The organism is Rhodococcus globerulus NBRC 14531 (genome assembly GCF_001894805.1).
GTDB classification, from domain to species: Bacteria; Actinomycetota; Actinomycetes; order Mycobacteriales; family Mycobacteriaceae; genus Rhodococcus_F; species Rhodococcus_F globerula.
The window spans coordinates 1-57671 of record NZ_BCWX01000011.1 but is presented as its reverse complement, the minus strand read 5'-3'; the positions used below and the strand labels follow the sequence as shown (position 1 = coordinate 57671).

General features: G+C 60.2%; 55 protein-coding genes and 5 pseudogenes (1 of these 60 running past the window's edge). 31 read left to right on the top strand and 29 right to left on the bottom strand.

Translation table 11 applies throughout. The features are described 5' to 3' along the window. The 3 genes from RG2_RS29660 to RG2_RS29650 form a co-directional block, all read left to right on the top strand. Positions 1-743: the final stretch of an MMPL family transporter gene (locus RG2_RS29660; protein ID WP_230590466.1), read on the top strand. It extends 1393 nt beyond the left edge of the window; only the last 743 of its 2136 coding nucleotides appear in the window; the start codon falls outside the window, past its left edge; its stop codon occupies positions 741-743. Between the two features lie 193 nt (positions 744-936). Then, positions 937-2109, top strand: coding sequence for a sensor histidine kinase (locus RG2_RS29655; protein ID WP_033237191.1), 1173 nt, complete (start codon positions 937-939; stop codon positions 2107-2109). Next, entirely contained in the window at positions 2106-2741 is a 636-nt protein-coding gene (locus tag RG2_RS29650; RefSeq protein WP_033237190.1) for a response regulator, read from the top strand. Before RG2_RS29655 ends, RG2_RS29650 begins: the two co-directional genes overlap by 4 nt. Positions 2742-2956: 215 nt before the next feature. On the opposite strand, the pseudogene RG2_RS32830 reads toward RG2_RS29650, so the two are convergent. From RG2_RS32830 to RG2_RS29625, 4 genes and pseudogenes are all read right to left on the bottom strand, one after another. Further along, positions 2957-3181: pseudogene (locus RG2_RS32830) on the bottom strand (DDE-type integrase/transposase/recombinase); the annotation flags it as partial. A gap of 537 nt (positions 3182-3718) precedes the next feature. After that, a complete protein-coding gene (locus RG2_RS29635) occupies positions 3719-5224 on the bottom strand; it encodes an MFS transporter (protein WP_051730811.1) in 1506 nt (501 codons plus the stop codon). A 147-nt stretch (positions 5225-5371) separates the two neighbouring features. Continuing rightward, positions 5372-5803, bottom strand: coding sequence for a RidA family protein (locus RG2_RS29630; RefSeq protein WP_207787561.1), 432 nt, complete (start codon positions 5801-5803; stop codon positions 5372-5374). Continuing rightward, positions 5800-7050: an FAD-dependent oxidoreductase gene (locus RG2_RS29625; protein ID WP_051730810.1), complete on the bottom strand. Its 1251-nt coding sequence runs from the start codon at positions 7048-7050 to the stop codon at positions 5800-5802. Before RG2_RS29625 ends, RG2_RS29630 begins: the two co-directional genes overlap by 4 nt. Positions 7051-7244: 194 nt before the next feature. Here RG2_RS29625 and RG2_RS29620 point away from each other — a divergent pair, with 194 nt between their 5' ends. Beyond that, positions 7245-7880, top strand: a complete 636-nt coding sequence (locus RG2_RS29620; protein WP_033237187.1) for a TetR/AcrR family transcriptional regulator — start codon at positions 7245-7247, stop codon at positions 7878-7880. A 370-nt stretch (positions 7881-8250) separates the two neighbouring features. Here the strand turns inward: RG2_RS29620 and RG2_RS29615 are convergent, their stop codons facing one another. Then, entirely contained in the window at positions 8251-8988 is a 738-nt protein-coding gene (locus tag RG2_RS29615) for a GntR family transcriptional regulator (RefSeq protein WP_033237186.1), read from the bottom strand. 53 nt (positions 8989-9041) lie between these two features. On the opposite strand from RG2_RS29615, the gene RG2_RS29610 reads away from it, so the two are divergent. After that, positions 9042-11891, top strand: a complete 2850-nt coding sequence (locus RG2_RS29610; RefSeq protein WP_080711896.1) for an FAD-binding and (Fe-S)-binding domain-containing protein — start codon at positions 9042-9044, stop codon at positions 11889-11891. Positions 11892-11920: 29 nt separating this feature from the next. Here RG2_RS29610 and RG2_RS29605 read toward each other — a convergent pair whose 3' ends face one another. After that, positions 11921-12793, bottom strand: coding sequence for a LysR substrate-binding domain-containing protein (locus RG2_RS29605; RefSeq protein ID WP_230590464.1), 873 nt, complete (start codon positions 12791-12793; stop codon positions 11921-11923). Between the two features lie 204 nt (positions 12794-12997). Between RG2_RS29605 and hglS the strand changes: the two genes are divergently transcribed. The 3 genes from hglS to RG2_RS29590 are packed head-to-tail and all read left to right on the top strand — an operon-like array spanning position 12998 to position 17179. Beyond that, positions 12998-14449: a 2-oxoadipate dioxygenase/decarboxylase gene (gene hglS / locus RG2_RS29600; RefSeq protein ID WP_033237183.1), complete on the top strand. Its 1452-nt coding sequence runs from the start codon at positions 12998-13000 to the stop codon at positions 14447-14449. Next, positions 14446-15999, top strand: coding sequence for an L-piperidine-6-carboxylate dehydrogenase (gene amaB, locus RG2_RS29595; protein ID WP_033237182.1), 1554 nt, complete (start codon positions 14446-14448; stop codon positions 15997-15999). The genes hglS and amaB overlap by 4 nt, the downstream gene beginning before the upstream one ends. A 31-nt stretch (positions 16000-16030) precedes the next feature. After that, positions 16031-17179: a Glu/Leu/Phe/Val family dehydrogenase gene (locus RG2_RS29590; protein WP_033237181.1), complete on the top strand. Its 1149-nt coding sequence runs from the start codon at positions 16031-16033 to the stop codon at positions 17177-17179. A gap of 83 nt (positions 17180-17262) precedes the next feature. Here RG2_RS29590 and RG2_RS29585 read toward each other — a convergent pair whose 3' ends face one another. The 9 genes and pseudogenes from RG2_RS29585 to RG2_RS29555 all read right to left on the bottom strand — a co-directional run bounded on the left by RG2_RS29585 (position 17263) and on the right by RG2_RS29555 (position 26689). Then, on the bottom strand, positions 17263-17748 hold the full coding sequence (locus tag RG2_RS29585; RefSeq protein WP_033237180.1) for a hypothetical protein: 486 nt from the start codon (positions 17746-17748) through the stop codon (positions 17263-17265). Continuing rightward, a pseudogene (locus tag RG2_RS32520) lies at positions 17736-18890 on the bottom strand (hypothetical protein); the annotation flags it as partial. The pseudogene RG2_RS32520 and the gene RG2_RS29585, both read right to left, overlap by 13 nt. Before the next feature lie 819 nt (positions 18891-19709). Further along, positions 19710-19979: pseudogene (locus RG2_RS32795) on the bottom strand (2Fe-2S iron-sulfur cluster-binding protein); the annotation flags it as partial. Beyond that, the gene (locus tag RG2_RS31640; protein WP_116538827.1) at positions 19979-20155 is read right to left on the bottom strand and encodes a sarcosine oxidase subunit delta; all 177 of its coding nucleotides are present in this window, start codon (positions 20153-20155) and stop codon (positions 19979-19981) included. The gene RG2_RS31640 and the pseudogene RG2_RS32795, both read right to left, overlap by 1 nt. Positions 20156-20164: 9 nt before the next feature. Then, complete coding sequence (locus RG2_RS29575) at positions 20165-21370, bottom strand: FAD-dependent oxidoreductase (RefSeq protein ID WP_051730809.1); 1206 nt, start codon at positions 21368-21370, stop codon at positions 20165-20167. Further along, entirely contained in the window at positions 21370-22227 is an 858-nt protein-coding gene (locus tag RG2_RS29570) for an NAD-dependent epimerase/dehydratase family protein (RefSeq protein WP_033237178.1), read from the bottom strand. Before RG2_RS29570 ends, RG2_RS29575 begins: the two co-directional genes overlap by 1 nt. Positions 22228-22305: 78 nt before the next feature. Continuing rightward, positions 22306-23019, bottom strand: coding sequence for a transporter substrate-binding domain-containing protein (locus RG2_RS29565; protein ID WP_165826420.1), 714 nt, complete (start codon positions 23017-23019; stop codon positions 22306-22308). Between the two features lie 653 nt (positions 23020-23672). Continuing rightward, positions 23673-25079 carry an aldehyde dehydrogenase family protein gene (locus tag RG2_RS29560; RefSeq protein ID WP_033237176.1) on the bottom strand — a complete coding sequence of 469 codons (1407 nt, stop codon included), beginning with the start codon at positions 25077-25079 and terminating at the stop codon, positions 23673-23675. Continuing rightward, a complete protein-coding gene (locus RG2_RS29555; protein ID WP_051730808.1) occupies positions 25076-26689 on the bottom strand; it encodes a thiamine pyrophosphate-binding protein in 1614 nt (537 codons plus the stop codon). Before RG2_RS29555 ends, RG2_RS29560 begins: the two co-directional genes overlap by 4 nt. A gap of 294 nt (positions 26690-26983) precedes the next feature. Between RG2_RS29555 and RG2_RS29550 the strand changes: the two genes are divergently transcribed. The 14 genes from RG2_RS29550 to RG2_RS29485 all read left to right on the top strand — a co-directional run bounded on the left by RG2_RS29550 (position 26984) and on the right by RG2_RS29485 (position 40289). Beyond that, entirely contained in the window at positions 26984-27886 is a 903-nt protein-coding gene (locus tag RG2_RS29550; protein ID WP_033237175.1) for a transporter substrate-binding domain-containing protein, read from the top strand. Positions 27887-27964: 78 nt separating this feature from the next. Then, positions 27965-28891: an amino acid ABC transporter permease gene (locus RG2_RS29545; RefSeq protein ID WP_051730807.1), complete on the top strand. Its 927-nt coding sequence runs from the start codon at positions 27965-27967 to the stop codon at positions 28889-28891. Further along, complete coding sequence (locus RG2_RS29540) at positions 28888-29664, top strand: amino acid ABC transporter ATP-binding protein (RefSeq protein ID WP_033237174.1); 777 nt, start codon at positions 28888-28890, stop codon at positions 29662-29664. The genes RG2_RS29545 and RG2_RS29540 overlap by 4 nt, the downstream gene beginning before the upstream one ends. A gap of 20 nt (positions 29665-29684) precedes the next feature. Then, positions 29685-30827, top strand: coding sequence for an acetyl-CoA acetyltransferase (locus RG2_RS29535; RefSeq protein ID WP_033237173.1), 1143 nt, complete (start codon positions 29685-29687; stop codon positions 30825-30827). Further along, entirely contained in the window at positions 30824-31216 is a 393-nt protein-coding gene (locus RG2_RS32790; RefSeq protein ID WP_072782809.1) for a Zn-ribbon domain-containing OB-fold protein, read from the top strand. The genes RG2_RS29535 and RG2_RS32790 overlap by 4 nt, the downstream gene beginning before the upstream one ends. Positions 31217-31218: 2 nt before the next feature. Further along, entirely contained in the window at positions 31219-33363 is a 2145-nt protein-coding gene (locus RG2_RS29525) for an acetate--CoA ligase family protein (protein WP_165826418.1), read from the top strand. Beyond that, on the top strand, positions 33356-34273 hold the full coding sequence (locus RG2_RS29520) for a MurR/RpiR family transcriptional regulator (RefSeq protein WP_133637986.1): 918 nt from the start codon (positions 33356-33358) through the stop codon (positions 34271-34273). Before RG2_RS29525 ends, RG2_RS29520 begins: the two co-directional genes overlap by 8 nt. Continuing rightward, complete coding sequence (locus tag RG2_RS29515; RefSeq protein ID WP_033237171.1) at positions 34270-35022, top strand: SDR family oxidoreductase; 753 nt, start codon at positions 34270-34272, stop codon at positions 35020-35022. Before RG2_RS29520 ends, RG2_RS29515 begins: the two co-directional genes overlap by 4 nt. A 5-nt stretch (positions 35023-35027) precedes the next feature. Further along, positions 35028-35477: a MaoC family dehydratase gene (locus tag RG2_RS29510; RefSeq protein ID WP_033237170.1), complete on the top strand. Its 450-nt coding sequence runs from the start codon at positions 35028-35030 to the stop codon at positions 35475-35477. 100 nt (positions 35478-35577) lie between these two features. Continuing rightward, positions 35578-36840 carry an NAD(P)/FAD-dependent oxidoreductase gene (locus RG2_RS29505; protein WP_033237169.1) on the top strand — a complete coding sequence of 421 codons (1263 nt, stop codon included), beginning with the start codon at positions 35578-35580 and terminating at the stop codon, positions 36838-36840. Positions 36841-36965: 125 nt separating this feature from the next. Next, a complete protein-coding gene (locus RG2_RS29500) occupies positions 36966-38015 on the top strand; it encodes an acyl-CoA dehydrogenase family protein (protein ID WP_341477512.1) in 1050 nt (349 codons plus the stop codon). After that, positions 38012-39169 carry an acyl-CoA dehydrogenase family protein gene (locus tag RG2_RS29495; RefSeq protein WP_051730804.1) on the top strand — a complete coding sequence of 386 codons (1158 nt, stop codon included), beginning with the start codon at positions 38012-38014 and terminating at the stop codon, positions 39167-39169. Before RG2_RS29500 ends, RG2_RS29495 begins: the two co-directional genes overlap by 4 nt. Beyond that, positions 39166-39552: a RidA family protein gene (locus RG2_RS29490; protein ID WP_080711892.1), complete on the top strand. Its 387-nt coding sequence runs from the start codon at positions 39166-39168 to the stop codon at positions 39550-39552. Before RG2_RS29495 ends, RG2_RS29490 begins: the two co-directional genes overlap by 4 nt. A 554-nt stretch (positions 39553-40106) precedes the next feature. After that, positions 40107-40289, top strand: coding sequence for a hypothetical protein (locus RG2_RS29485; protein WP_033237167.1), 183 nt, complete (start codon positions 40107-40109; stop codon positions 40287-40289). 673 nt (positions 40290-40962) lie between these two features. Here RG2_RS29485 and RG2_RS31975 read toward each other — a convergent pair. The 3 genes from RG2_RS31975 to RG2_RS32785 are packed head-to-tail and all read right to left on the bottom strand — an operon-like array spanning position 40963 to position 41593. Then, entirely contained in the window at positions 40963-41124 is a 162-nt protein-coding gene (locus RG2_RS31975) for a hypothetical protein (protein ID WP_167378162.1), read from the bottom strand. A 15-nt stretch (positions 41125-41139) separates the two neighbouring features. After that, positions 41140-41325 carry an integrase core domain-containing protein gene (locus tag RG2_RS29480; protein ID WP_371851355.1) on the bottom strand — a complete coding sequence of 62 codons (186 nt, stop codon included), beginning with the start codon at positions 41323-41325 and terminating at the stop codon, positions 41140-41142. After that, positions 41240-41593, bottom strand: coding sequence for a hypothetical protein (locus RG2_RS32785; RefSeq protein WP_371851356.1), 354 nt, complete (start codon positions 41591-41593; stop codon positions 41240-41242). Before RG2_RS32785 ends, RG2_RS29480 begins: the two co-directional genes overlap by 86 nt. A gap of 266 nt (positions 41594-41859) precedes the next feature. Here RG2_RS32785 and RG2_RS29470 point away from each other — a divergent pair, with 266 nt between their 5' ends. The 5 genes from RG2_RS29470 (at position 41860) to RG2_RS29445 (ending at position 45996) form a co-directional block, all read left to right on the top strand. Further along, on the top strand, positions 41860-42150 hold the full coding sequence (locus RG2_RS29470) for a type II toxin-antitoxin system Phd/YefM family antitoxin (RefSeq protein WP_033237165.1): 291 nt from the start codon (positions 41860-41862) through the stop codon (positions 42148-42150). Further along, positions 42147-42428 carry a type II toxin-antitoxin system RelE family toxin gene (locus tag RG2_RS29465; protein ID WP_033236816.1) on the top strand — a complete coding sequence of 94 codons (282 nt, stop codon included), beginning with the start codon at positions 42147-42149 and terminating at the stop codon, positions 42426-42428. Before RG2_RS29470 ends, RG2_RS29465 begins: the two co-directional genes overlap by 4 nt. 107 nt (positions 42429-42535) lie before the next feature. Next, the gene (locus RG2_RS29460; RefSeq protein ID WP_033237341.1) at positions 42536-42829 is read left to right on the top strand and encodes a hypothetical protein; all 294 of its coding nucleotides are present in this window, start codon (positions 42536-42538) and stop codon (positions 42827-42829) included. 699 nt (positions 42830-43528) lie between these two features. Further along, positions 43529-44521, top strand: coding sequence for a hypothetical protein (locus RG2_RS29450; protein ID WP_033237340.1), 993 nt, complete (start codon positions 43529-43531; stop codon positions 44519-44521). Positions 44522-44535: 14 nt separating this feature from the next. After that, positions 44536-45996: a hypothetical protein gene (locus RG2_RS29445; RefSeq protein ID WP_033237339.1), complete on the top strand. Its 1461-nt coding sequence runs from the start codon at positions 44536-44538 to the stop codon at positions 45994-45996. A 37-nt stretch (positions 45997-46033) separates the two neighbouring features. On the opposite strand, the gene RG2_RS29440 is transcribed toward RG2_RS29445, so the two are convergent. The 3 genes from RG2_RS29440 to RG2_RS29430 form a co-directional block, all read right to left on the bottom strand. After that, complete coding sequence (locus tag RG2_RS29440) at positions 46034-46648, bottom strand: hypothetical protein (RefSeq protein WP_051730849.1); 615 nt, start codon at positions 46646-46648, stop codon at positions 46034-46036. 30 nt (positions 46649-46678) lie between these two features. Beyond that, positions 46679-48496, bottom strand: coding sequence for an alpha/beta hydrolase family protein (locus RG2_RS29435; protein WP_051730850.1), 1818 nt, complete (start codon positions 48494-48496; stop codon positions 46679-46681). A gap of 277 nt (positions 48497-48773) precedes the next feature. Then, a complete protein-coding gene (locus RG2_RS29430) occupies positions 48774-50612 on the bottom strand; it encodes a DUF262 domain-containing protein (protein WP_033237338.1) in 1839 nt (612 codons plus the stop codon). A 274-nt stretch (positions 50613-50886) separates the two neighbouring features. On the opposite strand from RG2_RS29430, the gene RG2_RS31630 reads away from it, so the two are divergent. Beyond that, positions 50887-51138, top strand: a complete 252-nt coding sequence (locus RG2_RS31630; RefSeq protein ID WP_133637985.1) for a hypothetical protein — start codon at positions 50887-50889, stop codon at positions 51136-51138. A gap of 661 nt (positions 51139-51799) precedes the next feature. Here RG2_RS31630 and RG2_RS29420 read toward each other — a convergent pair. Next, the gene (locus RG2_RS29420) at positions 51800-52057 is read right to left on the bottom strand and encodes a helix-turn-helix domain-containing protein (protein WP_033237336.1); all 258 of its coding nucleotides are present in this window, start codon (positions 52055-52057) and stop codon (positions 51800-51802) included. An 88-nt stretch (positions 52058-52145) separates the two neighbouring features. Here RG2_RS29420 and RG2_RS29415 point away from each other — a divergent pair, with 88 nt between their 5' ends. Together RG2_RS29415 and RG2_RS29410 are read left to right on the top strand one after the other, a co-directional pair. Then, a complete protein-coding gene (locus tag RG2_RS29415) occupies positions 52146-52598 on the top strand; it encodes a hypothetical protein (protein ID WP_033237335.1) in 453 nt (150 codons plus the stop codon). 138 nt (positions 52599-52736) lie between these two features. Beyond that, positions 52737-53594 (top strand): hypothetical protein, encoded by an 858-nt coding sequence (locus RG2_RS29410; protein ID WP_033237334.1) that lies wholly within the window; start codon positions 52737-52739, stop codon positions 53592-53594. Positions 53595-53875: 281 nt separating this feature from the next. Here the strand turns inward: RG2_RS29410 and RG2_RS29405 are convergent, their stop codons facing one another. From RG2_RS29405 to RG2_RS31375, 3 genes and pseudogenes are all read right to left on the bottom strand, one after another. Then, on the bottom strand, positions 53876-54073 hold the full coding sequence (locus tag RG2_RS29405; RefSeq protein ID WP_033237333.1) for a hypothetical protein: 198 nt from the start codon (positions 54071-54073) through the stop codon (positions 53876-53878). A gap of 384 nt (positions 54074-54457) precedes the next feature. Next, positions 54458-54565: pseudogene (locus tag RG2_RS29400) on the bottom strand (IS30 family transposase); the annotation flags it as partial. A 90-nt stretch (positions 54566-54655) separates the two neighbouring features. Continuing rightward, a pseudogene (locus RG2_RS31375) lies at positions 54656-54799 on the bottom strand (IS110 family transposase); the annotation flags it as partial. Positions 54800-54879: 80 nt separating this feature from the next. On the opposite strand from RG2_RS31375, the gene RG2_RS32780 reads away from it, so the two are divergent. Further along, on the top strand, positions 54880-55236 hold the full coding sequence (locus RG2_RS32780; protein WP_072782801.1) for a 2Fe-2S iron-sulfur cluster-binding protein: 357 nt from the start codon (positions 54880-54882) through the stop codon (positions 55234-55236). Positions 55237-55430: 194 nt separating this feature from the next. Here the strand turns inward: RG2_RS32780 and RG2_RS29385 are convergent, their stop codons facing one another. The 4 genes from RG2_RS29385 to RG2_RS29370 form a co-directional block, all read right to left on the bottom strand. Then, positions 55431-56114 (bottom strand): N-acyl homoserine lactonase family protein, encoded by a 684-nt coding sequence (locus RG2_RS29385; RefSeq protein WP_165826414.1) that lies wholly within the window; start codon positions 56112-56114, stop codon positions 55431-55433. 292 nt (positions 56115-56406) lie between these two features. Then, entirely contained in the window at positions 56407-56754 is a 348-nt protein-coding gene (locus tag RG2_RS32775) for an MmgE/PrpD family protein (RefSeq protein WP_072782799.1), read from the bottom strand. An 8-nt stretch (positions 56755-56762) separates the two neighbouring features. Next, positions 56763-56918 (bottom strand): MmgE/PrpD family protein, encoded by a 156-nt coding sequence (locus tag RG2_RS31625; protein ID WP_139278901.1) that lies wholly within the window; start codon positions 56916-56918, stop codon positions 56763-56765. Between the two features lie 456 nt (positions 56919-57374). Beyond that, positions 57375-57671 (bottom strand): integrase core domain-containing protein (locus tag RG2_RS29370; protein ID WP_139278900.1); only part of this gene is annotated, 297 nt, incomplete at its 5' end.

The window sequence follows — 57671 nt, the reverse complement described above, 5'->3', positions numbered from 1 at the left end:
ACGGGACAACAGCAGCATTCCAAGTCGTCTTCACCGACAACCCGTACAGCCCAGAGGCACTGGATCGCGTCGGCACTCTCGCGTCCGCGGCGCAGTCCGCCGCTGACAGCGCCGGGATCGCCAACGCGCAGGTCCTCGTCGGTGGCGAAAGTGCTCACGCCGCCGATATTCGGTCAGGCCTCGATCGTGACAACTGGGTTGTTGCGGCACTGGTCCTCGTGATCGTCGCCGCTGTACTGGCGCTGTTGCTGCGGTCCGTACTCGCACCTCTCTACCTGATCGGGACCTTGGTGTTGTCGTTCACCGCGACACTGGGACTCACGACCTTCATCACCGTCACGGTGCTCGGCGACGCCGGAATCGGAAACCGGGTAGCGATCTACATCTTCGTGTTCCTGGTTGCGCTGGGCGTCGACTACACCATCTTCCTTATGAGCCGCTACCGGCAGGAACTGTCGACGCATCCACCACGAGCGGCGTTACGAATAGCGCTCATCCGATCTGGCGGAGTGATCTCGTCCGCGGGACTCATCCTGGCAGCGACCTTCGCTGTGCTGACCACCCAACCGATCCGCGAACTCTTCCAGTTCGGATTGGCGATGGCAATCGGAATCCTGCTCGACACCTTCGTAGTCCGGCCGCTGCTCGTTCCTGCGATCATGCGACTACTCGGAGAGAAGGCCCTGTGGCCGTCCGCCCCGCAGATGGTGACGAAGCGCGCGCCGACGATGTCTCCCCTGTGACGCGCTGTCAGCGAGTTACCTCGGCCTTTCCTCAGAGCAGGAGCAATCCGGACGATCGCCGCCGTTTCGGCCCGTCGACCTGTTCGATCCGACTGATCGCAGCAACCCGAACGTCCCGCAGCAGGTGTGAGGAACACACTCCTCAGACCACAGTCATGACCCCCGATCGGCACTACAGCTACCGTGTGTCGTGATGGTTGAGGAGTTCTCGTTCGCGCGAATCGCACGCCTTCGTCTGGGACTGCACGTTCTCGTAGTGGTTCTGGCGTTGATCGTGTTGCTGCGGGCGGTACTGCTCTCCGAGGCATCCGCAGGATGGATCGGTGCGTTGACGGCGGCATTCCTCGTCGTTTACATCGTGGGCGCCGGCTCACTTCGTGCTCCGGTAGCGCGGTTCGCTTGGCTGGGGTCGCTGTGTGCGGTGTGGGTTGCCATGGCGCTCCTTGGCGCCGACGCGGCCTATGTGTCGTTCGGGCTCATCCTGCTCTTCATGACTGAAGTGCCACTGATCCCTGCGGTCTCAGCGGTCGCGGCGATCACCCTCGTCAACGCGTTGATCGGTGTCCTTACTCGGGGTCAGTGGGGTGGCGCGCTGGTCGGATCGTTGCTAGGGGCTGTTGTCGGTGTCGTTATCGGCCTGGGTTTCCGGGTGCTGTTTCACGAAACGGAGCGACGACAACAACTGATCGAGGACTTGCATCACACCCGCTCGGAGCTGGCGAAGACCGAACGAGCTGCGGGCGAACTTGCCGAACGGGAACGGTTGGCCAGAGAGATTCACGACACCGTCGCGCAGGGGCTGAGCAGCATCGAGATGCTGCTGCACGCAGCCGAGGCCGAAATCCTACCGCCGGGTGCTGAGGGCAAGATCGTGATGGCCCGACGGACTGCATCGGCAGGGTTGGCCGATACACGTCGCCTGATCGCGGCACTCTCGCCCGCCGACTTGGCGGGAAGCTCGCTCGTCGACGCGTTGAGCAGGGTATGTGAGCGAGCCGCAGCCGGGACTTGCGACATACGTCTTCTTGTCGAGGGGCCGGCTGTGTCCTTGCCGATGCCGGTGGAATCGGCTCTGGTGCGACTTGGACAAGGGGCGGTCGCGAACGTCATGCGCCATGCTGATGCCCACCGCGCCGTAGTCACCCTCACCTATGGTCCTGACGCCGTACACCTGGATGTGGTCGACGACGGGCACGGATTCGACGTTGCGATCCTCGACGATTCCTCTACACACAACTTCGGTCTCAAGGCCATGCAGGCCCGTGTCGAGCAGCTCAGCGGCCAGTGGACCATCGAATCCGAGCCCGGCCACACCGCGATGTCGGTGACGTTTCCGCTCGCGCATCAGCAGGAGGAGCAGCAATGATTCGGCTGGTACTCGCGGACGACCATGTGATCGTGCGCGCCGGGCTACGGGCACTGCTCGAACGGTACTCGGACGAAGTCTTGATTGTCGCCGAAGCCGCCACAGGCGAAGAAGCTGTCGCACTGTGCAGCGAGAGGGCGATCGATCTCGTCCTCATGGACCTGCGGTTCGGGACCGGGCTGAGCGGTGTGGAGGCAACCAGCCAGATCCGATCCCTACCGAACGCTCCGCGGGTCCTGGTGGTGACGAACTACGACACCGACGCCGAGATTCTGCGCGCGATTGAGGCCGGTGCCAGTGGTTACCTCCTCAAGGGCACTGCCGCGGCCGAACTCTACACAGCGATCGTCGCAGCAGCAGGAGGTGAAAGCGCATTGTCACCCGCGGTTGCCTCGAAACTGATGGCGCAGCTGCGGGATCCCAGCGCGGCACTCACCCAGCGCGAAGTGGAGGTGTTGGAGGCCGTCGCCGTCGGCCACTCGAACCGGGAGATCGCTCGTCGAATGTTTCTCAGCGAGGGCACAGTAAAGACGCATCTGACGAATGCGTTCGGAAAGCTGGGCGTGCGATCGCGGACGGCAGCAGTTGCACAGGCCCGCGGGCGGGGGATTATTGGAGGCGACACTCACTAGGTGTGTCTCCAAATGCGGCTTATGTAGACAAACAGTGTGGATGATGAGTGGAGCGCCGCCTTATTCAAGTGCTTGAGCGGCGTCAACTTAACTGAATGCAACTGGGAATCAACAGCACTAGGTCAAGTTGAGGCGAATTCTGTTGGCGAGAAACCGGTTCAGGCTACAGATGGTGTGCCGGTAACGTCGTTCCAGCAGGCGAATCGGCCGGTCATTTATGAGCGGTAATCGCTCGCGGTGAGCTTGTGTCGCCGGGCCGAAGTGCGGCGAAATCGCGCTGAACACCGCCAGGAACCGTTGCGCTGTACCCGGTGAGCGAAAAAGCTTCATTGCCCGTTCGAGTTGCCAAAGAAGCGTTTCGCCGCCTTCGCATTGCGCCGGGACTGGACCAGAACTTCAAGGACATTGCCGTCCTGATCGACCGCCCGCCACAGGTACCGCCGTTTTCCGCCGATCTTGACGAACACCTATATCGAGAGGTGGTTGTGGGTGTCGGTGAATCCGGGTAACAGCCAGCGCCCACCTAGATCAACCGTGTGGTCGGCAGAGGAAGCGGCTAGTTCAGCCGGGCCGACTGCTACGATTCGCCCACCGCGAATCTGGACTACGGAAGCTTCCGAATAACGCGGGTTCATAGTTTTGACCCTTGTATTGATCAGTGCGATCAATACAAGGGATCAGCAAACATTGTCCGTTTTCTCTCCGGGCTGTGAGTACGATGCGAATCAACCCGAAAGATGGATGGTGTTGCGCGGCTTTCGGTTTCGCATTCGATGACCGTCCCCGGCCGATGAGGCTGTGCATCGCGCTGGATCTGTTGGCGTCATCGGTGGTGTCAGTCGGGTTGACCGGATCTGCTTACCCGGTGCTGACGGTTCGCTATTTGTTCCTGATTGGGCACTGTTTCCTTCGTGACGGCTGCTGCGAAGAGCCTTGCCAGTCGCGACGCTACCGTCAGGTCTCGGTGATCGACCAACTCAGTGGAACGGCGGCGTAGTGGAGACTGCGACGGCAAGTCCAGGCTCTGAGCTGGTGTTGCGCCGAGGAAGCGCGAAGGCGACGAGTGCGCTGGCCAGTCCGACGAGACCGCACATAGCGAAAGCGACCATGATGCCGGTGTTGGTGTACAGGGTTTCGCCATCCGCCTGTGGTCCCATGAACCATCCGTTGAGGACGCTGAAGATCAGTACAGGCACGACAGCAGGCAACAAGTTCCCCGAGGTCGACGCGATAGCACCCGCCGTCGCCTGAATCTGTGGAGGCACGGCCGCGATGAGAAGATTCGGTGTGGCGGCAAAGCCCATGCCCGCACCGAGGCCGACGATTGCGCCGAACAAGGCGACTGCGGGCAAGGAGCCGTGATATAGCGCCATGAGCAGGCAGCCAGCACCAGCTATGGTGCCGCCCGCGATCATCAGGGTGCGTGCGGAGACGCGCCGGACGACGAGTCGGCCGACCAGGATACCGCCGATGAGGGTGGCGAGGCCAATCGGCACCTGGATCAGGGCGTAGCCGAGGTAGCCCAATCCGAGTCCGTAGCCGAGGCCTAGGTCACTCGTCTGCATTGCCATCATGGGCACGAGCACGCTGAATGCGGCGATGAGGGCCCATGCCAGGCCGGAGCTGACCGTGGTCGCGAGTACGGTCGGCTCGCGCAGCACCGCGAGGTCGATGACCGGATCTTGGAATACCCGCGCGGAGATGTACCACGCGAGCAGCAGCACTGCTCCGCCGGCGAGGGATACAACGGTGGCGGGTGAAGTCCAGCCCCAGGTCGAGCCCATGCTCATCGCGAGAAGAACCGTGCCGAGGCCTCCGGCCAGCAAGACGGCGCCGACGGGATCCATCCGCGATTGCAGACGTACCGGCGACTCGTCGGTGGTGTATCGGATGATGACGGTGATTGCGGCCAGGGCAATTGCGCAGAACCAGAAGATGCTGCGCCAGCCGCCGGCCGTCATGAGTAGCCCGGCAACGATCGGTGCGGGTATCGCCACCAGTCCCATGCCAGTTGTCGAAATGCTCACGGCCATCGGTACGGTTTCGGGTGGATACACATCACGAATGAGTGAGTACACCAGGAAGAGGCAGGGGCTGAGCAGACCGGCCAGTGACCAGCCCGCCAGGAGGATTCCGAAGTTCGGGGCGAGTGCGGCGACGGTTGAGCCGACCGCGGACAAGCTGATACACCAGAGCATGATTTTGCGCTTACCGTGCGTGTCGGCGAGCTTGCCGATGAGCGGCGACGAGGCTGTTGCCACGAGGAGGAACGTTGTGAAGAGCCATACCCCCTGATTCGTCGCGAACTCTTTTCCGATGCTCGGCAGTGCGACGGAGAGCATCATGTAGCTGCTCGCCAGCAGTTCCAGTAGCAGCACCATCGAGATGAACGACATCCACAACCGGGGAGTCCAGCGTTCGGAAGTGCCGGTAGAATTGGCGGGGGCAGCGTCGGGTACAGCGCCGGAGGAGTCGAGTTCCATGTGTTTCGAACACCTTTCGTAGAGGTTGGTCGATTGATATCTGGATCTGCAAAGCTGGTGACCGTACATGGTCGAACCCGATGCGAAGCGTCCTAGGACGCTTCGAGGCGGCGTCGTTTGCCGCGACGCCGCCCCTGGCTGGGGAAGCTAGCGAGAATCTCGGATATGTCCGGTTTCGCGTGCCGGAAGCCGGGCTGTGGCCTTCATCTCGACCCGGGCTCCAGGCAGTCCTGCCCCGATCTGTGCGACTCCGATCGCAGTCCACGCCGGCCACGGTTCGCTCAGATAGCGATCACGGACCGCGGTGAAAGCCGCGAGGTCTGCCTCGAGGTCGCAGTGGAAGGTGATCATGTCCACCACATCCGACAAGTCAGCGCCTGCGGCGCGCAGGACATGGCGAAGATTTTCGAACGCGGCGGCGAACTGGCCGTCGAGATCCTCGGGCACTTTCCCGCTTGCATCGGTGCCGAGCACCCCCGAGCACATCACCAAGTTGTCGACGACGACAGCCGGTGCGATGTGCCACTGGTAGTAGTAGGCCGTCATTCCTGGGGGGATGACCTGTGTGAAGGCGTTCACCGTACTGTCGCCGTTGACTCGACTGATTTCTCTGCAACAGAACCGGATTCGTCCCAATGCGCATGGAACACCTCGTGCGGGATGGTGTCGTTCCACGGTCCCTGGGAAAGCATCGCGGCGAGGCGGCCGATCTCGTCCGCGGACATCGCGCCGCGTTCGCCTTCGACGGCGATCACGGTACGCTCGTCCACCCGATCGATGTAGGGACGATCAGTAAGTGTCGCCGACACCAGGCCAGGTCGTGTGAGGTACCGCGGAAACTTCCGCCCAGGCAGGAGATCACTCAACACGTCCGCTGCCTCGGCGATATCGGACTGATTACCACCGGTGCGCACCCATTCAGCGATCTGCTCGGTGGTGTCGAGCGGGCAATTCAGCAAACTACCCCCGGCGAGTTTGAGGTACCACTTTCCGTCCGGGTAGGGGCGCGGCTGCATCACTATCCCACCGAAGAGCGAATTTCCGTCCCGGTATTTCAGGAACATCATCGTCGGCATGTCCAACGACTCCGGATCCTCGACCTCCGCGAGTACGACAGTGGCGCCGAAAGTGGACATCGACAACGGCCTGGGGAGCAGCCCTGTGGCGTTACTTGCAGCACCCGTAGCGAGCACAACCTGCCTGGCCGTCCAGGTTTCGCCCGATCGCCCGGTGAGTCGGACACCACCGGCAATCGTTTCCGTGTTCACGATTTCATCGCGAATCAGCCGTGCGCCGGACTTCGCAGCGGCGGCGAGTTCCGCTCGGACGAGTGCTCGCGGGTTGAGGACGAAAGCATCCGGCTGCACGAGGGCGACGTGTCCGGGTTCGAAGGAAAGGCCTGGGTAGGTTGCGCGCAGACCTTCCTCGTCGAGTTCGTGGACCTTCACCCCGAGATCACGCGCGTTCGCGGCCAATAATTCACGGTTGAACCACGTGGACGCTGTGCCGTCGCCGAGATCGGTGGGCAGGACAGTAACTGAATGAGTGGGGGTGGTGAACTCGATTCCGGTGCTCTCGCGCAGCGCGTCGAAGCGCCGGATCGAGCGCATGGTGAGCATCGAGGTCATCAGTGGCACCTCGAGTACGTGGGCCAGGCGCCCCTCGTCGTAGTGCCCGGCCCACGTGCCCTGGTGGTCTGCGAAAGTGGTGGGTTCGGCGGGGCCGATGACGGCCACGTCGACGCCCTGTTCGGCGAGGTGCCGTGTGGTGGCAGACCCGATCGGGCCGGCGCCCACTACGGCGACGTCAAAGTTGTTTTTGTCCACGTGTTCGTTTCTCCTCGTCGGTGTTGCTTGTTCTCGGGAGAGCGTGCCACAGTTCCACCCTTAACGACACATAGTGTGTCGTTACGTTTGTGTAACGTCTCACAGATCAGACGCGGAGTAAGAGACTCGAGGCGCTGTAGTGTGCATTTCGGCCGGATATGCAGGTGTCAGTGGTTGATGAGAGGTAAGTTCGCGTGGACGCAGCAGCCGATCGGGTGCGCACCCGATCCGGAGGGCGCAGTGAGCAGGTTCGCCGCGCTGTCGGCGAGGCGACACTAGCGTTCCTCGCCGAGGGGCAGTTCAACTTCACCATGGTCGACGTCGCTGCTCGAGCAGGGGTGGGTCGACGCACCGTCTACCGCTGGTGGCCGAGCCGGGACGACCTTCTTGTCGAAGCACTCTCGACGCACGTGCGCAAAGCGCCGACGGTGATCGATACCGGTTCATGGGAGCGGGACTTACGGACCCTCGCGCACAAACTCGCCGAGTTCGCTTCGGATCCAATAGAAATCGCGATTTCCTCGATCATGGCCGGCGGCCAGAACCAAGTTTTCAATGCTTTGGTCATCACGCAGTGGGAACCCTCGATGAATACCTGGCGCGAATTCGTCCGACGTGCCATCGACCGTGGAGAAGTCCGCGCCGAGTGCAGTCCATCGACGATTGTAAATTCACTGTTGGCGCCGATGTTCCTCGCACCCCTGACACTCCGGCGTTCTATGGGTGAGGCGGATGTGGATGCTCTGGTTGACCTGCTGCTCTCCGGGACCGGCCCTGCAGCCGGAGGCAATAGAGAGGGCGTTCCGCTCGTAGGGCCCTCGCGCAATTAACTAGGTACGGGCTGCGCCGTTGCCATCTTCGCCCGCGTACCTATCGATCGCTTTGCCGGAGGACGCATCGATCTGTTGGTCTGCTGATATCGCCAGGCACTCTCGTCGTTAATTTGCCTATCAAGCGTCTCGGCCCAGCGGCGTTCATGGTGCCGAAAGTTCGGGCTCTCTCGGGAAAGTCTTAAGCCGTGGAGATGAACAATCTTTTTCGTGAATATTGACGCAAAAGTCTATGCACGTGTTGATCCCGCTCGCGCAAATCGATCGAAAGTTCACTGGTCACACGTCGGCCTTAAACTATTGTAAAGGCCGTCAGTTTGCCCTGGCCACGCAACGGCCCATGTCGCAGCGCCTCTCGCTGACGTGGCGGCTAATTTTCGAAGGAGATGGCAGAGGACCAGATGTCCTCGACAGTAATATTAGTGTCCTCATTCTGAAGAACTTGTGCAATAAGGAGTTTTCCTGTTCGAACCAGGTGATCGCGCATTGCTGCTTCGGCGCTGTTGGAGTCGCCGGCGAGGATGGCGGCGATAATCGGGGCGTGTTCGTTTTCGATCTCAGTCAGGGATCTGGTCTTGCCAGCGGTTGACGCGCCCAGAAGTCTGATCGTCTCACGGAGGGAGGTGACGATTGCGCGTGAGCAGCCGTTGTCCGCAGCCTCGAGAATTAGGTCGTGTAGCTGGAAATCGTGCTGGGCGAACACGGATTTATTGCCCTCTATTGCGGCGGATTGCATCAGCTGACGATTCATGATTAACGCCCGTCTGAAAGAGGGGTCTGTCGTGCCAGCTGCCCTCCTCACAGCGGGGAGCTCAAGGGCTAACCTGACTGCGAAGATTTCAGCGATCTCTTTGGGTTGTGGTAACACGATGCGGAAGCCTTGGCGTGCTTCGAACTTGATGAGTCCGGCCTCCTCAAGGCGGAGAAGTGCCTCTCTTACCGGTGTGCGTGAGATGCCGAGCGCTTCGGCGAGTTGGTAGACAGAGTACTTCAGACCCGGCTTCATGCGGCCGTCGTCGATCGCGGCTCGTACCGCCGCGATCACTTGCTCCATGCGTCGGACTGTCGACGGAGGAAGAAGTTCCAAATCGAGCTTTGCATCGGTCACAGGGTTCACTGTAACAACGAAAAACCTTCCGTAGCATGCTACGAAGTTGTAGCATGCTACGGATGATCCCCGTTGATGCTTTTGCTGCCGAGCTGCGTCGTTCAGGCCTGCGTGATGTACTCGTTGACGACACCTCACGAGCTGCATACTCGTCTGACGCATCGCTGTACCGGGTGCGGCCGATGGCTGTGGCCCGGCCCCGAGGCGCCGAGGAGGTCGCCGCAGCGCTCGACGTTTGTCGTCGCGAGGGTGTACCGCTGACCTCCCGTGGGGGCGGTACCTCGGTGGCCGGTAACGCGGTCGGCACCGGCCTTGTGCTCGATTTCAGCCGGCACATGAACAAAGTGATCTCGTTGGACGCCGACGGAAAAACCGCAACCGTGGAGCCGGGTACGGTCCAGGTTATGTTGCAGCAGGCTGCCGCCTCGCACGGATTGCGGTTCGGCCCAGACCCATCGACGTTCACACGCTGCACGATCGGCGGGATGATCGGCAATAACGCCTGCGGATCGCGGACGCTCGGATACGGACGCACCTCGGACAACGTTATGGGCTTACAGGTGCTGACGGGTACTGGAGAATTTCTGGAATTGAGTTCGGCCGAGACCGGCGCTGCCACGGGAGCTTCCTCGGCGGTGCTGTCCGGGTTGAAGGATGTCACACGGGGCGGGTTGGCGACGATTCGCACTGAGTTCGGCCGATTCGGCCGCCAGGTCTCGGGGTATGCACTGGAGCACCTGCTGCCGGAGAACGGATTCGATGTGGCTCGCCTGTTGGTCGGCAGCGAGGGCACACTTGCTGTAGCGACCCAGGCCACAGTGCGGCTCGTTACCGAACCTCCGCATCGGGTGTTGGTGGTGCTGGGCTACTCCGACATCGCCGCTGCGGGGGATGCCGCTCCGCTGGTCCTGAAGTTTAAGCCCACCGCCTGTGAGGGCATCGACTCTCGCATCGTCGATGTTGTGCGCAACCGCCGCGGATCGGACGCGGTGCCACCGTTGCCTTCCGGGGGGGCATGGTTATTCGTCGAGGTGGTCGGCGACAACCTCGACGAGACGATCGCGATGGCCGAGCAGGTAGGCGATGCGTGCGCGTCGGTGGATAGTCTCGTAGTCACCGACGCGGCGCGCGCCTTAGAGCTGTGGCAGATCCGCGCCGATGGAGCCGGACTTGCCGGACGCAGCCCCGCCGGTCTGCCGGCGTACGCAGGTTGGGAGGACGCAGCAGTCCCCCCCGCCATGTTGGGAAACTACCTGCGCGACTTTGACGCCTTGATGACCGAATATAATGTCACAGGCCTACCGTACGGACATTTCGGTGACGGATGCATGCACGTCCGGATCGACTGGCCGTTGGCCGGCCCGGGGGGGACTGGGGTCTTCCGGAAGTTTCTGGTCGCTGCCAGCACACTGGTCGCCGGTTACGGGGGCTCGCTATCTGGAGAACATGGTGACGGCCGTGCCCGCAGCGAGCTCTTGCCACTCATGTACTCGCCGGAGGCGATCAATCTTTTTGCTGCCGTGAAGAACACCTTTGACCCGGACAACATCCTTAATCCCGGCATCGTGGTGGACCCGCGTCCAGTAGACGCCGATCTGCGGGTTTCAGCTGCTCCAGTCCTGCGCCGCAATCTAGCGCTGGCCTATCACGACGATGGCGGGAACTTTACCCAGGCGGTGCACCGATGCACAGGCGTCGGCAAGTGTCGCGCGGACAACACCGCTACCGGTGGCGTGATGTGCCCTTCGTACCAGGCGACTCGGGAGGAGAAGGACTCCACTCGTGGCCGTGCCCGGGTGTTGCAGGAGATGATCAACGGCACAGTTGTCACTGGCGGGTGGCGCTCGCCAGAGGTGCACGAGGCCCTCGACCTTTGCCTGTCCTGCAAGGGGTGCTCCACGGATTGCCCTACCGGCGTCGACATGGCTGCATTAAAATCCGAAGTGCTGCACCAAAGTTACAAGGGACGTATTCGCCCCGCCTCGCACTACTCGCTAGGGTGGTTGCCGCGCTGGGCAAAGGTCGCCAGCCTTACTCCACGAATAGTCAACGCCACCATGCGAATCCCCGGTATCGGCCCGCTCGCACTATCGTCGGCAGGGGTCGACGAGCGTCGCGCTATCCCTCCTTTCGCCGTGCAGACCTTCCGATCATGGTTTAAGGCCACCGAACATGACCGTGTCACCACCGGCGAACCGGTGCTGCTCTTTGTAGATTCGTTCACCAACTACTTCACTCCCGAGGTGGGGCATGCGACGGTTCGGGTGCTAGAAGCCGCAGGATACCGGCCGCAGTTGCTCGATAAGCAACAGTGTTGTGGACTGACCTGGATCTCTACAGGTCAGCTGACGGCAGCGAAGAAGATACTCAGCCGCACCGTCGATGCCTTATCCGAGTACGTCGGCGCCGGTATTCCGATCGTCGGGATGGAACCCTCCTGTACCGGGGTGCTGCGTTCCGACGCCGCCGAACTGCTCGGTCGTCAGGCCGCAGAGCCGATCGCGGAGAACACCCACACCCTGGCTGAGTTGCTTACCGACCGAGGCTGGGAACCACCCTCTCTAAAAGGGCAGGCCATTATCGCACAGCCTCATTGTCACCACCATTCCGTGATGGGATGGAGTCCAGACGCGCAACTGCTCGAAAAGGCTGGAGCGAGCGTGCAGCGTCTTGGCGGGTGTTGCGGTCTAGCTGGCAACTTTGGGGTCGAAAAGGGGCACTACGAGGTATCTGTGGCCGTCGCCGAGCAACAACTAATCCCAGCTGTTACGGCGGCGGACGCGAACACCGTTATTCTCGCTGACGGTTACTCATGCCGTACTCAGCTGTCGGACCTGACTGATCGTTCAGGTGAGCACTTGGCGCAACTACTGGCCTCCCGGCTCGATGCGGGCGGGTGGTAGTTACACCACGACCGCCACTGCTCCGACGCTCACGGAATGGTGGTGTCAGGCCCAGTGGGGTCTACGACCGCGCGCACGATCTCCGTGATCGCGCGGACGGTGGGTCGAGCATCGGAATTGGAGAGCCTGATTAGCACGATGCGCCGGGTGATGTTCTGGGTCAGGCCGACTCGTACGATCGGCACCGAGGAATTAAGGCTGACCATCATGTCTGTGACGAACGTGGCGCCTAGTCCCTTACCTGCCAGCGCGAGGGACACTGCGGTATCGAAACTTTCATGCCGCACGACTGGCTCGAACCCCACTTGTCGGCATGCGGTGCGTACTGCACGCCCGAATTGGCTGTCAGGCGGAGGCATGATCCAGTTCCAGTCTGCGGCGTCGCGTAGGTCGATCGTGAATTCAGTGCGGATGCCATATGCGCCGGCGGACACCGCAAGGTCGAATCGTTCGGTCCGCAGGGTGATCATCTCGATGTCGGAACTCCGTTGCATCGGGTTGCTTGGATAGTCCAGCCCGAAAGCTACGTCGACCTGTCGGCGTTGAACCGCTGTGACCACCTCGTCAAGTTCGAGTTCCCGACTGCTCAATTTTAGATGCGGATACCTGCGTTGTGCTGCGGCCACTACTGGGGGTAACAATGTGGCCGCGGTGCTACCGAAGGTGCCCACAAGCAGGGGAGCAGCAACTTCTTCTTTAACTGCGCGTAAGGCATCGAGTGCGGAGAGTTCGGCGGCGAGAATCCGTTCGGCATGTTCGGCCAGCACGGTGCCCGAATCGGTGAGCGCTACATTGCGACCCATCTTTGTGATGAGCTGGGCGCCGACGTTCTTCTCTAAGGCAGCGATCTGTTGTGACACGGCACCTGCCGTATAACCGAGGTATTCGGCCACAGCGAGCATAGTTCCACGTCGCGATAGCTCCCGCAGAGTCACTAAATGCGCCAGACTCATATTCATATAGAAAGTCTAAATGGTAGAGGTGAATCTTCGTCGCTGGTGCTATCGATTCAAGTGGGCGAACATCAAGATGCGGTGCAACCCACCAGATGCGTTGGATCGGCCTCGTGCCCACCGTCTCGCCACTCGACTCTGGAGCCCTACGTCATGCCGATTACCCAGCAGTGGGAACTGCGAGCTGAGTTCGCTCGCCGCCTCTCATATCTATATGGGCGGGAAGTTCCCGCCTATACCACCCTTCTGATGGAGTCTCAGGCCGTCAACGACACCGTGCTATCCGAACTTGGCGCCGATGCCGAACGGCTTGGCTCCAGTGCCCGCGTCACCGCCGAACGCCACGGCGCTATCCGCGTCGGGACTCCTGAGGAGATGTCGCAGGTCGCTCGCATCTTCGCCGCCATGGGCATGTACCCGGTCGGGTTCTACGACCTACGCGAGACTGCCGCAACCTCGATTCCGGTCGTCTCCACTGCCTTCCGGCCCACCGATCCGGACGAACTGACGCGCAACCCGTTCAGGGTATTCACCTCGATGCTCGTTCCGTCGGACCGTCGCTTCTTCAATGAGGACCTCCAGCGCAGACTGCAGAATTTCCTCGCTACACGCCGGCTCTTCAGCACTGAGCTGCTCGTGCTCGCCGACCGTGCGACCGAATATCAGGGCTTGGACGCCGGAGATGCCGAGATGTTCCTGTCCCTGGCAACGACGGCGTTCGAGCTATCGACCGAGGCAGTGGACCGGGCGTGGTACCGCGAACTTGAGCAGGTCTCCTCAGTGGCCGCTGACATCGGGGGCGTTACCAGCACTCACATCAATCACCTGACCCCACGCGTGCTCGACATCGATGCTCTCTACCGTCGCATGAAGGGGCGCGAAATCGAGATGATAGATACCATCCAAGGTCCCCCCCGTTGGGCGGGTCCGGACCTGCTGCTCCGCCAGACCTCCTTCCGTGCGCTTGCCGAGCCTCGAATGTTTCGGGAAGTCGACGGAAGCATCGCCCAAGATACGCTCCGGGTTCGTTTCGGTGAGGTCGAATCCCGGGGAATCGCCGCCACCGTCCGTGGCCGCGAAATCTACGACCGGCTGACGGTCGAGATTGAGTGCGCTGCCGCAGAATTGGCAACGACGACCCCGATCTCGGCCACCGAGCGCACCGAGATCGCCGCAAATTTGTGGAGTCAGCAGGTGCCTGCCACCGAACAGGACCTGGCCTCGCACGATCTCGCCTACTTCACCTATCAGATTGACACCGCGAAACAACGGGACGGAGATGTTCCCACAGCGTCGCTGCGGGACTTGATCGCTCAGCGGTGGATTCGTCCGGAACCGATTGTCTACGAAGACTTTCTCCCGAAATCCGCTGCTGGGATTTTTCAGTCCAATCTGACCTCTGACGGGCACAAGGACACCACCCAGTCCACCATCGCAATCGACGCAGCCTGGATGGAAGGAGTCCTGAATCGTACGTTGCACGATCCGTACGAGCTTTATGACGGCATCCGGCGTGAATCCCTCACCCATGTTGCTCGTCAATTGGGGATCCGCGGTCCCATCGAACAACCGTCATCTATCGCTACCAAGGAGTCAAATAAATGAGCACCGCTGTCACTGGCACCATCGTCTTGCCCACCACCGAAGATCTGCGCACGCTCAGCCGGACCAGTCTGCAGCGCTGTGGTGTCGACCTGATGGTCCTCGACACTCCGATGAAGAACGCCGTCACCGCACGGACCCCAGTCACCGGGGAGGACCTCTTCGACTACCCGGCCGCCGACTCCGTCGGTGTCGAGGCAGCCATCGAGGCCGCTCACGAGGCCTTCCTGCAGTGGCGCACCGTCCCCGGCCCGGTCCGAGGAGCCCTCATCAAGCGGCTCGGTGAACTCCTGACCGAACATAAGGAAGACGTCGCCAATCTCATTAGCATCGAAGTCGGCAAGATCGCGTCCGAGGCCCTCGGCGAGGTCCAGGAAATGATCGACATATGTGATTTCGCGGTCGGCCTGTCTCGGCAGCTCGACGGCAGGACCATGCCTTCAGAACGTCCCGGCCATCGACTCATGGAAACGTGGCATCCGCTTGGTGTGGTCGGCGTCGTCTCCGCCTTCAATTTTCCGGCCGCCGTATGGTCCTGGAATCTAGCTCTGGCAATCGTTTGCGGCGACGCGGTGATCTGGAAACCTGCGCAGCTCGCCACCCTGACCGCCGCCGCCTGCTCGGCGCTTTTCGATCGTGCAGCTGCCGAATCCGGTGCCCCGGCCAACCTGAACGTCACAGTCTCAGCCAGTGCGGCCGATACCCAGGCGCTGATCGACAGTCCTAAGGTGCCGCTAATCAGTGCTACCGGCTCCGAGCGCATGGGTGAGCAGATCGCACCTCGCGTCGCCGCCCGTTTCGGCCGCGCCATCCTCGAGTTAGGTGGTAACAACGCGGCAGTCGTGACCCCGTCCGCGGACTTGGACCTCGCCACTCGCGGTATCGTCTTCTCCGCTGCCGGCACCGCCGGCCAGCGCTGTACCTCTATGCGCCGCATCATTGTTCACCAGGACATCGTCGATGAACTCGTTGACCGCATCTCTCAGGTCTACAGCCGCCTCCTGATCGGGGACCCATTCGCTGAGGGCACACTCGTGGGCCCGCTCATCGACGGTAAGTCCTACGCCAATATGATTGCGGCCCTTGAGAAGGCAGTTGAGCAAGGTGGTGAGATCCTTGTCGGCGGCAAACGTCGCCCGAGCAGCAATGATTCGTACTATGTCGAGCCGGCCATTGTGCGGATGCCGACCCAATCCGAAATCGTCAAGGACGAGACCTTCGCTCCTATCCTCTATGTGCTGACGTACAACACTCTCGAGGAGGCGATTGCCCTACATAACGACGTGCCCCAAGGGCTTTCGTCGTCGATCTTTACGACCGATCAGCGTGAGGCCGAGCAGTTCATTGCTGCTGACGGCTCGGACTGCGGCATCGTCAACGTCAACATCGGCACCTCCGGTGCCGAGGTCGGCGGCGCTTTCGGCGGCGAGAAGACCACCGGTGGCGGCCGCGAGTCCGGCTCGGACGCATGGCGCTCTTACATGCGCCGCGCGACCAATACCATCAACTATTCCCGCGAATTGCCCTTAGCTCAGGGCGTCAGCTTCGCCTGAACTTCCTCTTCGAATCATAAGGAGCGCTAAGATGTTCGAACTGATTGACGAATGGGGACCGGAAAAGATCGTGTGCGTCTCGGACGCTCGCACCGGTATGCGTGGAGTGTTGGTCATCGACAACACTGCCAGGGGAATGGGCAAGGGCGGCACCCGTATGTCATCGACAGTCAGCGTCGGCGAGGTTGCACGACTGGCCCGTAACATGACTTGGAAGTGGGCCGGAGTCGACCTGTTCTACGGCGGAGCCAAGGCAGGAATTTGGGCCGACCCTCACGCCCGCTCGAAAGAAGCGGTGCTACGCGCCTTTGTCAGGGCGCTACGCAACGAGGTACCCGAAGAGTATGTCTTTGGGCTCGATGTCGGCCTAACCGAGAAGGACGCAGCGATTCTGCTCGACGAAGTCGGCGGACGCGGAGGCTCAGTAGGCACACCCCACGCTCTTGGCGGGTTGCCCTACGACGAGCTCGGTGTCACCGGTTACGGGGTCGCAGAGGCGGCTGACGCCGCCGCACAGGCTATTGGGCTAACCACTAGTTCCCTGAGCGTATCGATTCAGGGCTTCGGGGCCGTCGGGGCCGCCACTGCCAAGCGGTTTGCCGAACTCGGAGCCACCGTTGTGGCTGTGTCCACGTCGCAAGGCGGCCTCCACAATCCTGATGGACTGGACGTGTCCAGCCTGCTCGATCTGCGCAGGCAGTACGGGGACAGCCTGGTCAGCCATTATTCGGATGCCAAGCCACTCGCTGCAAGCGAGGAACTGTCGATAGCCGCGGATGTCCTCATCCCAGCGGCGTTGCAGGACGTCATCGATGCCGATCTTGCCCGGACCTTGCCGGCCACGATCGTCGTTGAAGGTGCGAACCTGCCGAGCAGCCCCCAAGCGCAATCGGTATTATTCGAACGCGGAGTGACTGTAGTTCCGGACTTCATTGCCAATGCCGGTGGTGTGGTTGCCGCCGCAGTCGCAATGGATTTCCGCCATTCCGGAATGCGGCCCGAACCTGCCGCGGTCTTCGAGAACATCTCGAAGAAGTTGCGGGCCTGCGCCACTGAAACCCTCGAAGCGTCATACGTACAGGGTCGCACGACACATGAGGTGGCCCGCTCTGCCGCCCAGGACCGCGTTCGCGAGGCTATGGTGTTCCGCGGTCGCGTTCCCGGCAACACTGCCTTCTAGGATTCGCGCGTAAATGCGCCCGCCCACCGTCAGCTTAGATGCGGCGGGCGGGCGCATTCGTGTCTTGGACGCGCCGTTGCGAGCTACGCGGACGGGACTGGTGTTTCCAAGGCTCCGAGGTCTTCTTCTAACCATCGCAACACATGCTCGCCATACGACGCCGAGAGCCAGACTTGAAACCCGGTTTCTGTCCCACCAGTGGATCGGAGGACGCTTGCCGGAAGCACGAGCGCCCGTATTCGTGCAAAGCGGGTGAATACCGCACGCCTGTCGCGTTCAACGATCTGTCGGTCCAGCGCACACGCGGAGGCCCAAGCCTCGTCGGCCACCTCTGCAGGGACAACGAGGCGAATCCAAACGTCGGTGACGTCAAGACCATCGTATTCTGCGGTAGTAGTGGTCTGGACAAGCCAACGCCCAGAGTCGATACGAACGGCAAGCATCTCGCTGTCGGCAAACACGGATCCCACGCTGGATGGGCCGTCAGCAAAAGGTGGCCTCGGCTGGTTCGGCCAAACCACGACTTCAATTAGGCGCTCCTGGTTGATCGCAGCAATCAGCTCGTGCATCCTTGCTCCTTCGTAACCAGTCGTGCATCGAACCGGTGGCCATCGTGTAGGACCACGACGGTGTCACGGAGGTGGACGCCCGCATCAAAGCTGGCCATGCCCACCCATGCGAGGGCTGAGTTGCCGTGTGCTACCGACGTAACATGTCCGACGATATGATCTTTACTGTCCAATACCAGTGCACCCGCGACCGGACCAGTGCAGGTGTCAAAAGCCTTGAGTTGGAGCTGGTTTCGCAGGCTCGGTGCGGTGCCGGCGGTAATTTCACGTCCTCCACTCGGCAACCCTGCCCGAGCCCGCACAGCTCGATACTCGTCGTAACCCAGCGGCGTGCAGCCTGCTTTGAGGAGATATTGCCAAAGCGCAACTGCACGGGAGCGACGCACGAGAATGCGACGAGTACCTACCGGGTCGATTGCACTGGACCAGGTTGATTCGATCATGTGTGTCGGCACCTCAGCGCCATGATGCAAGAAAGTAACGAACCCATCGCTGACGTCGGTGACGATGTACGGGGAGGGAAGCGCAATGTCGCTCAGCCGTTCGGTTACCCACTCGCACAAAGACATCTGCTGCAAAGTGTGTCCGATCACCGCCGGATGGCCGTCAATATCTGAGATGTCGACTAGAGCCTCGACTGCGTCGTGCTGGCCAATCCCCAAACTTAATCGATTATCGATGAGTAATCCGGTCAGGCCATCGAATAACTCGTGGGTATAGCGTCCGCGCACGATGCACGTTTCTAGGCCGGTGAGTTCGGTGATCCAGGCGTTAGGTGGAACGCCGGTTGGATCACCGCCACGGGCACCGACCATCCAGGAGCCCTCAACCTGAAGCTTCCACCCGAGCGCTCGCCATTCGTCCAAGAGTGGTCCCCGGCGCACGGGACGTGAAGTCGCCTTCGACCGGGCGCCTGCCAGGGCGCCAAGGGGTACCGGCGATGACGGAGGTCGACGACCGGAGGTACCCACTTCCTCCGGAGTCTCATCCAAAAGTTCCGACAAAACCTGAGCGGCTGGGACGGCAGCGAGTCTCCCTTGGTCGGCGCCGGTCCCAAGCGTAGTGAATCGCTTCATATGTTGGATGGACCGTAACCCGACAGCCACACCGACGTTTAGGTCTGCAGTGGTCACATCCCGATGTTGGTCGACGAAACAAGTGCATGCATGTTGCCGGTGTAGGCAACGCACTGGTGGAATTGACTTCCCAAGTTGTAGTTTGGTTTTACCGTCGGGGCGTATCTGCAAGTGGTCGCGAGCGTCGGACCCGCCGCTGACCGCGATGAGATTACATTCGAGCGTTTGCTCCAGACCGGAATAGCCCCTGACGACAGCTGAACTCACTCGGTCAACTCCGCGAGCTTCCACCAGGCGTCCTGGAAGCTGGTTGATTCCGGAAGACTCCAGGCTGTCTTGAGAAGTCAGCCCGGGACCGAGCATTAGAGTGACGTGAGCGCCGGCAGCAGCGAGATCGCGCGCGAGATCGGCCCCGGTGGCGTCGGCGGTTGCGATGACGACGCGGTCTCCGGGCAGAACCGCATAACGGTGCAGGTAAACGGCGACTGACCGAGCAAGCATGACTGCCGGAAGATCATTGCCAGGGAAGATAAGGGGCCGCTCGGTAGCGCCAGTCGCAGTGAGCACTTCGGCCGCTCGAATTCGCCACAGAGTATTGACGTCTCCGCCGCAATCCAGCGCAGCAACCAATCCGTCGGCCTCGGTGAAAACTGCACGGGTTCGGTGCAGATAGTCGGCTGCGAGCGCCCGGTCAAGGGTTTGGTCGCGGAAGTCGTCATCGATGAGCAGCACCGATCTCCCGGCTGTTACCGCCGCTGTTGCCGCCACTCGACCGGCCTCGCCACCGCCCACCACGAGTAGATCGGTATGACGCTGGCGCACTATGTATTTCCGTGCGTCAGGAGAGCTGAGATCCGTCCGACCGGACCATGGTGAAACGTCCATTCCGTCGACGAGTTCGGTGGTGGTCGCCCAAGCCAACGAACGGGCGCATGTGCCGCGGATACTGACCAAGCTATTAGGCTCGTCCCAACCATGGGAGACGGTGCCCCGGGGGCGTTTTCGATGCAAGCTGTGCCCGGTCACCGCGACTCCGGAGGCGAGCAGTGCAGAGGCAATCGTGTCGCCGCGGTAGCCGGTCAGGGGCTGGTTCTTCCATCGAAATTTCAATACTTGCGAACGATCGATCCGCCCGCCATTCGGTAACCGCTTCATCAGAGTATCTTCACGTCTAACAACCGGTCATCCACAAGGTCTCGTCGTACGGCGAGTGACAGTGTGCAACCGAAGGTGTGCCGCCAATGTTCCTGATGCTCGTCGGATGCGAGTTCGCCTGCGTAGCTGAACTCCGTGTCTTCGCGAGGTCCGCATACCGGACAGGTCACGATCATGATGTCTCCTCAATGCGCCACCAACCCTGTCGAAGGGATGGTCGACTGTCCGTCGAAGCGGTGGTGGTCGTAGCCGGCTAGCAAGGTCGGGATCATTCCATCCGCGACCGCTGTTGCGAGAAGCTCCCCCAGGATGGGGGTGGCCTTGAAACCGCCTGTACCCCAACCGCAATTGATAACTACCCCACTTGGCTGGTCGATTCCGATCAATGGTCGTCCGTCGGGGGTCAGATCTACCGAACCCGCCCACGCGCGTAGCAAGTGCGCCCGGCGCAGTGCGGGAATCAGGTCGATCACGCGTGGTAGCTGCTCTTCCAGAAGATCCAGCGAGGAGCGACGGTGTAGTGCTGGTCGCGAGTCCAGCGGTAAACCCATTACCAGTTCGCCCTTCGCGGCCTGGGATAAAAACAGCTGGGCGGCCCGCGACATCAGCATAGGAGTGCCGAGGGGCGCCAACAGTTCGGTCACGTAGGCCTGCAGCGGTCGAATCTGCAGAGGAAGTGGTGCACGGAGCCGGTTCAGTAGGGTTGGAGTGCCGCCCGCCGCGCACAATACTACGGCGCCAGTCTCGATTGGGCCGAAATTTGTATCGATACCCGTCACACGATCTCCGTGCCGGATGAAGTCCAGCACCGTGCACCCCTCGACGATGTCGACGCCGAGCCGTTGGGCTGCTGCGGCGTAGCCCCACGCGACCCGGTCGTGTTTTGCGGTCCCAGCGTCCTCGAACCAGAATGCCCCCCGTACCGGTAGGGCGCCATCTTCGGAGACGTTCACCAGCGGTGCGACCTCGCAAAGGCTCTTTGGCGAGACGAAACTGGCGCTGCGACCGGCGTGCTGGAGGCCGTTGATCAGTCGCCACCCCTCGGCAAGGTCGATGTCATCGTGAGCCAAAGAGACCAGTCCGCAACGTTCGAATTGGGTAGCGTAATCGAGCTCGTCATCGAGGGTTTCCCACGCCGCCATGGCATCGAGGTGCAACTGTCGGTCGTCGGCGCGGAGAAAATTTGCTCGGATAATCGCGGCGTTCCGGGCGGTATTGCCACCACCAAGCCAGTCGCGTTCGATGACTGCAACGTTGTTGATACCGAATTTTGAGGCTAATGCATGTGCGGTCGCCAGTCCGTGGCCGCCGGCGCCGACCACCACCACGTCGTAGGACGTGGACGGGGACACCGACTGCCACAGCGGTCGGTGAGTGATCGGTTTCGACATCAGCTGCGGGTGCTCAAGGCTGCAACCGCTTCAGGCTCGCGGGCGAGATAGTCGGCGAATGAGAGCGCGGGACGACCCAGCAGTAGCTGGACCCCGGGTTCGACCGCCCCTGACCCACCATCGCGGATACGGGCGAAGTGATTGATAAGGGCTGCGATGTGGGCACTGACTAGGCCGTTGCCTTGCAGGTAAACCGTCATCTCCTCGTCGTCGACATCGGCGTGCTCGATAGTGCGCCCTAACACGGAAGTCAGCGTCTGTGCGAGCTCTGCAAAGGTGAGCGAGCTCGGGCCGGAGAGTTCATGGATACCTGTAACCGCTGGGATCGAGGTGAGCGCAGATTGAGCGCAGGCAGCAATATCGTCAGCGTCGATGAAGCTCACGGCGCCGTCCTGAGTGGGCGCCAAGAGCTTTCGGTGCTCTTGGATACCACGTGCGAACATTCCGTACGCGAAGTTTTGATAGAACCAGGTGGGCCGTAGAGAGAACCAGGGAATTTCGAGACCCGCGAGCATATGCTCGAGCTTGAGTGAAGGGAGGTCCTTGTTGAGCTGTTCGGCATTGCGCACTGACAGTAGGCCGATTTGCTCGATCGCGGAACGCTCAAGCGCGCGATGCACAAACTTCTCAATAGTTGCCGAAACGTCGTAGACTCCTTCTGCCTGAGGCACGATCCATAGTCGAGTCGCATCAGTTAGCAGGGCGTCCCAAGTCGAGGTATCGTTCCAATCGAACTTCCGCGCCCGTGTTCCTTTCGGAGTTCGGGAGGCAGCGACATATTCGGCGCCGGTCTGCTGCAATCGATTTACCAGATACCCACCGACCTTGCCGGTAGCTCCTGTTACGACGATGGTCATGGACTATCTCCCTGGGAAAATGTAGAGGTTAAGTTGCATTGTTACTAAGCGAATTCGGTTGTGTCCCTTGCAGGTATCTCAAGGTTGCCGGGTGGCAAGGTTGATGCCGGGCGTTTCTAAACTGATCTGCTCGTAGCCACCCACTCTAAGGATGCGTGCGTATTCACCGGAGTTCACCAGTTCCTCAAAGGCTGCGAGGATTACGTCACGCAATTCAGTGTCATTCTTGGCGAAAATCGCACCGAGATAGGTAGTTTCGCCGAAATCGAGGTCAATAATATCGGCATGTTCCCATGAGGGGGCAGAAGAATTTTCTCGAATCACCGCATCGACGCGGCCGGATTCGAGGGCAAGGCGGGATGCAGCGATGCTTTCGATGTTCACTTGTTCTGGAGCTGTTTTACCAGCGTTTTTGCATTGTTGCTCGATCTTGTTGAATAATCCTTCGTCGGGGGTGCCGCGGACGACCGAGAGCTTGATACCGCAGGCCCCAGCTGTGCCGCCAAAGATTTCCTTGGGATTGCCCTTTTCCACGAAGAACACTTGCTTTGCCTTGAAATAGTCGACGAAATCTACCTTCGTTTCGCGTTCCTCGGTATCTGTCAGCCCGGAAAGCGACGTCGAGTAACGGTTGGTCGTCAACCCGATCATAATTTGGTCGAACGGCGCAGCGACGATCTCCACTCTGGTGCCGAGTGGTTTCGCCAGCGCCTTCGCGAGGTCGACGTTGATGCCTTGGAATTCGGTGGTTCCCGGCTTGAAGGAATTCAACCCCGCGAAGTTGGGATCCATTGCGACGGTGATGGGTTGGGAATGGTACTTGCTGGGAAGTTGGTCGTAGAGAGACGCTGACGAGCTGTAGCTTCCTGCAATATTAGGATTGTCGACGCCAGCTGTATCCGCGGGATCCGGGGGGGAGCCTGCGCTGCTACACGCAGAGATACCACCGAATGCGAGCGCGAATACCAGTGCGATAGACCGACGAAAAATCTTGGATGTCATTGGAGGCGACCAATCTTGAAGTTCGAGGGCGCTCGGAATGGATTGAAGAGGTGCTTGAGACGAACCCATTCTATGGGCGATTTTCATCACGGTCAATATTTTTACTATATGCACATATGCACATATGCACAGATAATGTAATGAAACTTACACGTTGTTTTCTCGTGCTTCCGCTGACCTCGGGGTGGTAGCTAGAAAACCAAATGAATTCTCCGTGTGTCGATTTCATGATCTGATCTTGGGTCATGCATCAGTTGTGATGGTGTGCGCGCCAGAATCGTCCTGCGTAGACCTTTCTCGGGCGTTTGTGATTGATCGGCCTCGGACACTTGTGAGTGACACGTTCGAAGCAGCATGGTTCGATGAAATCGACTGTCAGTAGTGAAGTCGCCGGCGATAGATTCGGGTGTGCGGTATGTCTTTTGTGCGGACGTCCCCCCACATCATCTTTGAATCGATTTAAGCTCTGTGAATTCGAGGATGCCGTGAATTCCGAGTTCTCGGCCCGATCCTGACGATTTGGTGCCGCCGAATGGTGCCTGGAGGTTCCAGGCTGCCCCATTAATATCTACCTGGCCGGTACGCAGTCGGCGTGCAACCAACGTGGCGCGATCAGGGTCGGATGACCAGACCGCCCCGCCGAGACCGTAGGGGGAGAAGTTTGCAAGCCGGACAGCCTCCGATGTGTCAGCAGCCCCCTGAATTACTAAAACAGGTCCGAAGACCTCCTCCTGAGCGATCGCAGAGGCCGGATCGGCCCCGTTGACGATCGCGGGGGGAACAAAATAGCCCGGCAGGTCGGTCGTTAGATCGGCCTGCCGGACGACAGCACCAGTTCGGCGGGCACTCTCCAGCATCCCGGTGACTCTGTCGTACTGGGCGCGGGATGCGAGGGGGCCGAGATCGACGTCCAGCTGCGGGTCACCGACGCGTAGCGCTGCGGCGCCTTCACGCGCGAGCTCGGTTACCTGGTCGGCCAACTTCGCAGGAACGATGAGCCGGGTGCATGCACTGCATGTCTGTCCGCTGTTCACTGTCGCCGACCGTACAGACCAAGCGACGGCCGTCTCGAGATCGGCGTCGTCAAGGACAATCGACGCCGACTTTCCGCCGAGCTCGAGCGCGACCGGGATCATGCGCCGAGCCCCGATCTCAGCAATGCTGCGCCCCACCGTAGTTGAGCCGGTGAAGGAAATTGCGTCGATGTCCCTGGACATCACCAGCGTCTGCCCGACTGTGTCACCGGTTCCGAAGACGATATTGACGACCCCTGCCGGCACCGTCGAGGCTAAAAGTGCGTCGCCTAGCAGATAGGCACTGAGAGGTGTGACTTCGGAAGGCTTGAGGACAACGGTGCAACCGGCCGCGATCGCGCCGCCGACCTTAGCAGCGATCTGATGGGTCGGGTAGTTCCACGGGGTGATGCAGGCAACCACGCCCAACGCTTCGCGCACGACCAGAGAGTTGCCAATTTCGGTCTCGAAGGAGAATTTGCCGAGCGCATCGGCGAACCCCTCCAGATCTGCAATCGTCGCAGCGACATGTATATCCCGGGCAACCCGTTCCGGTGTGCCAAGCTCCGCGACGAGTATTGCGACGAGTTCATTCGCTCGCAGGCGCACCTGCGCGGCGAGGTCCAACAGGGCGGCCTGACGCTCCTCGGAGCTGGAGAGGGACCAGCCGGGCAGAGCTGCCGACGCTGCCTCGATAGCAACCGCGGCGTCTGCACCCGTGCCCGCCGCCGTCGTGCCCACAGTTTCCAGCGTTGCGGGGTTCTCGACTGGAGTGGGATGGCCTGCGTTGGTTACCCATTCGCCTGCGATGAGGTGTTCGTTGCGCGTCCAGTTCATGCGTGGTCCTCAGGTATTTCGATGATCGTTGGACAGTCTGCTGCCCAGGCAGCGGACATGCTCTTCGCGATGGAGGTTGCGTCGGTGGCCTTGAGGTAGTGGCATCCGAAGGCCTCGGCGAGTGCTTGAAGCCGAGGTGGAGCGAAATCGACGGCGTGCACGGTGTCGAGTGTCTCTGCCATCTGTCGTCGAATTTCGCCGTACCCGCCGTTGGTGACGACGATGACGGGAAGAGCGAGGCCGAGGTGGGCCGCAGCAGTCAGCTCGTTAACACTGAACATCAGTCCGCCGTCGCCCTCGATGCAGACAATTCGAGAGTCGGGGGCAGCGAGAGCAGCGCCGACACTGGCAGGAAGTCCATAGCCGAGAGTTCCGAAGCCAGTCGGGTAGAGATAGTGGTGCGGTTTGGCGAGTGGAACTGTAGATCCGACACCGTAGTAGCAGGCCATAGTGCTGTCGCCGACAATAATGGAGTCGGCATCGACTGCATCAGTGAGGCCTTCGATGAGGTGCATCCATCGTTGTGCCTTGGTCGATGCATCGTCCTTCGCTGCTTCGATAACTCTTGCAGCCCAGAGAGGTTCGACATGGACGGTAGACGCGAGCTCCGCTCGAAGAGCGGCGAGGGCGGGTCCCGCTTCGGCTACCATCGTGACCTCGGCCCGGGCATTGCGGAGCACGGCGTGCGGGTCGACGTCGATTCGGATTAGACGTTTTTCTGGGATGCGTCCGTACCAAAGATCCGAGGGGGCAAGTTCCGTTCCCACGGCAAGGATCACATCGGCTTCGGCCATCGATTTGTAGATGGCGGGTCGGCCGAGCCCTGCTCCTGCTGAAAGTTGGTGGTTCTCAGGGAAACAGCCTTTACCGTTGAACGTCGTCACCACCGGCGCGCCTAGGTATTCGGCGAGTGCCTTCAATTGAGGCGCGGCCTCGGCGCCTACCCCACCGCCAGCGATGATCAGTGGTCGGCGGGCTTGTGTGAGAATGGCGGTTGCGTCGGACACTGCCTTCTCTTCGACGCGCAACTTCGGCAACTGGACGGGGTCGACGTCGCGGACCTCGGCGCCCCAATGAAGCAGGTCGAAGGGAAGTTCGAGGTGGACCGGCCGCGGCCGACCGGCAAGCATGTCGACAAAGCACGCCGCCACCGTGGCGGGGATCTCCTCGACAGTCTGTACCCGGTAGCTGGACTTGACAATTGAGCTGAGAGTGGCGCTCTGGCTGCGCATCTCATGTAATTCCCCAGTCCCGAGCGCAGGGTGATTGGTAGGCATTCCAGGTGATATGACTAGTACCGGCACGGAGTCCGACATCGACTGTGCTAGCGCGGCGGCTGAATTAAGAAGCCCTGGGCCTGTGGTGGTGATGACGACACCTGGCCGTCTGGACACGCGCGCGTACCCGTCCGCGGCATATGCACAACCTTGCTCATGGCGCATTAGTACGTGTCGGATGCCTACATCGGCCAGAGCTCCGTAAATCGGAATGTTGTGCGTACCAGGAATTCCGAAGACAGTGTCCACTCCGTGATGCGCGAGTGCGTCGACAAGGATCCGGGCTGCGCTGCGTGCGCCGAAACTGGCGTTGGAAGTGGCTGTGACGGTCATGCAGAGGACGTTAAAGGCGTGCAACGAGAAATGTCAAGGATGTTACTAATTTACCGAAGGGCATGTCTAACGTAAAATTTATAACACACGGTTGACTGCTGAGGTTGTGCGACGGAGGGCCCCTCTGGGCGGTACGCCGCCCTGCTTGAGTGTAATGTTATCGACAAATATTGATAGTGAGGGAATTCACGTAAAAGTCTTGACAGTGATGTGTCGCACTTACTACGGTTCTGAAACGTGTCGCTCACTCAGTCTGTTGTCAGAGTCCAGCGACTGTCCCAAAGGAGAACAGCGATGATCAAGACTGCCCGAGACCGCCGCGTCACACGCGGATTCGCCACCGTTGGCATAGCCCTTTCGCTGCTGACGGTCACCGCATGCGGTGGATCGAGTGACTCGGCGACGAACCCGAACGTCGTCCATGTGGACCCGGAGGCACCGCTATACAGGATGCTGCCAGCCCAGTATCAGGATAAGACAATCAACATTGCATTGGATCCTAGCTTCGGAGTCCTAAACTCAGTCAAACCCGGCACTAGCGAGTTTGACGGTCTTAACGCGGACTTGGCCAAAGCCATTGCCGAAGAACTCGGAATGCAAATCGAGCTGGTTCCCAGCGCATTCGCGCAAATCGTACTCGGGGTTGGTAGCGGACGGTTCGACATGTCAATGTCCGCGGTCACTGACACCGTTGAGCGTCAGAACACGGTTGACTTCGTTGATTACCTCGAGGTCAAGCAGGCCTTGTTCGTCCAGCAGGGTAACCCTAAAGGGGTATCGCCTTCCTTGGATTCGGCGTGCGGGCTGAATCTGAGCGTGGTTCGCGGCACCCCGGACGAGGACTTGTTTAGCAAAATTTCCGATGTGTGCCTAAAGGCCGGTAAGGAAGCACCCCAAGCCGTGAGTATCGAAAATGTCGACGCGGGTTACTTGGCCATCGAATCTGGTCGGATAGATGCCATGATCAGGGAGAATTCTTCCGGTCGATCGGGCGCCAAGGTTGAGCGCATCGACGTAGAAAACGGTCTGAAATATTACTTCGGCGCTATCTTTTCAAAAGACGAAACCGCATTGCGGGATACCTGGTTGGCAGGGATCGAGAGGATTATCGAGTCCGGTAAGTATGCATCGATCCTTGAAGAAAACGACAAATCAGCAATCGCGCTAACTGTGCCGGGGATCAATCTTCAAAAGTAGCGGGGGGATCAATCTTCAAATTATTTGATCGCCAAACATAGCCAGTAGGAACCGCTCCGGCTATCTCGAGGAGGCACTATGAACATCGCTGCTATCCGGCCTACCGCCGAGGAGTCGGTTCATTCCGAACACCGACTCAAAATCCATCACCGTTTTCCGTGGGGCACGACACTTGCCGGCACCGCCTTTTTTGTATTCGGTTTTCTAGTGGCACGGGAGTTAGTGACAAACCCGCGGATGGGCTGGGATGTCGTCGGAGACTTCCTGTTCAACCAAGCCATCCTCGAGGGCGTGGTTGTCACCATCGAGCTAACTGTATTAAGCCAGCTGATCGGTACAGTTCTTGGATTCTTCCTTGCAACTGCCGGCGCCTCGCGGAACCCGGTAGCGCGCGCGGTGAATTTCAGTTTCATCGCCGTTTTCCGTGGCACTCCGCTGCTGGTGCAGCTGCTTATTTGGTACAACCTAGCACTGTTTTTGCCTCAGATAACGTTGGTTGTGCCGTGGACAGGGTGGTCACAAACCTGGGGCACGAACGAGATGATCACCGGTTTCACCGCCGCCCTGCTGGGACTTGCGCTCAACGAAGCTGCGTACATGTCGGAGATCTTCCGAGGTGGGTTCGCGGCTGTCCCAAGGGGGCAGACCGAGGCCGCGCTCAGTATAGGCATGCGGCCGAGAGCCGTGACGTGGCGAATCGTGCTGCCTCAGAGTATCCGGATCATTTCCCCTGCTGTAGGCAACCAACTCATCCTGCTGTTGAAGACCACTTCCCTGGTGGCGGTCATAGGTGGAGGCGACTTATTGAGCCGAGCGCAGCAAATATACGGTCAGAACCTGCAGATCATCCCCCTGTTGATAGTGGCGACCATCTGGTACCTGGCAATGATCGCTGTCGCCCAGTTAGGCCAGTACTGCCTTGAACGGCGCTTCAGCGTGGGCCCCAAGCGCGTGTCAGTGGCCAAGCGTCTCGCGACCGGAATGAGCGGAAGGAACGTCCGATGACCTCCCTGATCGACACATCGCTGGTGAAGGCGCGAGGCGTCCAGAAGTGGTACGGCTCCAACCATATATTGAAGGGCATCGATCTTGACGTGCATCGCGGTGAGGTCGTTGCGCTCATCGGTCCGTCCGGTTCAGGTAAGACCACGTTCCTGCGTTGTATCAACTTCCTGGAGAAGTACCAAGCCGGCTCGATCGAGGTCGATGGTTCGTCCGTGGGGCATGTCGTCGAGGGCGAAAAAACCTTTGAACGCGGCACGCGCGACTTGGCCGCTATGCGCAGCACGATTGGCATGGTGTTTCAGCATTTCAACCTCTTTCCCCATATGACAGTGGCCCAAAATATCGCCTACGGGCCTCGCGTAGTAAAGAAGCAGCGCCGCGACGTCTCCCTCGATCACGCCAGAGAACTGCTTGCTCGGGTCGGCCTCGCAGACAAGGCAGACCAGATGCCCGGCAGCCTCTCTGGGGGGCAGCAGCAGAGGGTGGGTATCGCTCGCGCCCTGGCCATGAAACCAAAACTGTTGCTCCTGGACGAGCCCACAAGCTCTCTTGATCCGGAGCTCGTCGGGGAAGTGCTCTCTGTGATCAGGGATGTCGCTGACCAAGGGATGACAATGATCATCGTCACCCACGAGCTTGCCTTCGCCCGCGATGTCGCGGACCAGGTTGTTTTCATGGACGGTGGTGTCGTTGTCGAAAGCGGCCCGCCCGATCAGGTCCTCGGGTTTCCGAGCGAGGACCGTACCAAAGCCTTTCTCCATCGCTATCTCTGATCTCCCACGAAAGGGCGACCATGTCTCGAATACCCGTCATCGCCGGCGTGGCCGAGTCCGATCTCGGTATCACAGGAAAGACACACTATGAACTTCAAGCCCAGGCGGTTTCCCGTGCATTGCACGAGGCCGGGCTCGAATTACGCGACGTCGACGGCTACTGCACCTCCGACCTCGCCGGGGAGTACGCACCCTCTGTTCGTATGAGTGAGTATCTCGGCATTGCTCCCCGTTTCTTCGGTAATTCCTCACTTGGAGGTGCGTCCTTCATCTCTCAGGTCGCTGACGCAGGGCGGGCAATTCGCGATCGACGAGCTGACGTCGTTGTGGTTGCATATGCGCGGGCCCCGCGGACGGCTGCTATCCAGGGACCATCGCCTCGTCCGGTCGGTCCAGCTCAGTACGAGCGGATCTGGGGTGCACCGTTTCCAGTTGCGGGATACGCACTTGCCGCGGCACGATACATGCATGAACACAAAGCCTCAAGCGTAGATCTCGCCAACGTAGCGGTATCCACCCGACGATGGGCCGAACTTAACCCAGCTGCCTTCCATCGTGACCCGCTCGACGTCGACGAAGTCCTCTCCTCACGGATGATCGCAGATCCGATCCACAAGCTCGACTGTTGCCTCGTAACCGACGGAGGCGGCGCCGTCGTTCTCACCTCGTTGGATCGTGCTCAAGACCTCCCTCAGAAGCCGATCTATCTCCTTGGTCACGGTGAAGCCACTACGCACATGAATGTGACATATTCCCCCGACCTCACCACGACCCCGGCCCGTTCGAGTGCGGCCATCGCCCTAGGTCAGGCGGGAACAACGTTCGGCGACATCGATCTTTTCGAAATCTACGACTCTTTCACGATCACAGTGTTGTTGACGATGGAGTCGATGGGTCTGTGTGAGCCTGGCGAGGCGCCGGAATGGTTTGCTACCGGGCGCACCGGTCCCGGCGGTGACCGGCCCGTGAATACCAACGGTGGCGGCCTGTCATACGGACACCCCGGTGAATACGGGATTTTCGCGGTGATTGAGGCAGTCCGGCAGTTGCAAGGGTCGGCCGGCGACCGACAGGTTTCCGACGCTGATCTGGCCCTAGTCAACGGCACTGGCGGAGAACTAAGCGTTACTTCCACTCTAATTCTGGGAGGGCAGGCGGCATGAGCGGATATTTGATCCCAGTCGTAGATGACGAGTCACGTCAGTTCTGGGAGGGTGTCGAAGTGGGGCTGTTGCGCTTGCCGTCGTGTCTCTCATGTAACCGTGCGCACTATTACCCTCGGGTGATCTGTCCCCACTGCGGCTCGACTGAACTTGAGTGGCTTGAGATGAGCGGAGAAGGCATCGTTTATTCCGTCACGGTGTGCCATCGACGCGGCGTCGACGGTCCGTTCGAGCAGGTGATCGCACTAGTAGACCTCAACGAGGGTCCGCGGATGCTTTGCGAAATTCGAGACGGAGAGCGAGTGGAGATCGGTGATCGAATTACTTTCTCCCCGACTGGAGAACCCGCTTTGCCCTTCTTTTCTCGAAGTGGGGCAGTAGAGCAATGATCGTGACCACTACCCAGGCCCCGACCAAGCCGCTGAAAATGCTGCTCACGGCCCGCTCGGTGGCCATCGTGGGTGTGCGCGAAGAGTCATTCTGGTCTCAGCGAGCAGTGCAAAACATGCGGGCTTTCGGTTTCGATGGCGACGTGCACCTCGTCCACCCCACCCGACAAAAGCAGTTCGACCTACCGTGTGCGCCGTCGATATCTGGTATCGGAGAGCGAATCGACCTCGTCTTGTCTTTGACCGGGCCATTGCATCTCCCTGCGATCTTGGCGGACGCGGCCGAATCAGGTGCCCGCGGGCTGGTTTCGATTGCCTCTGGTCTCGCTGAGCACAGCGAGACGGGTCGGCAGCTTCAAGATCAGCTGGTTGCCGACGCGAACAACCGTGGGATCAGTCTGCTCGGCCCGAACTGTGTGGGATTCGTCGACTTCCGTACCGGGCTTGCACCGTTCACCGACCGAATCAGCCCGCCGATGCAACCGGGGCCCGTTGGCGTTGTCAGTCAGAGCGGCGCACTATTGCAGCTCATTCATCGTGCTGCTCAAAGGAATTCTGCCGGACTAGGCGCAATGTTCTCGGTAGGAAACGAAGCCATGTTGACTGCAGTCGACGTTATTGACGAATTGTTGGACCGCAGCGACATCCGTTGCGTCGCGGGATATATCGAGGGAGTGAAGGATCCACGACGATTTGTAGAGGTGGCGCGGAAGGCTCTGTCTCTTGGCAAACCCATCGTGTTACTCAAGGCTGGACGTTCCAATGGTGCCGCCAGATTGGCGATGGCGCACACGGGCTCGTTGACCGGGGACGACCGCGTCGTAGATGCAGTGTTCGAAAAGTACGGGGTTACTCGCGTTTCGAGTCCTGAGGAATTGATCGAAACCGCGGCAGCACTCAGCAGACTGTCGGCTCCAGCAGGTCGGCGTATTGCAGTCGTAAGTAGCTCCGGTGGTGCTTGCTCAATTGCGGCCGATTTGATCGAGGCAAGCGAACTTGAGCTCCCAGAGCTTTCCGCGGCTACGAGTAAGGAACTGCGAGGTTCGTTGCCTGAGTTCGGCACACCGCAAAATCCGCTCGATACGACCGGAATCGTGGTCGACAAACCGAAGCTGCTCGGCGAGTGCCTGGAGATCTTGGGGCGGTCTGATGAGTTTGACCAGATTTTGGTCAACCTGGACCTGCCACCGCACACGGACGGCGAGGATGATCTGCGGGGTCGTCTCGACGCCGTTGCAGCCATGTGTCACAGCGTCCCGATACCGGTCCTGCTTTCGAGCACTATTGCTGGTGATGTGTGCCAGGAGCGGCGTGCGCACGTCGCAGGGCTCGATCAGCACATGTGCGACGGCCTCGCACAGGCTGTCGCCGTGGCCAACCATCTCGCCCGGTACGGAATCGCTCGAAATCGAGCTCGTGTCGAAGACATCCCTGCAGGGCAGAAACGCCTCGTCAGTTCGAGGAGACCCGCCCTGAGCGAACTTGAGAGTATGACCCTTCTCTCCGAACTCGGATTGCCTGTGAATCCGACGCGCCGCGTGACTACCGCCGATGAGGCAATTGCTGCGGCGAAGGAATTGGGGATGCCCGTGGTAGCCAAGATTCATTCAGACACCATCCTGCATAAATCCGATATCGGCGGAGTCAAGGTTGGCCTCACCGATGAGGCCGCGGTCCGTGCGGCATTCTGCGAACTCAGCGCACTCGCAGAAGACCACGACGTGGATGGGGTGCTGATCGCTCGGATGATCGAGGGGACGCGAGTGGAACTCATCGCGGGCGTGGTGATAGAGGACACTTGGGATCCCGTTGTGGCGATAGGCGCGGGTGGTGTCTTTACGGAGGTGATCAGCGATATTGCGCTGGGTGTGGCGCCGCTGAGTTCCTCCGATGCAGCAGAACTGTTAGCCAAGACGCGGGCATCGGTGCTGATGGCCGGATTTCGTGGCGAAGCTCCGCTCGATACAGCGCCTGTGATCGAGTTCCTCGTTGCGCTCTCGCAGGCTGCGGTCACTCTGTCCGAAAGCGTCGCAGCAATCGACATTAACCCGCTGTTCGTGGTGGACGGATTCGTTGTGGCAGGTGACGCGCTGGTGGTGCTGAAGGACAGATCTGATTTCAGAAAATACGGTGATAACGGTGAGTAAACCATCTGTATCGGTGACTGAGGCAATTCGTGAGCACTCGGTAGCGTTTACCAGTGCTGACAAGAAGATCGTTAGGGCGCTGCAGGACGACTATCCTCGGGCTGGGTTGGAGTCTTTACCGAAGCTCGCGGCTCGTGCGAACGTGAGTGCGCCCACGGTTCTGCGGTTGCTGGCAAAGATCGGGTACCCCGGCTATGGGGAGTTTCAGACGGCATTGCACGATGAAGTGACGGCCCGGATGAGTGCTCCTACGAACCGGCATGCGCCCCCGGAAGTGTCCGACGGGGACGTGGTCCTTGGCAATCTCTCGATTCTCGCCGAATCGGTGTCGTCGACTGCGCGTCGTATCGACAGCGCGGAGTTCGATGCAGTGGTCGATTTGCTGACAAACACGAAGCGTCCGGTCAGCACGTTCGGTGGGTTCGAAAGCGAGGTGTGTGCCAACCATTTGGCCACACTGCTGTCGCAGGTGCGCTCGGGGGTCCGCTTCCAAACCCGTGGATCGACAAGCGCAGTCTTCGAAGCTCTCGATATCAAACGCCAGAGCGTGGTCATCGCCTTTGATTTCCGCCGTTACCAGACCAGCACTCTAAGTTCGGTGCGCTTCGCCAAGGATCGCGGCGCTACGGTGATCCTTTTCACCGACCGTTGGATCTCGCCAGCAGCGGACTTCGCCGAGCATGTCTTCGTGTGTGACTCGCACGGGGTAGGGCGCTTCGACTCACGAGTTTCATGCATCGCATTGATCGAGGCAATCGTCGCAGAGGCCACTAGTCGACTAGGACTCGGTGTCGAACAGCGTATCGCGGCAGTCTACGAACTCCTCAGCGGATCGACATGGGCAGAAACACTTCCGGAGGACGCCAACATGCCCTCTGATGACACTGAAATAGGAGAAAAAGACTCATGAGGTTTACAAACAACACTGCCATCGTGACCGGCGCTGCCGGTGGAATCGGTGCTGCGGTGGCTCAACGTTTGGCAGATGAAGGAGCGAAGGTTGCGGTCGTGGACCTTTCTGTGGAGGCAGGTAAGTCCACTGTTGAGTCTATCGTCGCTGCCGGGGGTATTGCCCGGGCGTTCAGTGCTGATGTGACCACTTCGCTGGAGGCTGAGAACTGTGTAGACGCAGTCAAATCAGCATTCGGCTCCGTCGATATTTTGGTCACCTGCGCGGGGATCTTGCGAGACAACTTGGTGTTTAAGACGTCTGATGACGACTGGAATGCTGTCATTGCCACACATCTCACCGGCACCTTCAACTTCGCTCGGGCTGCCCAGCGAGTCATGGTTTCGCAGAAGTATGGCAAGTTGGTCTTCTTCTCTTCGGACTCCGCTCGCGGTAGCAGAGGGCAGACGAACTATTCCGCTGCTAAAGCCGGCATTGAGGGAATGATGCGAACATTGGCGCTGGAGCTTGGCCGATTCGGTATTAACGTCAACGCAGTGGCGCCGGGATTCGTGGAGACCGCCATGACTAGGGCCACGGCCGAGCGTCTGGGTGTCACCTACGAGGAATTCGTTGCGTCCTCTGCCGAGAAGGTGGCACTGCAGCGAGTATCCACCCCGCAGGATATCGCCGGCGTCGTAGCATTTCTGGCTAGTGAAGATGCCCGCATGGTTACAGGACAGACACTTAGCGTGCGGGGTGCACCGTGACCAGGATGATTTTCGATGGACCTGACGAATTGACGCGCGCAGTCGGTATTCGGCTCGGGCCGACTCAGTGGCGCGTCATCGACCAGGAGTCGGTGGTGCAGTTCGGCCGGTTGACCGATGACATGCAATGGATACACACCGATCCTGAGCGTGCGGCCAGGTCTCTGTTCGGAGGCACGATTGTGCACGGATTTTTCACGCTGGCCTTGTGTTCGTCGATTCTGGACGAGTTACAGACGACGATAGGTTTCAGCCACGGATTGAACTACGGCTTGAACCGGGTGCGGTTCCCGGCTCCTTTGCGCACCGGGACGGCGGTGACCGGCTCGGCCGAGTTGTTGACGGTTGACGGGCGAGATGCAGGAATTCAAGCGGTCTGGCGTATCGCGCTGTATGGACAGGGCAATGAGCGGCCTGTATGCGTTGCGGACATGGTAAGCCAATACGTTCTGTAAATTTCCTTACTTATCATTGTTTTATGTCAGTTTATGTACCATAATTAACATCATGACTAAACGAGATGAGGGGGCAGAGTAGATGCCTACGTCATATGATGTGGTGGTAGTCGGCGCAGGTATCAACGGCTGCGCTGCAGCAGCGGAACTTGCGTTGAGGGGACACAAGGTCGTCATCGTAGAGAAGGACGATGTGGCGTTCGAAGCCAGCGGTCGAAACATGGGCGCCATCGGGATTCTCGGCAAGCACGCCTCTGATCTCGCCGGTGCCAGCATCAAAAAATGGGATGAGGCCGTCAATACGCTGCCCGAACCCTTTGAATACCAGAGGATGGGTCGGGTCTGCCCGGCATACACGCCGCACGACGAGATGATCCTCCACGAGATGCTGAGCACCGCCCGAGACCACGGCGGAAATATCGAATTACTTGGTACCGAAACGGTTTACGACAAGTTCCCTGAACTGGGACCGGGCATCAGCCTGGCTGCTTACTCCGCGAACGACGCGCTCCTTGAGCCGATCAGTGCCACCCGAGCTTTTGCTGCGCTTGCACGAGAACGAGGTGTTCAGTTCCAGACCGCCACTCTCGTGTCCCGGGTTACCAGCCGGGAGGGTCGAGTCACCGGTGTGGAGCTCGCCGATGGTGAGCTGATCACCGCCAAGCAGGTTTTGTTGGTCGCCGGTGTGTGGACCAATAGGCTTCTAAACAAGCTCAACGTTCGTATGCCAGTGCAGTTCGCGACCATCTATCACGGAGAAACCCAACCGCTCGACAGCGCATTCGACTACTTCCTACGTGGCCCTGCCTTTGGTGCGAGACAGCTGGCGGATGGTGTCATTAGGGTAACGGGTGGCTACGAACAGCTCGGTGCCGGCCACTATCTAAGCTTTCACGATTTCCGTGATCTCGATCTCTGGGCGCCACGACTGTGGGCCCGTCGCAAAGAGGTACAGATGCGCCTCGATCCGCGAATCATGGGATACGAAATGCAGGCGGCCTGGCGTAACCGGCCAGCACCGGTCGGTTACGAACCGACAATCCCGAAGAACTTCCCCGAGCGCAAGCTCGCCGAGCTTCAGAAGGCGATGCCATCGCTCGCTGGCGCCCGCATCGTCAAGAAGATCGCCGGCGCGGTCGACATGACGCCGGACTCTTTACCCATCATAGGTCGTGTCGAAAACTATGAGGGTCTGTTCATGGCTGCAGGGTTCAACGGACAGGGTTTCGGTTTCGGCCCCGTCGTGGGAGAGCTACTCGCGCAGCAGATGTCGGACGAGAAACTGTCGATCGATCTCACACCGTATCGGCTCGCACGGTTCGAGAACCGACGCGAGATTCCGATGCCGGCACGGCTGGTCTGAAGGGTGAAGGAATGACTAGGCAGGGCAAGTTTGCTACTGAGGTCCGCAAGTGGATCGAGGACAATCGTATTGAGGGACTGCCTCGAGATGGTGACGTGTGGGGACCCCTTGAGGTGGGCACCCCAATGCAGAAATGGGTCGACCTAGTCCGGGACCGTGGTTGGTTGTGCGCCTCATGGCCCCCCGAATACGGCGGCGCCGGTCTTGGGCCGCTCGAAGTGAACATCCTCGATGAGCAGTTCGCGCTGGCCGGGGTGCCACGACCAATGCTCGGATTCGGTGAGTCCTTGGTCGGGCCCGCACTCATCGCTCACGCCAGTGAAGAACAGAAACGCCGCCTCCTTCCTCGGATCATAAACCTGCAAGATTTCTATTGTCAGGGATTCTCCGAGCCAGGCGCCGGATCAGACCTCGCCAGCGTGAGGACAAAGGGCGTTGTTGATGGTGACGTGCTGCGCATCAGTGGACAGAAGATTTGGACGTCGGAAGCAGCTACGGCCAACTGGAGTTTCGTGCTATGCCGTACCGATTTTTCCGCGTCGAAGCACGCCGGACTGACGTTCGTGTTGGTGCCAATGACCGATAACAACGTCGAGGTACGCCCGATCCGACAGATCGATGGACGTTCGGACTACTGCGAGGTGTATTTCGACGGTGCAGTCGCTGAGATGGCCGACGTCATCGACGGACTTGGGAACGGCTGGCAGGTCACGATGACCACTCTCGGGGCCGAGCGGGCGATGGGATACGCCTCGCGGCACTTTGAGTTCATGCTCGAATTCCGCGACGTACTCGGGCAACTCGCGGAAACCGAACGACTTGATGATCGGCTTGTGCGGCAGGAACTCGCTCAGGCATACACGCTCATTGAGGTTGTGCGTTCGATGGGCATGAGCCAAATGACCAGGTTGCTTCAGGGTGGCCCGGAAGGCCCGGAAGGCACGATTTACAAATATGTGTGGAGTGAGTCCCACAGACGGATGGGTCGTCACTATCTCAATGCGATCGGTGCACGATCGACCTTCCGTGCAGACGAAGAAAGTTACACCCTCAGCGCTGCACAGGACACTTTGTTCCTGGGCGAGGGAGAAACAATATATGCGGGGGCGAGTGAAGTGCAGCGCAACATTATCTCCGAACGCTTGCTGGGACTTCCGAAGGAGCGCAAGGCATGACGCTGGCAGGTTATGACGGTCATCTCGCCGAGATCGTTGCACTGATCGATAGATACGCCGAGGATCAGAAATCCCTCGAGAACGCCCGTAATATCGACGGATCTGGATGGTACGGAGACGATTGGAAAGCTATCTGCGAGACGACAGCTCTGTCCGCAGTCTGCGTTCCCGAAGAACTCGGCGGGCTCGGACTAGGTGTCGATGTGCTCATCGCCGCGGCCGAACCGATAGGCAAACATCTCTTCGCTGTGCCGTACCTGAGTTCCGCCACCATCGCCACCCTGACACTGTCCGCCTGCGGGGAGACCGGCCATTCGCTGCTAGTGCTGATGGCAGAGGGCAGCGCCACCACCACTGTGGCCTGGGCAGAGGATGCATCGTCGTGGCTGGTGCCCACCACGCCGCGAGTACGTGCCGTAGCGACGGACGATAACAGCGGTTATCTTCTATCAGGAGTTAAACCGCTCGTTTTGGACGCCGACGTTGCCGACCACGTTCTCGTCTTCGCCGCTGAATCCGACGGCGTCCCCGGACTCTTCCTGTGCCGCAGTGACGCGCCCGGTTTAACGATCAACGGGGAGAAGAGCCTGGATCCGGTGACCCGCAGTGGGCGCTGCGACTTTCAGAAGGTCGAGGCCATCCGAATCGCCGAGGGCGAGTTGGCTGTGCGAGCTCTGGAGGACGCCATCGATATAGGCCGACTCGTATTGTCGGCCATGCAAATCGGGGCGGCGCGTGCGACATTCGACACGACGATGGAGTACCTCGGTCAACGTCGGCAATTCGATCGAACAATTTCGTCCTTCCAAGCAGTCAAGCATCAGCTCGCAGATATGACAGTTGATGTGGAGACAGGATGGGCGTTGATCGCCAATGCAACCCGAACGGCGGCCGAGGTGCCCGAGCAGCGTCGCATATTTGCGCCGCTGGTGGCTGCTTACGTCTCGGACGTTTACTTCAAGGTCGCAGAGTCTGCACTGCACCTACACGGCGGTATCGGATTTACCTGGGAGGCTGACCCTCATCTCTATCTCAAGAATGCGATTGCAACGGAAGCCATCCTCGGCAGCCCGGTAGAACTGCGGGAGTTGGTAGCTGAACGAACTTCTTTGGCGGCCGATTTCGCGCCCCTAGCAGTCGGACGGGAGGCATGAACATGGAGTTCATCAATCCGCCGATTCTGGGTAAGGCTATTGCTCCGTACTCTCAAGGTGTTGTGGTGAATGGTGTATTACACGCAGCGGGGCAAGTCGCGCTCGACGCGGAGGGAAGAATCGTCGGTGCCGGCGATGTGGAGACGCAGGTCCACTGCGTCCTCGATCGACTCGAATGCATCTTGGGTGAACGCGGAGCGACGCTGCGCGACGTTGCCTGGGCGACGGTCTATCTCACCGATCGTGTCCTGTATACCGGATTGAACAGGGCATGGAGCGAACGATTCGGGGACCACCGACCAGTCAGATCTCTCGTGGTGGCAGATCTGGTAAAGCCGGGGCTTCTTGTCGAGATACAGGCGTCGGCCACCCTGCGTGAATGATGGCTCCGCAGTGGATACCGAAGGGGCTGCCCGGTCGTTTTCACACTTACCGGGATAGCCATTTTCTTGATGCCCCAAAATGTTGGTGAACTGTGGATCGACGGATCCGTTTGCGGTCGTATATCCGGGTATTGTCAATTTTTTTGGAGTGCAGTTTTTCTCGGGTGCATCTGGGCCCAACGCGGAGCGGTGTTCAGGCAACAGGGTGCAGTTCGGTGACTTCACTCCTCGCTTGGAATCGGTGCACATTTCAATGCGGTAATCGGTGACGGTCATGCCGTGCCGGTGTGGGTGGAAGTGCTGGGGATATGCGACTGAACGAGACCAGGAAACGTTGCGCTGCACTCCATCCCGACTGGAATGCGTTCAGTGCACCGATGTCGGATGGCGGGGTGCAAACTCGGAGTAGTGGTCCGCCCGGTCGGGAACTTCTGAGCGAACCGTCACGAACGTGTATTGCGAAAACTGTTCGCACCGAGTGCACGAGCCACAGGAAGATCGGAAGAGTAAGAAGTTCCACAGCAAGACGCTGTGAGCAAGGAGGAGTCGCAATCATGAACCGTCTTACCGAAGCAGAGGCCCGATCCGAGTACGACAAGTTGGTTCCGATCATGGCACTCGAAGGGCGCACGATGGACGCTGCCAGTCAAGCAGTGTTCGTCGAATACCTTCAGGATAAACTCACGATCGACGATCTTGTTGCCATTGCGAAACGTCGCAACGGAGTGACCGCGTAGTGGAGGGAACTTAAGAAATTCTCTCTGGAGGGGGTCAACTGTTTTATCCCTCGACGGTGCGCTGGGATGAAAACAGGTTTCCCCGACGTCTTTACAGAAGTTGCAGGAGCAGTCCGTCAGGATCACTGTCACTACCGTCCGGGGCCATGTCGCGAAGGGTGGGTGACGTACAAACTGTTCGGAATTCATGCGAGACCCTGTCCCTGGAAACTACGATTTTCGCGCTTGTAATTAATCCACTACAACCTTTTTGCGGGAGCTATCCGTGGGCCGGATTTCACGTTCTTACGCCGCCGACTGCGAGTCGGTCGGATGTCAGAAAAGTGTGTCCTGACCCTTGCCCGGTTCGGTCTTTGCACGAAACAACGCGTCCTCGTCGTAGTGGAATCGCAGGGCTGCCAACGGCATCTGAATCTTGACCCCTTCCCGGCATCTTGGGTTCTAATCAACGTCGCAACACCGACGGATCTTGTGTGTCTAGTAGAGCCGTGAACAGCTGTGTCGGACAACGGTCTTGGAGGACGACCCTGGGACTGCTGTTGAGTTCGTTCTCGACGGCCAGCAGATGCTCCGGCGAATGGATGGCGAGGTCCGTTCCCTTCGGGAAGTAGTCACGCAACAGTGGAGGGGACCCCGAAAGCGCTATGTGTCAAGTCAAGTGAGACAGTGACGTTCAGTTGATCTGCGATTCCGAGACCGGTTCGTTGATGAAGAATACTGTCGGCATCTCGGGCGGACTTGGCCGGCGCGAAAACCGGGCAGGGTTCGCGACGTAAGCCTCGTTCAGAGTGATCTGCCGGGCCTCGTCGACCGCGTCAGCGGTCCCGAAGTGCACCGACGCCGGCGTATGTCAGGCAATTCCCGAATGGCGGTGAATGTGGTTGTACTCGTTGAAGAATCCTTCCAAGAACACTCGTGCATCATCCAGTGATGCAAACGAAGTCGGGAAATCATGCAGGTATTTCAGAGTCTTGAATTGCGACTCGGAGTACGGGTTGTCGTTCGATACTCGCGGTCGTGAATGCGACCGGGTGATGCCGAGGTTGGTGAGCAGTTCCGACACCAATCCTGAGGTCATCGAAGTGCCGCGGTCCGCGTTGGATTGTCTTTTCGAGTCGGGTGAGGCGTTCTTCGAGGGCGCCGGTGATGGCGAGGAGCCCGAGCAGGGCGGGTTCGGCGATGTCGCGGCCTTGATCGGCGTGGGCGAGCAATGTGGTGCGCAGGAGTTGGCACATGATGGCGCCGTCGCTGATGGGGAGTTGCGCGATCTTCGCGACGAGGGAATCGGTGGTGGGGGAGGTCACGGTGGGGGCTCCTGCGGGTGTGGACCGTGCCGGCACGGTGGGACGTGAGTTCCGGCTGGGCTGGTGTGGGCAGGTGTGTTGGAACCGCGGCGGAAAGCAGCGCACCACTTTCGGGGATGTTACTGGGTCCGGAGCGTGGAATGAGTTACCGGAACGGGAGAGGGCTCGCCCGTTCCGAGGGAACCCCGGCGCCGTGATCGATTGACCAGCCCGGCTGCTGAGACAGGGCGCCGGACTGGGACCCATCCCGAATTCTAGCTAGAATCGTGTACATGACGACTCTTCCGGTGGCAGATGCACGGGCGCAGCTCTCTCGTCTCGTCGACGAGGCCGAGCGCACCCACGAGCGCTTCGAGATCACTCGCAACGGGCACCGCGCCGCCGTGCTCCTCGGCGCCGACGACTACGACGCCCTGCGTGAGACCATCGCCGTCCTCGCCGACGAGTCGTTGCTCGCCGACCACATCACCGGCATGGCCGAGGTCCAGGCCGACGACGTCCTCGACGCCGATTCGCTCGCCGAGTTCCTCGCTGCCGCGAAGACCGACGACGAGTGAGCGCGCCCGACCAGCCGTACACCCTCACCATCGCCAGGTCGGCGGCCCGCGCACTGAAACAGAACTTGCCCGAGAAGGTTGCGGCCGCGGTCTACGAGTTCATCACCGGAGTGCTGCTCGAGAACCCACACCGTGTCGGCAAGAAGCTCTCTGCGCCGCTTGCGCCGGCCTACTCCGCGCGGCGCGGTACGTACCGGGTGCTGTACCTCATCGACGAGGACACGCGCCGAGTGCAGGTCACCGCCATCTCTCACCGCGTCGACGCCTACCGCACCTAGACCCATGCCAGGACTTCGAGCTGGACCGGAAGAGAGGATTTTCTTAAATGTCGGGAAATGCCGGACACACTCGTACCCGCCCAGGATCAGTGAAATGGATGTGACCCATGCCCTTCCTACACACGCGCGTCGGCCGACTCTCGCGGTGGACTCGAACGTTTCGTCTCGGCCGCCGAACACCCGCGTCGACGCAGCGAAACCAGCCGCCGGCCGAGGCGCTGACCTACGACGAGCAAGTGGAGTTGCTTGACGCCTACCGTGCACTCCGTGACGCCGAGAAGCGGACCGGTGCCACCCTCGGATACGCCCGAGGCGCCGACATGAGCGACGCCGCGACCGTCCGCGCCTTGGCGAAGATGCTCGATGGCCTAGGAGCCGGCAGCGGCGGCACCGACAACTGAAATCCGAAGCGGTATATCGGCTCTCGACTGGCTCGAGGAGCCGGAAGTTGCCTCGCGTGATGCGTTCGACCGCGGCGTTAGCTTGCGCGTCGGTGAAGTCATCGGGGTTGAGGGTTCGGTTGAGACGTTTCCCATGTCGGTCGAGAGCGAAGAGGAATTCGTCGTGTCGGAGGGACACTCGGGGCGGTCGGGCATCCTCATGCCTCGAGAAGGCCCTTTTCGGCATCGTGGGACACCTGCGGCGATGAAATGACTTTCCGAGACACTGTCGCGGTCTACATCCCGCGCCGAGCTGAGGCTCGAATCCGGTCGGCTCGCTGTCTCGGAAAGCTGTAGGTTTTCGAGACCCCCGGGGTTTCGATTCGACATCGCACGTGACCATGTATCTCTGCGAAAAGACCGCCACTTAACGATGCGATTCACGATGCAGGTCAGATCCTTTCAGATCTGTCGAGAACCCGTGTTGAAAATCTATGTCGAATTGCTGGCGCGGCATGGTTTTTCGACGGGGTGTTGGTCGATCTGCCCCCAAACCCCACGACCGCGGTTCAACGCAGGGAAGGGCGGAGGATGCACATTCCCTGCGTCCTCCCGCTGTGTCGGCCGGGCTTTCGAAACCAACCGGTGCGTCCACTTTGTCGCGCGTGTCCGATACTGTCTTGCAGCCAGGATAAACAGCGACGGAGTTCGGAGTTCTCGATGGTTGAACCGCTCAGGATGGACAGGGCCAAGCAGGGCTTCGATAGGGCTGTCGGGGGCTTCGGCAAGTTCGCGCGGAATAGCTCAAAGCAGCTGGTCGAGCAGACCGGCGATCTCAAGGACGCCGCTGTGGACACCGTCGAGAAGCTGACGGCGAAGAAGCCCGATCCCTATGAAGAGGTCATAGCCGAGTACAACGGCGCGTTCACCTTGATGAACGACAAGGGCCTTTCTCTCCTACGCCAGCGGGAGCGTTCGACGGACCTGATCGAGCTTGTTGAGCTGTTGGTGAACAGCGTCGCTCACACCCCGAAGTCGTTCGAGACCGACTTCGACGAGATTGGCGTCCACAAGACTGAGTTTCTGGAGGCGGAGGAGTTCGCACGCAAGGACCTCGAGGCCGCGCGAAAGTCGGCTGCCGGCGCCGGTGCCGGGCTTGTTGCGGGTGCCGCAGTCGCGAGCATTGCCCCGACAGCAGCGTTATGGGTCGCCACCACCTTCGGCACCGCATCGACTGGCACCGCGATCTCCACTCTCTCCGGAGCCGTCGCGACCAAGGCTGCTCTGGCCTGGCTCGGAGGAGGAGCCATCGCGGCCGGAGGCGGAGGCACTGCAGCAGGCACTGCGCTACTCGCTCTCGCCGGCCCCATCGGCTGGACAGTCGCCGGGGCCACCCTCCTCGCATCAATCGGGCTGTTCGCGAAGAACAAGTTCGAGAACCGCGAGGCGAAACAGGAGGCGCTGACCGCGGTGAAGCACAACACCGCGCTCGTCAATACTATGGACGCCCAGATTGATTACCTCCTCCGGCGCACGGCCTCCCTTCGCGAGCTGCTCCTGCAGAGTTACGGCGAAGCGCTAGGGTGCTTCGGAGCCGACTTCCTCGCGCTGTCTGCGGCCCAGCAATCCCAGCTCGTCGCGCTGGTGAACAACACAAAGGCATGTGCCGCGCTGCTGAGCGAGCACATCAAGCAGCGCACCCAAGGGCATTGAGCAGCGCGCCGTTGATGAGTGACGCGGCAACACTAAGCAAGAGCAACCAGGAGCAGGCGGTCGCCGCCTGGGTGAACTACCTCAACCAGCTCCGGCTGGACAACCTGCTGAGCGCCCTCAACCGGCAGGACGTGAACCTCAAGGACGCGCTCGCCAGCCTCCACGACGCGACGAGGAAAATCGACCTGGAAGTCGTCGCCGCTAACCGCGGCGGAGTCAAGGGCATGCACGGCTTCATCGCCGAGGTCGCAGAGGTGGGCGTCGGCAACGCTCGGAGCCAGATCCTCGGTAAGGGCGCTGTCTACCAGTGGGTCAATGACAACGGCCCCGTGGACCTGATGCGCGGCGGGGTGGAGATTCAGCAGAAGTTCGTCGCGGCCGGTGGCCGCTTCGGCCTCGGCGCGATTACCGAACACCTCGAGAAGTATCCCGGCTTCGTCAAAAGCGGTGGGAAATACCAGATCCCCCGCGACCACTTCGAGGTGATCCAGAAGCTGCACGCCATGCCGCAGGAGGATGCTGGCAAGCTCCTGACGCTCGGCGCCGACGGCCCATCGCTCAAGGACTGGAACCGGATCCAAGCCTTCTTCGCCGAGGGCTCTATCGGCATCGAGTCCCTCGAACCCTCGCACCTGGAGTACTCCGAGGTGCAGAGGGGCGCCTACGGCGTGACGCTAAAGACGGAGGAGGGTTCCCTCCGCTCCACCGACCAGTCCCTGCGCGACGATGCCTACCAGCAAAGCCGCCCGACCCTGCAGGAGGGCGCGAAGGCCACGCTCGTGGCCGCCGCCATCGAGGGTGGGACCGCTTTGGTGCTGGCCGTGGTCGAGAAGCGCCGTGCGGGCACGCAGCTCAAGGATCTCACCTGCGAGGACTGGGCCGATGTTGCGGGCGAAGGCGGTTTCGGCGTCGCCAAGGGCGGTGTCCGAGGGTTCAGCATCTACGCGCTCACGAACTTCACCGCGACCTCCGCCGCTGTCGCCAGCTCGATCGTCACCGCGGCCTTCGGCGTCGCGGAGCAGGCAAACAAACTCCGCCGCGGCGAGATCGACGAGCTCGAGTTCATCGAAAACGCGGAGCTCGTCTGCCTCGAGACCGCCGTCAGCGCCCTGTCCTCCTGCGTCGGACAGGCTCTCATCCCGGTACCGGTCCTCGGCGCCGTGATCGGCAACACCGTCGGCCTCATCATGTACAAGTCCATCTCGTCTTCCCTCTCCAAGCGGGAGGCGTTGCTGATCGAGGGCTACCTCGGCGAGCAGCGGGCGCTCGACGAGCAACTTGCCGCTGAGTACCGGGAGCTCGTCGAGAAGCTCGATGCGAGCATGTCCGACTACCTCGGGGTGCTCGAACGGGCCTTCTCCCCTGACGTGGAGGTTGCCCTCCTCGGATCGGTCGAGCTCGCACTCGAGCTCGGGGTGGCTTCGGAAGAGGTCTTGGATTCCGACGTGAAGGTCCTCGCCTACTTTCTCGACTAGCAAGTCCCCCGAGGTTCCCCAGGAAAAGTGGACGGGGTTATGCAGCCGAAGCTGCCATTGACGAGGCTGGCCTCAAACCGGATCGGGCTGATCTGGCCGATGCTCGAATGCCGCCGACCCGTACGAGATCGGTTGTGGATGAGGATAATTCGGAGCTGAGGACTGCGCGTTGGGCTGCCGAATACACCAATCGAGTGACCTCGATGTCACCGAACATCCCGTCGGTGTGGGCACGACCGGTCTCGATCGCTGCGGCAGCTTTGTAAATCCGCCGCATGGAGACCTTGATGGAATGCGGCGCGTTCTTGTAGCTGTCCTCGCTGATCACGTAGCCGGTCGTGCGGCGATGGAGGGCGGCACGGAAGTTGACGTACATCGCAGCGAAGAAGGAGACGATCGCCGCCGCCACCACCAAGAAGACAGCTAGCAAGGCTTGCAGGTCGGAGGGAATGGAGACAACCATCCACCAGAGGGCGGCCACGATCAGCGAGAGCATGGCGACCTTGAACAACCAGAAGTGACGCGAGGGATCCACACGATCAGGGTCCGCGACCCGAGCGAGGTGCTTGCGGATCTTGTAAAAAGCCATCACGCCACCGACACCACCGGCCGCCAACGCGGAAAACGGGTTGCTCACATCAGCTTTGGACACAGCCCATGATCACATGCCCTGCCGACATTTCTATCCGATCGCAGCCGGGTCCGGTTCTTGCGCTTCGAGCCGCACCTCGTCTCCGGCTTCGATGGACCGCGGCGCAAGACCGTTGGCGATGACGAACGTCATCAGCCGGCCGAGGGAATCTTCGATCTCGCGCAGCATCGCCAATCGGGGGGACTTCGGGTCGCTGAACGCCTCGAACAGGTTGATCTGTCCGCATACCCGTGTCTCGGCGTCAGCGAGTTGGTACCAGAGGTTCTGGTCGAACGGCAGATCGAGCATCTTGCGAGCGTGCTCGACTGTCACCCGCAGCACGAGTGTCTTGAGATCGAGTGCTGAGCTCTGTTCGTCGCCTCCGCCGGCGACAGCGCCAGCGGCAAGAGCGCCGCCTGCACCTGCCAATCCTCCGAGCATCGCCAGTCCCCCGACCATGCCGCCGGGGCCGAAACCTGCGAGACCGCCGACGATTGCGGCTGCACCAGCGCCGCCAACCGGTGCAGCGGCGATCAACCCGACTGGACCCGCCGCCAACAGTGCGAGCCCCGCGGCTGCGCCCAGCACCCGACCCCACGGCACACCGCCTCGGCGATCGAGTGCCTTCTGCACGTCCTCGATTGCGCGAACGACTTTCTCTCCGACATCGGTGCTGAAGCCGAGCGCGAACGCGACCGCGGGAATAGCTTGTACCGGTGCGCGGTCGACGTCGATCTCGTACGGATCGACCACATTCGTCAAAGCAAGGACGGCGAGTTCACCGACCGCTTCGTGTAGTTCCCACAGATGCGGCACAGTCGGGACGCCGCCGTCGATCAACTGGTGCAGTTCAGCCGCCAGGGGCTGCTGGCCGACAGTGGCGAATTCTTCGATCTCGGCAACGACGTGGTCCTGCCGAAGTCGGAGCGCACCGGCGTAGCGTGCGGCAGCGGCCGGGTCCTTGATATATCGGACGAGGGTGTGGCCGTAGTGCAGAAGCAAGAGAAGTGATGCCTGCGAATCAGTTAGGCGCACAGCGATCCCCGACTTGGCCAGTACCAGGCTCTTGCTGGGGTAGGTGATCTGCGCGACGAGATTCGCTACTGCCGGATGCCCGAGGTAGTTGCCCGCGCCGTGTTCGAGAAATCCGATGTCGATGGCGAAGTCCTGCGCTGCAGGAAACGTCGGCGCCAGTCCCCGCCCTCCGGTCACAAGATCGGCGGGGTTGAAGATGTTGGACCAGTCATCGACCCGCGCGTACGGAAACCTCTTCAACAACCGCTCACTGCCTTCGTGGAGTGAAGGCGCGGCGGCGGGGCTGCCGATCGTGATGAAACGCCGGACGCGGATGTTCTCGGGCAGGTGATCGAGTAAGTCGATCGCGATGACACTGCCGAGGCTGTGGCCGATCAAGATGATCTCGTCGCCGAAGTCCTGATCGAGTAGGTGACGAAGCACCGCGCCTCGAAGGGCCTCGTTGCGCACATATCGTCGCACCTGGGTGAGGTCGTACGCGGAAAGATGCCCGACCGCGAAACCCTGCATCGTGTTCAGCGGACCGTCGGGCATCAAATGCGCACCGAGCCCCGATGCCGTCGACGGTAGTCCCAGGCTTCGCTGGATCCTGGCCTGACGCCTCGCGAATTCGAAGCGGGCTTTCGAATCGTCCTTGACGCGGTAGGTGACCGGTGGCATTTTCGCCCCGATCCCCTCGGTGGACAGGATCGCACTGTAGCGGGGAGCGAGTGTGTTTGCGCGGTCGATCGGTTCGTATCCCGCCTGCGTCAGTCCGCGATTGAGCCCTTCCAGCCAGCCTCCACGCGGATCTCCATCACCGATGCCGTGCAGGAAGACAACCTTGACCGCCACACCAACCACCTTCTCTTGGGCACTCACCTAGTGCTCGGGCACAAGCTACAGCAGAGGTCAGACACCCCAGTGCAACTCACCAATTTCATGCAGCTACGTTGCACCTCTTGACCAGTGGCGCCCCTTGGTTTCGGCACCCACGCACGCCATTAGGTCATTGTGACCAGCGCCTACGCAGCTACCCTCGGCCGCAACCGTGGAGCGGCAACAGTCGCCCTCAGTGTGCGCCGCTGGGCTAACCGCTTCGCGAATGCGACAGAGTCCGGTATCAGGCTAGCTATGGGCGTGCGAACTCCGTCGGGCTGCGCCAAATGCCGGTCACGATGTCGGAGAGTTCCTTGGCGCGGGCGGTGACCGCGCTCTCGTCCCATACCTCGGCGGCCCCGATGCGGGCATTGAGCTGAAGCTTCGACTGCTCCACCAGTGCTGGACGTTTCACATCCCATGCGCTGTCACTGAGCGATCCGTTGAACGAGCCCGTGATCAGTGTGAGGTTGCCGATACGGTCGACGTGCTGCTGACGATGCTGTTCGGCGGCGACGCGATCGGATTCGTCGGAAATGGCGACCGGCCAGTTCGCCGGCCAGTTCCGCGGCATGATGTGTTCGATTTGTAGAACGTCGTAATCGAACTGTCCTTGTTCGGTTTTCGTGTTGCGGGCGCGCAGGGCTCGGTCGATTTCGGATAGAAGTAACCGTATACGCCCACGACTGAGCACGCCGTCGTAGAAGCGTCTGGTGGTGAAGCTTTCGGTGATCTCCTCGTCGGTCGGCCACCATCGACCTCGTCCGGTCCCGTCCAACGCGGCCGCGGTCGCAGCTGCAATCGGTCCGGTCTCTGCTACCGCGCCTTGCGCTGCTTGGAGGACCTCGATGAAGGTCCGTCCGTATCCTCGTGTATTTGCGTTGACCAAAGCTCTTCGCATGAGCCAGGATTCGACGGCTGAGACCGCGGCGAGGTGCTCATCGGGAGACAAGACCTCCTCGGATCGGGTGCTCAGCCACAGCAGAAGCGGTGTCGCGGTCACGACCTCGAGGGCATTGATCCGGCGATATGCCGTCGCGATACGGTCGTCCGTGAGCGGATAACGCCCGTGCAGACGGCCGTACGCGCGGGCGTAGGCATAGATGTCGGCCAGTACCTCTTTCGTCGACAGATCAGCGACCGCGAGGTAGTTACGGACCTCGCCGTAGAGATGCCCGACATTGACCTCATGACCTGTTGCTGCCGTCAGCCACGCGGACAGCACCACATCGCGCCGACCACGAGCGGCGTGACCGCGGCCGATCTCCACTTTCCACCACGGGTCGTCGAACTCGGCCCAGTAGGTGTCGTAGAGCTCCTCGACGTCGGAGTCTTCGGTGAACTCCCCGCGCAGGAACAGCAAATTCTTGACCAAGTCGGAGGCTGACAAGGGGGTCTGCCGCCCGTTGAGAACTTCGAAGATGACCTGAGCGTCGTCATTGTCTTCGAGGTCGATGACCACCAGCTTGAACAGACCGACCAATGCATGAACCAGTGCCGCGGATCGATCCGATCCGTCCTCGCTGGTCATCGCCTCACGCGCTTGCTGCGCGAAGAACCGCCGAGCTTGCTCGTAGAGGTGATTTCCCGTCGGGACGATCTCGTCGTCCATGACGGTTCGCCACACATTACGATCTTTACGGCGCGGCCAGAGCTTGTACCGCTGATGAGACTCCTTCGCGAGATCAGCGGGATTCCACAGCAAGCGATGAACCTGGCTGACCAGGTCTGAGTCACGTTCGATCAGGGCATCGAGAACGCCTCGGGTCAAAAGCATCAACGTGGTCAGTCGCTGCTGCCCGTCGATGACAGCACGCTCGTCTATCCCGCCGGTCAACGAGGGAAGTTGATCGCACACGATCGCGCCGAGGAAGTGAGGGGCCACCATCTTCTCGAACATCGCCGCAGGTTTCTTTATCGCCTGGGCGTCATGACGGGCTTGGACAAGCCGCTCGGCAGCTGAAACCAGGTCCTCGAACAGCAGTTTCCACTGACCGTCTTCGGTCCATTCGTAATCTCGTTGAAATGTCGGAATGACGTACTGGGTCGGTGGCATCAGAACCTGCTTGAGTTCCCGCGTATCGGCCTTCACGAATGTCTCCTCGAATACGTGGTGACAGCCGCCACCGGATCAGAATGTTCAGTGTTCCAGCAGTCCCCGAGGTTGAATTAAGGGCAGTGGTGGACGACGATCAGAAAGTTGGGCACCGAAGGGTCTGCCGATGTCCTGGGCTACAGTGCCTGGATCTTGAGAATGTATCTGCAGGTCGTCTCAGCTGGGAACATTCGGCACTTCAGTTGATTCATATCAACTAGGTCGCAGGTGGATAATCGCCGTACAGACGCTGATCTGGATCATCCGATCTGTGTTGTCTTTCAGCTCGATCGGCTATCTCGTTCTCGTGGAGCTTTTTGGTGGCCAGTCTTTCTCTTGCCGCCCACAAGAGGGCGCCCACAGCGATAGCCAAGCCGAAGGCGGCGGCACCGAGATCCGTCGCGATGTTGCCGATTCCCCCTATGAGGCCGAAGACAGCCAGGGCGAGAGCAGTGACGAACCGCCGGCGGATTCTCGTCGCTGCGTCCGGATGGGTGTAGAAAACGCGAACAGTTTCGAATGACCGTTTGAAGAATCCCGGCTGCTGGGGCGCTGCGGTGTTGGGCGGGACAGGGTATTGAGATGTCGGCTGCTGATATGCCTGAAAAGTCGGCGCTGGCGGTGCCACCGGCCGATACCCCGGGAAAGGAGGCTGTGGGGCAGCAGGGGGGAGCGAGTCGAGCAAGCCGTGGAGACTCATCTGATGGCCGCACTGCCGGCACTTCTTCTTCGTCGCCATCGCAGCCTCGGAAACGCCCGCAGTGAGCACCAGGGCTGTGGTGCGGCCCGCGCGTCTACCGGCGTGCGCGAATGCCGAGTTGGTGCAATTCTTGCAATCGCGGCACGCGGTGTAAACCCTGGCAGTCATCGAGGATCTCTTTTCTTTCTTACTTCATGTTGTTCGAACCAAATGAACTGGTGATAGCAGTGACATCGCTTTTCAACGAGGCGATGTTAGTTGTATACGGCATAAACGTAGTTACTCGGTGTCGGCGGTAAGCGGCGGGCGCTTGAACTGCATCCGCCTCGTGGTGACCCGGCCACCTGCGGTATCCCCCGAAATGAACTGTTGCGCAGGGCGGCCAGACCCCTACGGCGGTATAAATGCCAGCCCTGCCTATGAAGCTGATGCGGAAAAGGTTCTGGTTCAGGCGTAATCAAGCTGGACCTACCCCGATCCGAATTTACTTCGGGGTTTCCTCTGAGGGGGAGGGCGGGCGCGTCATGCCGGTCACCAAGCTTCCCGGATCCACGCCCAGCACGGTGGCGAGGGTGAGGATGTTGAGCAGGCTGATGTTGCGTTCACCGCGTTCGACCGAGCCCACGTACGTCCGGTGCAGGCCGGCCCGGTGCGCCAACTCCTCTTGGGACAGTCCCGCGGCTGAGCGCGTGCTCCTGATCCGAAGGCCGAACTCTGCGAGTGCCCGGCCATCGTCATCCACGCAGACAAGCTTGTGTCGGTGATGACTAAAGGTCGACAGACTATAAGTACATCAGTGGTAGGGGCATCACACCGAGCAAAGGACCGCAGTGGCCACGAGCAAGACGAAAAAGAGCAAGCAGAACCGCAACCGCAAGACCGCAGCCGCGAAAGCGCACCGCCGGGCCGACCGAAAGGTCAAAAGCGCCGAGATTCAGGACCACAGAGTGACCGTGATCGAGGCACCGATTTGGGAGTACCCCCGTATGGCCGCGGCGATGGCTGAACAAAACCCATCGCTGACTTACGAGGAGGCGCTCGCAGTTCTACTGGCGCACCCGGCCTACGTCTCCAAGGACTGCGCTCCGCCGGGGAAGATGGTGCCGGCAAGGCAGATACAGCAGTCGGGGGAAGCCGTGGAGGAATTCATCGGCAGCCTCGAGGAACTGCACCGGATCGGGGTCATGAAGTGGGACCCGATCACCCGGATCCATCACATGACCTCGGATTTCGAAGCTCAGATTCTCAGCTCGAGAGCCGCAGAGGCTGCGCCCCGCGGGTGACAAGTCCGACCATGCCGCCGCATCTCGGCTTCGCCGAGTGTGTCGGGTGCGGCGCGTGTCTCCGAGTCGGTATGAAGCCACACAGCAGCGAGCGCGGCGCCGTCCGACAGCCGCCGTTACGTCAGGAGAACACAGCACATGGACTCGTACAGTTACAGCTTCACCGAATACGCCGATAAAGCCAGCGTCTACAACCGCAGTGATGCCGATTATGTTCGCGGCGAAAATCCCTACATCCTCGAGCGCGGTCAACTTTGGCATCGCGCACAAACCACGAGTGCGCTCAGTGCGACCCTGCGCAGCTGCCCGGATGGGCACAGTGTTCTCGTAGAACTCGTCCCCGAACCCGAAAATCCCTTCGACGCAACCGCTGTCGCCGTCGACTTTCGTGATTCGACCGTCGGCTACCTCGGTCCTACCTTTGCCGCCTACTGGCACCCGGTCATCCTGGCGCTCAACGCAACCGGACGTCATGCACTCGCCTATGGCGTCATCGGCAACAAGGGCGATACACCCAGCGGACTACCCTCTGTCATTCTGGACTTACCCCAATGGGATGGGTGGGATTCGGTTGCTGCGGACGCGGACTACGACAACGGTTTCGACGCCTTGTGGGCGAGCCTTTCGGAAATCAGCCGCACAGTCCTGCTCGAGACCTACGGGTCGAACATCAGTGCCGAGGTGTACGACGAGCTGCGCAGCAACGCGCACCTGATGCCCAATTACCGCTGGAATGGTGGCCGTTTTGCGGTGCCGTTCCCGATCGTGCATGCGATACGTCAGGAAGCCAACCGGGAGAAGGTCATTCGCCGGAAGCGGCGAGAGCAAGCCAAGCAGGACAAGCTCGACGAACGGATTACGCGTCGGCAACGTGCGTATGAGATGCGTACCGCAGGTGAGACATTCACGGCTATCGCTGAAGAGCTCGGCGTGTCCAACCCGACCGCATCGGCGCTGTACCGCGAATATCTTGCAGACGCCGAGAATATGTCGTGAGATCAATCGAGTGCGCTCGGATTTTGACCATCGCCAGAAGAAGCGGGGCACACAAGGGGAGTCGTTCGATTGAACGTTGGCTGTGGTGCTGAACTTGTCGCGGTATCGATGCGACGTGCATCTGCCTCGAGTTATTCACCCGGGGTTGAGGTGATGTTGCATGACTTCGAGGAAGGACCGCATGAACGATATTGTGCCCCTTCAAAATAGGAGCTGTGGGCCGGAGTTAGTTCTAGACCGATCGTCGCCCGAGGTGTGGAGTTTTCGCCGGCAACGGACGATCAGAGCTCCAGTTCCCGGCGGAACGCCTCCAGCTCTTGTTCTGCCGTGCTCACCCCGGTAAGCACTCGTCGGGCCGCGGCTTCGTCCGCTTCGGTGACGGTGCCGCCGGCGAGACGAACAACCCCGGTCGCGAACTGCACCGACTCTTCGATCCCGCGCGAGGCAGTGCGCGTGGTGATCTTGCGTGCAGTGGTCATACTGCCCAACCTTCCCGTGCGATACGCTCGATCGCTTCCATCAGCTTACGGGTGAATGACCTATATCTGCAGTTCAGTGGGAAGGCTAACAATCGACAGTTGCCTAACGCAATACTTGTTTCCTACAAATATTTATGTGGGCCTGTAATAGACCGAAATGAGCCTGCTCACCGGTGCAGGCGAATGACTTCGCGAAGGAGATAGGAGCGTACCTGCGCACCCAGTTAACGACAGACGGGACCCGAATGTGGACGGACTCGCCGCAGCGCGCACCGCCCTCGCCCGCCAACAAGAGTCCTCGCCCGAGCACCCCACCCCCGCGCTGGCACTCCCCGAGCGTAGCTGTTCGTCGAAGACCTCGGCCAGGGTTCGCTAGTCGTGGAGCTTGCGGGGCCAGTTGTTGATCGCCAGAGCGACAGCTTCGAGGTCCTCGGCGGACCACCTAGACAGATCGGTGCCCTTCGGAAAATGCTGGCGCAGTAGCCCATTCGATGCTCTTATGTTTGTCAACCAGAAAATCTGGGCGTTGGCATCTCTAGTAGCGGACTCCATCACGCGGTAGAGTTTCCTGGCAAGGGTTCGTTAGAGGCAGCGTCGAATGTCGCGGTGTGTGTTACCTTCCAAGGTTCGGAGGGTCTCGTAGGCGCGGCTCTGCGGATGACACCGCAACCGGGTGATCGCGACGGTGTGCAGTGCCCGATTCAGCGCACGGTCTCCTCCTCTGTTGAGTCGGTGCCGGTTTCAGCTCACTGTCGGGAAATCCATTCTCGGACAACGTCATTAACGTCGATGAACTCCTCGTCGAGTTGCCGAATGCTACGGATAGAGCCCAGGCCGTAGTTCACATTTTGGGTGAGACGCATGAACTGGATTGGGCGCACAACCGGACCTTGGTCGAGGTCCTGCGCGCCCGTGGGATCGACGTCCCTTATTCGTGCCTTTCCGGCGAGTGCGGATCCTGTGCCGCCACGGTGGTCAACGGAGAAGTCCGGATGGCGAAGACCGCGATCCTTGGTCCCGAGGATCTCGACAATGCTTGCCCGCCAAGTTCACCGACTCATGGGGCGACATTCTGGCATGTCAAGCGCGGTCGGTGTCTGGATCCGTCGAAGTGGAGTTCTGACTTCGAGATTGATGCTCACCCTGACCGACGGCCAGGGTGAGCAATAGGTGTGTGGGACTCGGTATTATACGAGTGTCTCTGGACATCAAAGCTGGTCAGCGTGCGCCCAGTGATGAGACGGATCCCAACGAAAAACTGGTGCATGCTCAGGTGACTTGTGTCGAATCGTGTTTACGGCAATGTTGACGACAGCCCGCGGAGTTGGACGCAGGGATTGGTCACAGGCGTCAACTGCTACTCGTAACTACCAGGACCGAAGGTGTCCCAATCATCAGGGTCATGCCCTATCCACACCTCGGCGCCGGACTCCTGCTGGATCGACTGCAAACGTTTGATTGAGGACACTGCTGCCGTGCTGTCCTGGTCCAGTGAAAACGGACAGGCGGATTTGAATGCTGCACGTGTATGGCTGACATCGCCTGAAAGAATGATGGTCCGGTTGGGTAACTGAACCTTCATCGCCAGCGACCCGGGGGAGTGTCCGGGGAGGAGGAGTAGCGAGATGCTGCCGTCTCCGAACAGGTCGTGGTCTCCGCCGGCTACCGTGTGCGTGCGGTAGTTGCGAACTGCCTTGAGCTCTTCTGGTCGGTACAGCCCGCACAGATGGGTGTCGGGATTCAGTGCATAGTCCATTTCACCTTCGCCGAGGTAGAACAGTGCATCCGGGAAAAGTGCGACCCCACCGGTGTGATCGAAGTGCAGGTGCGACAGTACGACGTGCTCGACGTCAGATGGTTTGAAGCCGATACTGTCCAACTGGCGGTCGAGCCGTTGCTCCTGGGAGTATTCGATCCGTGAACTCACGGCGCTTTCGCCGTAGACGGAAGCGGGATTGCCGGCCGCCTCGGGCGAAAGACCGGTGTCGAAGAGGACAAGACCGCCGGAATGCTCGATGAGGTAGCTGGGGAACGGAGTCATCCAGTCTCCCGACGACCCTGCTTCTATCATGCTCTTGTCAATCGTTGCATTTGGTGCGTCAAATGCCCACATGCGTTTTGCAGTAGAGTGTTTCGCCATAGATTGGACCTTGTCAGAAGTTGGTGGTCACTCATGTGAATTCATTACTCGGAAAACTGTTGCCCTGGGAGGATATCCACATGATTCGTCAGAGGTCAAGAGTGAAAAGTCCATTATCGCTCTGTCTCAACACAATTCGGAAACTACACGCAGGCCTTGATAACACGCACAACGGTCGGCTGAACTGTCTTGCTCACCGGATGGGAAAGTCTTCGGGTTCTGGCCCACTTCCGTCATAACTTCTGGGATTGTTCAATCGCTGAGGTGTATTTGTCGGTCGTCCGGACCTTCGGCACCTGTTTCGGCCGATACGGCTCGGGTGATGCCACGCGGCTGCACGGCCTCCCGGTTTTCCCGCAGCAAGGGTTAACCGGCACTGTAGATCGACACCCAGTGCAACGGCAGTGATGAATTCCCTTTCCAGTGACACCCCCTGGCGTTCCGCCACCGCAATTGCTGCGGGGATCACCGGCGACGAAATGTGTGCGGCGTCGGGATGTAGGTCGTTGAAATCCTGACAGTTGGCCATCGCCCCGTTCACATAACTTGCTAGCCAAGCAGGGCTTTCCTGCCGAACCCCAACAAAGTGGCTTCTTCGTTCCCACCGAGATCGAGGGCCAGATCAGCCAAGGCCTTGGCTTCGGGCGACGTAGTGCTGGCCGGGAGGATCACACCAGTGGTGTCGAGAATCGTCTTGCTTGTCATCTCTGCCACCCGCTCAGAAGATCCTCATAAGTGAGATCCGCAGCATGCCGAGCGATGTTGACGGCCGCTTCCTCGATGTTTGCTCGACATATTCAATGGTCGTATTTGCCCTTCGGATCGTTGGTAGGCGGTGCGCGTCGGCTCTCAGGAGACCGCGCATTGCCGCAAATCGTCGAAACCGGCAGCGCGACAGGCGCATATCGGAACGACCGACGATTCGGAACCCGAACAATGACATACGGTCTACACAACACTTGTACTATCCAATTATTCGGAGATGAAGGTATCTTCCATCGACTTCGGGTTATGAACAAGAGCACTCGAAGAATGATTCCGGCAGAGGAGAAGATCGCACCGGTGTTGGTCGACAAGCCGGACCGAGGTTGAATCGCACCGGAGTGTCCGGAGACTTTGATGTACCCCGAGTTTCGTGGAGTCGTCATATTTGACTTCAGGCTACGGGTTGACGTGTGAAGTGTACGTTCTCGAACTCGATCGGGTCAGCATCCCGAGTGCACTGTGCCGCCGTGGGCGATTGTGGAAGATCTTGAGGTGCTCGAACATGGCGTTGGCCAATTCGATCCTCGTTTTCCATCGTTTCCGATTCAAAAGTTCGGTTTGCATTCTGCCCCAGAAAGATTCGATCACTGCGTTGTCATAGCAATCGCCGATCGATCCCATCGATGGGACCAGCCCTGAGTCGTGCGCCCGGCGGGTGAACGCCCAGGACGTGAACTGGGCGTATTCAACCGG

Excerpts from the sequence above, each read along its gene's own strand:
- RG2_RS29655 (WP_033237191.1), top strand. The coding sequence starts at position 937 with ATGGTTGAGGAGTTCTCGTTCGCGCGAATCGCACGCCTTCGTCTGGGA.
- RG2_RS29650 (WP_033237190.1), top strand. The coding sequence starts at position 2,106 with ATGATTCGGCTGGTACTCGCGGACGACCATGTGATCGTGCGCGCCGGG.
- RG2_RS29635 (WP_051730811.1), bottom strand. The coding sequence starts at position 5,224 with ATGGAACTCGACTCCTCCGGCGCTGTACCCGACGCTGCCCCCGCCAAT.
- RG2_RS29610 (WP_080711896.1), top strand. The coding sequence starts at position 9,042 with ATGCTACGGATGATCCCCGTTGATGCTTTTGCTGCCGAGCTGCGTCGT.
- RG2_RS29605 (WP_230590464.1), bottom strand. The coding sequence starts at position 12,793 with ATGCTCGCTGTGGCCGAATACCTCGGTTATACGGCAGGTGCCGTGTCA.
- hglS (WP_033237183.1), top strand. The coding sequence starts at position 12,998 with ATGCCGATTACCCAGCAGTGGGAACTGCGAGCTGAGTTCGCTCGCCGC.
- amaB (WP_033237182.1), top strand. The coding sequence starts at position 14,446 with ATGAGCACCGCTGTCACTGGCACCATCGTCTTGCCCACCACCGAAGAT.
- RG2_RS29590 (WP_033237181.1), top strand. The coding sequence starts at position 16,031 with ATGTTCGAACTGATTGACGAATGGGGACCGGAAAAGATCGTGTGCGTC.
- RG2_RS29585 (WP_033237180.1), bottom strand. The coding sequence starts at position 17,748 with ATGCACGAGCTGATTGCTGCGATCAACCAGGAGCGCCTAATTGAAGTC.
- RG2_RS31640 (WP_116538827.1), bottom strand. The coding sequence starts at position 20,155 with ATGATCGTGACCTGTCCGGTATGCGGACCTCGCGAAGACACGGAGTTC.
- RG2_RS29575 (WP_051730809.1), bottom strand. The coding sequence starts at position 21,370 with ATGTCGAAACCGATCACTCACCGACCGCTGTGGCAGTCGGTGTCCCCG.
- RG2_RS29570 (WP_033237178.1), bottom strand. The coding sequence starts at position 22,227 with ATGACCATCGTCGTAACAGGAGCTACCGGCAAGGTCGGTGGGTATCTG.
- RG2_RS29565 (WP_165826420.1), bottom strand. The coding sequence starts at position 23,019 with ATGGATCCCAACTTCGCGGGGTTGAATTCCTTCAAGCCGGGAACCACC.
- RG2_RS29560 (WP_033237176.1), bottom strand. The coding sequence starts at position 25,079 with ATGAACTGGACGCGCAACGAACACCTCATCGCAGGCGAATGGGTAACC.
- RG2_RS29555 (WP_051730808.1), bottom strand. The coding sequence starts at position 26,689 with ATGACCGTCACAGCCACTTCCAACGCCAGTTTCGGCGCACGCAGCGCA.
- RG2_RS29550 (WP_033237175.1), top strand. The coding sequence starts at position 26,984 with ATGATCAAGACTGCCCGAGACCGCCGCGTCACACGCGGATTCGCCACC.
- RG2_RS29545 (WP_051730807.1), top strand. The coding sequence starts at position 27,965 with ATGAACATCGCTGCTATCCGGCCTACCGCCGAGGAGTCGGTTCATTCC.
- RG2_RS29540 (WP_033237174.1), top strand. The coding sequence starts at position 28,888 with ATGACCTCCCTGATCGACACATCGCTGGTGAAGGCGCGAGGCGTCCAG.
- RG2_RS29535 (WP_033237173.1), top strand. The coding sequence starts at position 29,685 with ATGTCTCGAATACCCGTCATCGCCGGCGTGGCCGAGTCCGATCTCGGT.
- RG2_RS32790 (WP_072782809.1), top strand. The coding sequence starts at position 30,824 with ATGAGCGGATATTTGATCCCAGTCGTAGATGACGAGTCACGTCAGTTC.
- RG2_RS29515 (WP_033237171.1), top strand. The coding sequence starts at position 34,270 with ATGAGGTTTACAAACAACACTGCCATCGTGACCGGCGCTGCCGGTGGA.
- RG2_RS29510 (WP_033237170.1), top strand. The coding sequence starts at position 35,028 with ATGATTTTCGATGGACCTGACGAATTGACGCGCGCAGTCGGTATTCGG.
- RG2_RS29500 (WP_341477512.1), top strand. The coding sequence starts at position 36,966 with ATGCAGAAATGGGTCGACCTAGTCCGGGACCGTGGTTGGTTGTGCGCC.
- RG2_RS29495 (WP_051730804.1), top strand. The coding sequence starts at position 38,012 with ATGACGCTGGCAGGTTATGACGGTCATCTCGCCGAGATCGTTGCACTG.
- RG2_RS29490 (WP_080711892.1), top strand. The coding sequence starts at position 39,166 with ATGAACATGGAGTTCATCAATCCGCCGATTCTGGGTAAGGCTATTGCT.
- RG2_RS29485 (WP_033237167.1), top strand. The coding sequence starts at position 40,107 with ATGAACCGTCTTACCGAAGCAGAGGCCCGATCCGAGTACGACAAGTTG.
- RG2_RS29460 (WP_033237341.1), top strand. The coding sequence starts at position 42,536 with ATGCCCTTCCTACACACGCGCGTCGGCCGACTCTCGCGGTGGACTCGA.
- RG2_RS29450 (WP_033237340.1), top strand. The coding sequence starts at position 43,529 with ATGGTTGAACCGCTCAGGATGGACAGGGCCAAGCAGGGCTTCGATAGG.
- RG2_RS29445 (WP_033237339.1), top strand. The coding sequence starts at position 44,536 with ATGAGTGACGCGGCAACACTAAGCAAGAGCAACCAGGAGCAGGCGGTC.
- RG2_RS29410 (WP_033237334.1), top strand. The coding sequence starts at position 52,737 with ATGGACTCGTACAGTTACAGCTTCACCGAATACGCCGATAAAGCCAGC.
- RG2_RS29405 (WP_033237333.1), bottom strand. The coding sequence starts at position 54,073 with ATGACCACTGCACGCAAGATCACCACGCGCACTGCCTCGCGCGGGATC.
- RG2_RS29385 (WP_165826414.1), bottom strand. The coding sequence starts at position 56,114 with ATGACTCCGTTCCCCAGCTACCTCATCGAGCATTCCGGCGGTCTTGTC.
- RG2_RS31625 (WP_139278901.1), bottom strand. The coding sequence starts at position 56,918 with ATGACAAGCAAGACGATTCTCGACACCACTGGTGTGATCCTCCCGGCC.